Origin of the sequence: Chryseobacterium lathyri (assembly GCF_030812195.1) — a bacterium.
In the GTDB taxonomy this organism is placed as follows: domain Bacteria; phylum Bacteroidota; class Bacteroidia; order Flavobacteriales; family Weeksellaceae; genus Chryseobacterium; species Chryseobacterium lathyri_A.
This window is the reverse complement of sequence record NZ_JAUSSF010000002.1, coordinates 288,357-346,027: the sequence shown is the minus strand read 5'-3', so window position 1 is coordinate 346,027 and position 57,671 is coordinate 288,357. Positions and strand designations below refer to the sequence as shown.

The following is a 57,671-nucleotide window of genomic DNA, read 5'->3' as shown; positions in this document are numbered from 1 at the left end:
AAAAATGACCGTTTACAGCTACCAGAACTATGACTCTAAGGTTAATCCGTTCTCTACGCTTTCTAAAACATTCTTTACTGCCTGGAGCTTGGTACGCCCGGAGAACTTTTATAGAATTTCGCCGAACAACCCAACATCGGTATATGTGATGCCGCCGTCTCCCGCACCGGCAATAAATACACCAATGACCTATTTGTATGATGCCTACAATTATCCTGTTTCGGATAAGGATCAGCTTCTTAAATATACTTACAGAACTCTGTAAAGCCCAATTGATTATCGGTTTTATTAGAATATAAATAAAAACATAACTTTTGTTCAAAAAAAAGTTATATTTGTCAAAAAATAAACAATTACCTGGAAATGAAACAGCTTTTCTACTTTATTTTATTAATAGCAGGACTTTCATCTATACATTCCTGTAAAGACATGTTAGACGAAGACGGGGATCCTTTATTGGACCTGAATGAAACGGGAGGACTGATTGGTCCAAGAGCACTATACAGAGAAATTACAGATAAGGATACATTAGCAGAATATCACTACAGTGGGCTTTTGGTAACGAAAGTAATCACAGACAGTGCTTCAATCATAAATATTGCATACAGCGGTGACAAAGTAAGCCAAATTAACTTTAACGGATTTTTGGATCTGGACGGAAACGGAAAGCTTGATAAAGACAGTGTTTCTTACAGCCAGCTATTTACTTACGGACCCAATAATAAACTGGTAACTATTTCTGAAAACCGTTCTGTTTTCAGAAGACCTCCACCTGTGCCGCCGGCAACTAATCCTGGACCACAAACGCTTTTAAGAAAAACAAAAGCCCTTTACGATTTAAAATATAATGCCTCTACAGCAAAGCTGGATTCTATTATCATGAGAAATGGTCCTGATGTTTCCGGAACACCATTTGCGTTTATCAGTTATTCTAAAACAGGATATACTTATTTAGGTGATAATGTATCCAGAGTGGTAAGAAATTATGGCCCTATGGCTGGAGGGGTATTTGGAAGACCTATTACCAGATTTGCCTATGACTTTGTAAATTACGATACTGAGATCAGTCCATTTACACTGCTTCCTTCAGCATACAAAATTTCAAGACTTTTATCAACTGAGATTAATGATAAGGAAAGTCATATCTTATCTCCGAACAATCCTAAAAAAGTGTCGGTAACAGATCTTATTCCTCCTATCCCGTCTCCGATTAACTGGACAACCAACTACAACTATGACCGACAGACTTATATGACGAAAGGATTTGGTGTAAACTACATTTATAAGCCTTTTTAAAAGAATCTTTAAAATATACAGGCCCAATCTTTTGTAAGATTGGGCTTTTTATTTTTTATCCCTTAATTTTGCAAAAAATTTCTGAATGAAATATTTAATAGTCGGGCTTGGAAATAAAGGCCCTGAATACGAAAATACACGCCACAATATAGGATTCAAAGTAGCTGAAAAAATAGCTGAAACACTGGAAGCTTCATTTAACACAACCAATTTTGGATGGATGGCAGAAGGAAAGTACAAAGGAAGAAAGGTGCTTATACTGAAGCCCGATACCTATATGAACCTTTCGGGAAATGCGGTGAAATTTTGGATGCAGAAAGAAAATATTCCATTGGAAAACGTGCTGATTATTACAGATGATCTTGCCCTTCCGTTTGGGACTTTAAGAATGAAAATGAAAGGCTCTGATGCAGGACACAATGGCCTGAAAAGCATTAATGAAACGCTCAATACCCAAAATTATGCAAGGCTGAGATTCGGGATTTCTGCAGACTTTTCTGAAGGCCGCCAGGTAGATTATGTATTGGGAACCTGGAATCAAGAAGAATCTGAAAGGCTGGGCGAAAGAATTGAAAAATTTTCTAAAGCCAGCCTGTCCTTTGTGTTTGCCGGTATCAATAATACAATGTCAGCATTCAACGGGAAATAAATAGAATGTCAACCCTTAATAGTTTGAAAGCATAGTAATTTTTAAGCTATTTCCAAAAAATAAAGACCATCGGAATTTCCGATGGTCTTTTATTGTACTTTAAAAATCAATTCCCAATCTAACTATAACATGATCTTTTATCTATGTATAATAAAAAGTACAGGTTTTTATCTCTTAAAGCCAGGTTACAACTCCGGTTTCTACATCATAATTGGCTCCAACTATTTTGATTTTACCTTCGTCTTCAAGCTTTTTAAGTGTTGAACTTTGGGTACGGATATCTTCGATGGCATTTTTTACGTTTTGCTGGTTTAGCCTTTCCAAAAGCGCACCGTTTTTTGATGAACGTTCCTCGCCTTCTTCAATGATTTCATTGATGATCGGATCGAAATGATTGATTAAGTGGTTTAGATTATCCATTCCCATTCCTTGGATTTGTGCTGCGTCCAAACCACCTTTTAATGCACCGCATTTAGTGTGTCCTAAAACCACGACAAGCTTGGAACCTGCAACGTTACAGCCAAATTCCATTGAACCTAAAATATCTTGATTAATAAAATTACCGGCAATTCTGATACTGAAAATATCTCCTAATCCCTGATCGAAGATAAGCTCTGCAGAAGTACGGCTGTCTATACAGCTTAAAACTACTGCAAAAGGCCACTGACCTTCACGCGTTGCATTGACTTGCTCTAAAAGATCTCTGTTTGCTTTTAGGTTATTCACAAATCTTTGGTTTCCGTCTTTTAAAAAATCTAATGCTTTTTCAGGATTAATGGTAGATTGGGTTTCGTATGTATGTGCTTTCATATGATTGATTTATTCTTTGTATAATTAAAAATTACTTTAATGAGCTTACATAGCTCTTCTGTGTGTGATCAGGATGTGGGAATCTTCATCTGTTTCATAATCTTTGTATGAAGTTTTGAAGCCTAAAAGTTCCACATTAATATCTTCTTCTTTGGCCCGGATATTGGCGAAATCCTGGATCATCTCCAGTACATCTGTGGCAATATATGAAGTTCCTCTTGCATCAATGGTCACGGTAGAATTGGACTTGATATTTTTTAATGTTTTTTTAATGGCTGCCTTATTCAGGAAAGAAACTTCTTCAGCAAGCTTGATGTTTATTTCATCAGCATCATTCAGCTTTTCTCTGCTCAGGTAATAAGCACGTTTCATATTCCCCTGAAGGATATAAAATACGGAAATAGCTAAACCGATTCCAACCCCTTTAAGAAGATCGGTTGCCACAACAGCTACAACGGTGGCTACAAACGGGATGAACTGGAATTTGCCCAAATGCCAGAAATGCTTGAATGTTGCAGGCTTTGCCAGTTTATATCCTACCAGGATCAATACTGCAGCAAGCGTGGCAAGCGGTATTAAGTTCAGTATGAACGGAATAGTAAGCACGCATACCAATAAAAGCACACCGTGGATCATAGCGGAAAGTTTTGAAGTGGCGCCGGCGTTAGCATTGGCAGAACTTCTTACCACGACAGATGTCATTGGCAGCCCTCCGATAAATGAGCTTATTAAATTTCCAATTCCCTGTGCTTTAAGCTCAAGATTGGTATCAGTAATTCTTCTCTGCCTGTCTAATCTGTCTGACGCTTCAATACAAAGCAGGGTTTCAATAGAAGCAACAATGGCAATGGTTGCCCCTACTATCCATACCTTAGGATTGGTGAATCCATTAAAATCAGGCATTGTAACAAGATTTTTGAAGTCATTCAAAGACTGAGGAACTGGTAGTGAAACCAGATGTTGAGTACTGATCGCTAAAGAGCTGCCGGACAGTTTGAATGCTTCATTCAGGAGTATTCCTGCCACTACTGCTACCAATGCTCCAGGAAGCATTTTCATTCTTTTTAAAGCTGGAATTTTGTCCCATGCAATAAGGATACCTACGGAAACCAGTGTTACCACGATAGCTCCTATATGTATGGCTCCGAATAATTCTGTAAAGTATCCGAAATTAAGACCATTATCAAAAATGGATTCGTGCCCTTCGTAATCATTATCGAAGCCCATCGCATGAGGGATTTGTTTCAAAATAATGATGATCCCGATAGCGGCAAGCATTCCTTCAATGACATTATTCGGGAAATAATTGGATATACTTCCGGCTTTGATGAAACCCAGGATTAGCTGGATAAGTCCGGCAATGATTCCTGCACAAAGGAAAAGTTCGAAAGCGCCCAAATCTGTAATAGCGGTTAATACAATAGCTGTAAGACCAGCTGCAGGACCGGACACTGATATATTTGAATTACTGAGGAAGCCTACGACTAATCCTCCTACAATACCGGCAATTACCCCTGACAAAGGTGGTGCCCCTGATGCTAAAGCGATTCCGAGACATAATGGAAGCGCGACTAAGAATACAACGAGTCCGGAAGGGAAATTCTCCTTGATTCCTCCTATAAATGATGTTTTTTTCATGATGTTTTTGAAAAATACTATAACCAATTGATCTATCTTCAGATAATCAATTATAAAAGATTGGAAATTTAATTTTAAAGCACACGTATCCGATATCAGCTTTGATATGAATACTATAAGGATCTAATAATACTTAAAAATTAAGCTTCGGGAGGCGGAGAAAATATGGTGAGCAAGGGCGACAGATGAAAGGAATCATCTATGAGCTCAAAAGACACGCCCTTAAGGTCAGGCTCAGAAAACTTCACGTAATCAAATACATCCAAAGTTTTCGGAAGCGTCTTTTCGTAAACAATAAAAGATGATGGGTTAGAATGTGGTTCTTCTTCATTGATTGTTACATTGGTCCTTGCTATATCCCAGCCTGCGACAGCAGCAATGCCAGGCAGTGCTGTGAAGTTTAGGAAGAAGGTCAATACAATAATACTCCAGAATTTCATCTTACATTCATTTTTAGAAAAACTAGTTTGTTTTTCTGCTCATTACCCAGTCAGAACTTGTAAGGTTGTAGATTTTTTGGATGTCTTTCAGAATTTTCTCAAAATCAATTTCCAAATCAATGATCTTACCTGTTCTAAGGTCAAATACCCAGCCATGTACAACAGGATACTCATCTATGATGTACCTTTCCTGTACACAGGCCATTTTAATCACGTTGATACACTGCTCCTGAACATTCAGTTCTACAAGCCTGTCATAACGTTTTCCTTCATCTTCGATAGCGTCTAATTCAGCCTGGTGCAATCTGTAAACGTCGCGGATGTTTCTTAACCAAGGATTTAATAATCCCAGATCCTGAGGAGTCATCGCTGCTTTTACGCCGCCGCAGTTGTAATGTCCGCAGACGATAATGTGCTTTACTTTAAGATGTTCTACAGCATATTGAATTACCGCTGTGGAACTCATATCTAAAGTATTTACAACATTAGCAATGTTTCTGTGGACAAAAATTTCTCCAGGTTTTGCACCCATGATCTCTTCCGCTGTGGCTCTGCTGTCTGAACATCCGATATACAGATAATCAGGATTCTGAGTTTTTGCAAGCTTATGAAAGAATTCCGGGTCTTGTGAAATTTTAGACTCTACCCACTTTCTGTTGTTTTCGAAAATAACTTCATACGATTGTGACATAATTTTAAAATTAAAAAGGTTTATAATTATTTATTTCGTTTAAATTATTTTCGAATCTAATAGATTAAATCAATAATCATGCAAAAATATAATTTTTGCCGAAAAGGCAGCTACTTTTAACAAAATTTAATATTAAAATATGCTTAAAATCATGTTTAAATGGGATGTTGCATAGCATTTAAAACTATGTTTTTGATGAGATTTGTTAGACAGACTTCAACAAAAGCTTGGGTAAAATTACAAACTATAAATGATAAAGCTAAAATTAAAGATTAAAATATTCTTAATTCTACTAAAAAACCGCCTCAATATCAATTGAGACGGTTCAAATTTTACCTTTTTGTATGTTATTCCTTAATAATTTTCACTATTGTTTCAGAATTATTGATTCTTACTAAATAAGCTCCGGATATTAAAGATGAAAGGTCAGTCTGCTCATTTTCAAATTTACCTGACTTTACCAGTTGGCCGGAAAGGTTATAAATCTGGTAATAGTAATCTTTGGATTTATCATTTCCTTTGATATACAACAGATTCTTTACCGGGTTAGGGAAGAACTCAAGTTTATTCTGAGCTACTTTTTCTTCGATCACAGTTTTTGCAAGAATGTTGGTTGCTTTCGCTAATGCGTTCTGAGGAACCGGAATGGCAAACGGCTCATATCTTCCAATTTCGTTTCCATTGGCATCATACTTAATTTCTGAACAGCGGCAGGATAAGGCAGCTTGTTGACGGAAGCCAAATGTTGGAGTTAAATAATATAGCCCTGTATTAGCATTGGCAGTTTGTTTAAATAACATTCCTAAAGAGCTTCCACTACTTCCTTGATGAGCGGAGGTCCATACACCTGAATATTGGAAAGTCTTTAAACCTGATCCTTCAGCATACGGAAGAATAGAAGCATCCATAGTATTACCCCCGTTAAAACCTCTGATCCCAATGTTAGGGAATAAACCTATATTGTATTCTGGCTTATTTAATGTATACCCATAAGCAACGGCTCCTCTTCCTGAAAAATATGCATATAGAGTACCACCAATATAATTATATTTAGCTGGGTCATAATTTTCATATTTTACTACTGCAGCTATTTGCCCCGGATCTATACCATAGACATTGTTATTGAATTTTGCATTATAGAACCAAGGCGTATTTCCTTTTGAAATAAAATTACCCAGAATAGTTCCTGTGGAAACACTATGAAGGTCAACCACTCTCCAGCCTGCAGGGCAAGGGTCATAAGGTGATTTTTCTGTCGCATGTCCCCATCTTTCAGGCATGTTGCCATTTTCATCGGATACCCAATCCAGTTTTGCAGTATCCGACTGATATAAATAATTAAGAGGATTATTAACAGAATATTTTAATACTTTCTTCATTTTATCTGCTTTTGAATCAGATGCAGATACATTAGCTGCAGCTGAATATGCAGGGTAAGCTTGAGAATAAGAACTTAAATATTCTGGTTCAGGAACATTAGCTGTATATGGTATTGCTCCAGTAACAGGATTAGCAGGATTATTTTGTCTGAATACATTGTATGTAGCGTAAGGTTTGGTTCCATAATAGTAATAAGACCACCCCGGATTGTAAAACACAGGCAATGGATCTTTTCTACCCCATTGATAGTGTAAACCACCGCTTTCACTAATTTGAGCTAATCTAGCCAGTACAGTAGGATTTCCTGTTGGGAAACTACCTGTAGCCGGAGCTGCCAGACCTGATGCAAATACGGAACCAGAGGGCTCAAAAATGTGTTCATTCACTAACTTTTCTTTAGCTCCGAGATCTCTATCCATAAATGTGGTTTTCATAGGAACTCCCGCACTGGTCATTGGGTCTACAAATTGCTCATTGGCAGGTATAACTCCACCATTACCTGCATTCTCAGGATCAAATTCATATGTTGTGATGACTGACTTTGGAGCCCAGATATGCCAACTCCACAATACAGGATCATTATGTTTATTATTTGACCAAGTTCCGGTACCTGCATGAAGGGCAACAACAGCATTACCAATTTGATTTTGATTGAGTGTGATCTTAAGTATTGCATTATCCAACGAACCGTCTACAATCTCCATTTTTTGGATTAGGTTTGTATTGCTGGTCCAAACTACAGATGAAGATTTTGCATTCTCTGTCGGGAAAGAGAAATCTGTGCTTAAATGTAGTTTGTGCATAGCATATGCTTTCTTTAGCGGGATTTCAATAATCCTGTCATTGTCTTTATTAGGATTTATTGTATTCCCGTTCGGATTAGGAGTCACCAAAGCAGAATTGGTATATTCTACATAACTGTTTGGCAGTTTAGTCCAGGACTTTAATGTTTCAAGAGAATAAAGCTCATTGGAAGCAGATACAAAATCTGTTTCAAATTCTTTTGACATAAAAGAATTATTAGGATCGTATATACAACGAACACCTCCGGCGCTATTATATATACCGTTGGAGAATCTATGCCAACCCGGTCTAGGAAAGGAAGCGCTTAATGGATCTGAAATTAAAATCAAGCCAGCGGCACCATATGAAGGGTAACGTACTCCATTGATCATTTCTGATGCGGTCATAAAGGTAGAGGTTAATAAACCTCCGTCTGCACTTTGATCCTGGAATTCCATGATCGGAGTTACCCAGCCTGTTCCATATTTTAAAGCACTTGTTGTATTAGGATATAGTTCATAATTTCCATTGATAGGGAACTTGCCTAAATTCATTCCTGCAACACCTGAAAAATCAAATCCAAACTGAGGATATACTTTTATCCCCGGAAAATCAGCATTTAAAGCATCAGGCTTAAACTGAACATCAGTTGCATTTCCTGTGTGTTTCCCCCATGGGCTGTACCTGTTTTCATCCGGCATCGGAGTTCCGGAATTTCTTCCTCCGGAAAAATAATTGGATGGTACTCTCCAGTTACAAGGACATGGATCGTATGGAGATTTTAATGCATATCGGCTACTTGCTTCTCCAACAGCAGAGTCATCTATATCTGAGTAGTTACCCTGACGTGTATCTCCCCATAAATCCCATGCTACTATATTTTCACGATACGGAGGGGTATACTGCTTGTATTTTTGTTTCGAAAACCAGGTTGTTATGCCAACTGGCTGCCATACGCCACTACTGTTTTGTTTTAAAAAGTCTTCACCATCATTTAATAATGGTTCATCATTTTTAGCAACATAAAGTGGAGTGGCAATAAAGCTGATCGGATTTTTTATAGAAAATCTGATATTACCATTTGGTGTATCTGTACCTGTATTACGTTGAGCAGCATATTTATTTCCTCTTATTTTTACAAATTTAGATTGAAAAGCAGGGTCATTATACGCTAAATTAACCTCACCACTGATAGAATATAAGCTTAAGTCTTTAAGACCAAATGCAGGAAAAGGATCTTTTCTACCCCATTGGTACTGCAGACCTGCAGATTTATGCCAGTCATTTCCGACAAAATTTGCATTGGTGGCTCCAAGGTTTCTATCCATCCATTTCCAATCTGTCACTACATTTCCATTTTTATCTTTTTCAAAACCATGGTGGTAGGTACTGCCGTTCGTTCTTGGGTCATCGGTTGCCCATAAATGCCATGTCCAGTAAATTTCTCCGTTTACTTTATATGATATAGAAGCATTTCCTTCTTTTGATTTATTCACCATCACTTTGATTCTCGCATTTTCACCCGAGCCTTCAAGTGTTACAGATTTTACCAATCCCGGTTCATCTTCCCAGTACAAGCCTGCAGTGGCCACTCCATTCTGTGGTATACCAGTATAATTTCCAGTATCATCTTTCATGAAATCGCCCCCGTTTCTCCACATTGTATATGCCTTTTTAACAGGGATATACAATCCGTCTACATTGTTTCCATCTTTATCTTTTCCTGTAAAAATATAGCTGTTGGGAGCTTTAGTCCAGTCTGCCACAGTAGTTGGCAGTGCTCCCGGATTGATGGAAAAGCAGTTTACAGAACATTCTGAGGCATCATTTTTATAAGCGGGTGTATTTCCAAAAACACCTGTATATTTAATAAACTTAGAAATTTCTCTTTCAATATCCAGTAATGTTCTTTTCGTCTGATATGATGTTGTAACATCATTTCTCAGTGCTCCTACACCGTAAAGGGTCATTTCTGGGGTATCGGAAATAATTAAGTTTTCAGAACCAGGACCTCTTCTTGCTACATAATTGGTATATCCAAAATACGGATCTCCATAATTACTCGTACTATCCGGAGTTAGGTCAATATAAGTTCCATCACTTTTATATATTCTTAAACCTGTTGCAATGCTGGATACAATAACTACCGGTTCCTGATCGGGAATAAACTCAGATAAGTTCTTCCATGTTCTGTTATAGAGATTGAAATACCGGCTTTCTACCTCAGTCGGATTTTTGAAATTAAAATATCCTGGACCATCAGGCTCTCCCGGCCACTGACTGAATTTTATGAAAAATCCATTGGCTGAAAATTTACCTGCAAACATGTATACAGGGTCGTCATAACTGTATAAATACGGTATTGGGTGTCCTGTAGCTTCATTGTAAATGAATTCCGGAGTAGAGCCAAGTGTATCGGTTATAGTTCCTGTATTTACAAGTTTCAGAGCTTTAGCGCCGTTAGATTCCGTAATGATATCTGATGGATTGTTTGGCGAGAAAAATACATTATTCTTCTTGTTATCCATTAAAACATTACTCAGCTTGTTCCAGGAATGAGCTGAGGTTACCCTGTCTTTAATTCCTGTAGCTTTTCCATTGGCATCTGTAGTAATTGTACCTTCCTTTTTAGGGGTTAAAAGCATGGTATACTCATTTTCGTCCAGTTCACAATTACCAATGGTATAATCTCCCTGTTTGTAATGATCTACAGTCTTATTCCACACTACACTGGTGAAATTACTTGTATCAGAGCTTAATTCAACTTTTAAATTGTAATTGACATTGGCCGAAGCAGGTAATTCAAATGTTGCTTTTAGATTTTCGTTATACTGGTTGTAAGAGTACAGGGTCTTACACCATGCTACAACCCATTCTCCCTGAGCATTCTGATACTTGATGGAGAGGAGAATATTACTGTCCGTAAAAGGCTTGGAAAACTGGCCGCTCATTACGACAAGCCCTTTTTCGTTCACATTTTGTGAAACGACGATAAGAGGGTCCAGATCATAAACAGCCGGAGGTATTGGCGTTTTAAATCTGAACCCCTTGTGGGCCTCATTTAGTTTCGGGATGGGTATTGTTCCCGATAATGCATGAGGTGATGCAATACAAAGTACTGCAGCAAAAATCTTTAAAGTCGATTTTTTTTTCATACGTATAAAAATTAAAAGTGTTTTTGTACAAAATAGGATGTTGGATTCTGTAAGATGCCTATCAACAGATATTAATTGAATGTTCCCAATCCCAACCTGTTTCATAAGGGCTGGAATTCCGCCATAAAAAATATTTATTGTTTCCTATGAAGACCGTGTTTGGGATTTAAATCAGATTCGTGAAGGTTTCAGGAATAATGGTAAAGCAATATAGAACATTGCGTCATGTTTAGAAAGTGAATTTTTTTCCATGTTATTGTGCTTTAAAGTTATGTTGTGTTTTTTAGAAAAGAGTTTAAAAATTTAAAATTGCTTTAAATTTTTTAAAAACTTTTAACAAAAGTCGCTAAAAAAATATTTCCCCACAATAGAGGAATTATTTTTTTTAGAAAAATGTTACATCAATTTATAAATTTATAGCAATTATTTTTATATTTTATTGTTGATGTAAGCTTCTGTAGCATTTTCTGTTGGATAAATTTTTCCGGGATTTCCAACCACAACGGAATTGGCAGGAACATCAAAGTTCACATACGAATTGGGTGCAATTAAAACATTGTTTCCAATGGTAATTCCACCTACAATTACAGCATTGGCACCTATCCATACTTCATCACAAATTGTAGGGAAACCCTGAAGTTTTCCCCGGTTTTGTTGGCCGATCGTTACGCCTTGTGCCATATTACAGTTTTTCCCGATTTTAGCTTTAGGGTTGATCACTAAACTTCCCCAGTGACCTAAATAAAAACCTTCCCCTATCTCGGTTTCCGGGTAGATTTGATAGCCATATTTTATCTGATAATGTCTGAGGATAAATTTCCAGAATATCCCTAAAAAAGGGCTTTTATTGTACTCCTGAGCTTTTCTCAAAACATAAATAAAATGCAGATTCGGATTGATACATTTTTTCCATATTTCAAATGAAGAGAGCCATTTTCCGCTTTCCCTGTAAAAATCCTTTTGTATGACAGTATAACCCATTTTAAGTTTTTTATAATTCATCAATGATTTCCTGAAGATGCGCTACAGATTTATGCAGTACAAAGGGCAGATCAGTCATTGCAATTTCTTTCTCATAATGAGCTGGAAGCTCCTGGCTGGTCAAAAGTTTCTTCATCCCTTCATAAATTCCATCCTCTGAATTTGGAATAATGATACCTAATTTTCCTTCCTGAAGAAGATCTTTTATCCCGGAAACATCTGTAGATACAATTGGTTTATTCAAGATTAGAGCTTCCGCGATAATAGTAGGGAAACCTTCATGTCTTGAAGACATTATATAGAAATCTGCTTTTTTTAGATAAGGATAAGGATTACTTCTGAAGCCCAGCATTTTTACGGTTTCCTGAAGGCCCAGTTGGTTAAGTTTTGTCTGAATGTTCTCAAAATCAAAACCATCACCAATAATAATAATCTGATGTTTCAATCCCTCATCAATCAGTTTTTTATGTACATCAAGAAGTCTGTCGTAGCCCTTCTGAGGATACACGGTTCCAATGGTAATAAAAGTGGGAATGGTGTTGGAAAAAGGATAGTCATCGATTGCTGTATTCGCTTTATTTAAAGTATCATCTTTATCTATCGGGTTGTAAATTTTAATAACTGCCTGTTTTTCCTTTTCATTTTGTGAAGCCTTCTGCATTTCCTCTTTCAGCTTGTTAGAAATCACCAGTATCCTGTCAAACCGGAAAAGTTGTCTGATCACATCCGGGGTATATTCTTTCAGGTTAAAAATATCATTCTGTATCCAGATAATTTTTTTTGAATCTTTTTGAGGACTGGAAAGAAGTTCTCTGTACATTCCGTGAATAGCTGCTATTTCTATGTCATACTTTTTATTTTTTAGAATAAACCCGTAAAGAAGAGCAGGAAACCAAAGAAATAGTTTCTGATAAAGTACCCTGAATGCTTTTACAGGGATTTCATGAGGTCTGTTGGTGGTAATCATTTCACCTTTAAGGAGATATTGCAGGTTGACCCACGACGGAACCTCCTTGATATACATTCCTGTGTAAAGATTGATCAGCAGGTCTATTTCATATTTATCTTCAGGAAGATTTTTGAGAAAGTTGATGAGAACTTTTTCTGCACCGCCATGCCGGAGAGAACCAATACGAATAAGAATTTTCTTTTTTTGTGACATAAACTACTAGTCGATTACAATATTATTTTTGTAAAATTTTCTGGATACAAAATAACTGAATAAAGATGGAAAAAATATTATTAATAGGAGTTTAATAATATGTTTTTTGTGAGCAGTGAAATTATTGATGACATATTTGTTAACTTCTTCAGGCGTAATTTCTACATGGGCGTTGAATTGGGATTTTATCAACGATTCAACTTCATGCTTCATGCCGATATTCTTTTGTGAAAGGGATTGATTGTTGAAAACCCTTCTGTATAGGCAAAAAGGTTTTTTAAAATGCTTGAACTGGAAGCCCAGGCTCGCTGCCCTTGAAAAGAAATCTCTGTCCTCCGAATAAGAAAGAGTCTCATTAAATAATACTTTAGAAACTAATTTTTTACGGAATAATGTAGAAGAGAGCGTGAGCATATTGGTAACATACATGAGCTGAAATTTAGAAAATTCACATTTTTTATATAAAAAATCAGTATCTCCGAAAAATTGAAGATCACAATATATAATATCGTATTTTTTATTATTAGTCAGATAGGTAATGGCATCATTGATTGCCGGTAATAGCTTGTCATCTGAATCCAGGCACAATAAAAAATCACCTTTTGCCTGTTTCAAACCTATATTTCTGCTGGCTGAAACGCCGGAATTCTCTTCATGAATAATAATTGTGTATGGATTTTTATATTCTTTCAGAAAATTCATTAATTCATAATCTGTAGATCCGTCGTTCACAATTATAATTTCGTAAGAATATTCTATTTGAGCCCGATCAATACTTTCCAGACATTCTTTTACATAAGTTAGAGGTGTATTGTAAACAGGGATTACAATGGATAATTCTAAAGAATCTGTTTCCACTGTTGTACTATCTTTTCTTTCTTCCATTTGTGTGTTTCTTTGTATGAAGATTTCATCAAGGCGTTTAATTTATTGTCATTGTGTACGAGATTTTCAAGTTCCGTTATGAATTTTTTTTCAGCATGAAGGGGAATTAAAAATCCGTTTTCTTTATTGATAATATCAGAAGGACCATAATTACAGTCATACGCAACCAAGGTATTTGAAAAGAACATGGCCTGTATCAATATAGTAGGCAAAGCTTCTGCAGTAGAAGTCAGGCAATTGATTTTGGAATAAATAAGAAGCTGATAAACATCTTCCATACTTTTGTTTCCTAAAAGCTCAATTTTTGAGGTCAGATTTTTATTAATCACTTCCTGACGGATACATTTTTCATCTCTGCCACTTCCTATAATAACTACTTTCCAGTCTTCCGGCAGATTCGTTTTAGAAATGATATCAATGAATGCACTTATGTTTTTTTCCGGGTCAAGTCTGGCAACTACAGAAATGATGTTTTTCTTTTGATCGGGCTGAATATAACTTTGATTTTCAACTTCATTATCCATAAGATTATAAATAGTTAGTGAATTTTCATTAATTTTTTTATAATGTCTTTCACCGGGGATATTGGTACTTACAACTGTTCTTAAATTTTTATAATAGCGTCTTAAACCCTTATTCCAGAATAAGCCTCCGGATTTATAACTCATATGTTCCCAGGCAATTGTTTTTTTACTGATTTCCCTGTCTAAAGAAAACATTGAGGAAATTTTATACCAGCAGGAGACAATAGTGTCGTAATTATGATGATTTTTCTGAATCCACTCATTTAAAACCTTATAAGAACCCATATCATATAAATACGCATGGATATTGTATATTTTGGGTAATTTATTGTACTTCTTATAAATGGAAGTTGCAAATCTTGAATATTTATTTGCAAAAGAATCAATGTAATGTTTTTTTATCTTAGGATGTACAGGGTAAAAATCCTTGTGGGGAGCCATCAGAAAAAGGATTTCGATATCGTAGTTCTGCTCTATGAGCTCTGAGGTGAGATTACAGAGCACCTTAGCTACACCACCAGGTTTAATATTCTGGTAGTATACAAATAAAATTTTTCCAGTCATTTGTGTATTTGTGTTTATTTCCCGGGTTTTTTGAATTTATAAGGGAGATAGATTGACCTTATCCATTCATAAAACAAGTAATCATTAGAAAATGATCTATTTAATAATTTTGCAGAGTGAATTACTCTCTTCTTGAATTTTGAAGCAAACTTATTTTATTTATTTTTTTTACGGGAAAAATCAGGTATGACATAGATATGACACATGTTTAACCTTATTCGAATCAAATCATACAATATGTATACTTAGAGACTTTTTGGTTGAGATTACAAATCCGGAATACTTATTTTTCGAAGAATCAATAGAGTATTTTTTTTAGGATGTATAGAAAAAGGACTTCTGTGTCGTAGCCCTATCTTGTAGGCCTTGAGGTGAGGGTAGAACACCTTGACTACACCACCAGGTTTGATCTGGTAGTATAATGCATGAAATTTTCGGAGTTATCTGTGTGTTTGTGTCTTATTTTATTCTTCTGGCCTTTTTGAATTTATACGGGAGGTTGGCCTTAATATATTCATCCAGTTTTTTTCTGTCTTTTTCCAGTTCCCTAGGATATTCGGGGCTGCTTTTTAAAACAATATCACCATAATCTTCAATTGTACACAGAAACTGTGCGGGATTGCCAATAAAAACGGTATTGTCAGGCATCGACTGTGACAAAACAGAATTGGCTCCCAGAATACAATTGTTTCCGATCTGTACATCATGAGTGATGACACAATTAATTCCAATTGTGCTGTTATTGCCGATTTTTATTCTTCCGAAGATCCTTGCATCTTCATAACCGGGAAGTTTTCTAAGGAGGGTAGTGGTACCTCCGTGATTGACAAATCTTACTCCGGCAGCAATATTGACATCATTTCCGATTTCAATCAGGTAAGGTTCTGTTCCAAAATAAATTTTGTCAGGCATATTGAAATTTTTCCCGACCTTCATGCCGCGGTACTTTGCCACCTCAAGGCTGGCTTTGTTGAGAAAAGCATGATAGATGGAATGTATTTTTAATACGATTCTGAATATGAACATCATTATTGTGAATTTGTTTTTTACTTTTGCAAAGAAAAAGAATTTATATGATAAAAGTTTCCAAAATAGAATATTATTTACCAGAGCAGGTTCTTACAAATGAGGATCTTGAGAAAGAGTTTCCTGAATGGAGCTCTGATAGAATTCATGAGAAAGTAGGCATCAGACAACGACATATTTCCTCAGACAGCGAGACCGTATTGGAGCTTGCTGTAAAATCTTCCGAAAAAATCTTCGAAAATTATGACAGAAATAAAGTAGATTTTATTCTTTTCTGTACCCAAAGCCCCGATTATTTTCTTCCCACTACCGCCTGTATCCTTCAGGACAGACTTGGCCTCAGAAGAAATATAGGAGCAATGGATTTTAATCTTGGCTGTTCCGGATTCGTTTATGGACTGGCTTTTGCTAAAGGATTAGTAGCAGCCGGTATTGCGAAAAGTATTTTATTGATCACATCAGAAACCTATACGAAGCATATCAACCCAAAAGATAAGGCCAACCGAAGCATATTCGGGGATGCATCTGCATCAGTGATTGTAGAGAAGGATGAGAAGGCTAAAAGCTACCAGTTCTGCCTTGGTACAGACGGGAGTGGTGCCGAAAATCTTATTGTAAAGAAAGGAGCTTTCAAAACAGATTTTGAACTCAATCCTGAAAATGATTTTGATCCTGAAAATCTTTACATGAACGGGCCCGAAATTTTTAATTTTACCATTGAAAATATTCCGGGGCTGGTAAAAGAAACTTTGGAAACAAACGGACTGACGATGGAAGATATCGATCATTTTGTTTTTCACCAGGCCAATTCTTTTATGCTGAATTATTTAAGAAAAAAAACCAAAATACCGGCAGAAAAGTTTTATATTGACATGGAAAACACAGGAAATACAGTTTCTGCAACCATTCCTATCGCCCTGAAAAATATGATGGATAAAGGAATACTGAAGGAAGGAGACCGGATATTGATGGCCGGTTTCGGAGTAGGATATTCCTGGGGAGCGACCGTGATGGAAATTTAAATAGTAACATAATGTTGTAAAATAAAAATATATGAAGACATCCGTTTTTTTAGAGAAATTACAAGAAGAATTAGAAGAAGACGAAACACTAACAATTGAAACCAACCTGAAACAGTTGGAAAGCTATGATTCTATCAGTCTGCTTTCCGTCATTGCATTTGTTGATGAGAATTTCGATAAGAAAATTGACACAAAGCATTTTAAAGATATAGAAACCGTTTCTGACCTGATGAATGTTATTGGTAAAGAAAACTTTGAAGATTAATGAATCCGTTTTCTTTAAAAGACAAAGTAATTCTTATTACAGGCGCTTCTTCCGGTATCGGGAGAAGCTGTTCTGTAGAATGTAGCAGGGGTGGGGCACATCTTATCCTTATTGCCAGAAATGAAGAAGAGCTGCAAAAGACAGTATCTATGCTTGCTCCGGATACCAAATCTGAAACCATTATTGCAGATATCACCAGTGCTGAAAATCTTGAAGACCTGATCGCTGAAAAAGTATCAGTCTTAGGTAAAGTCTCAGGGTTCATCCACTGCGCGGGAATAGAAAAAACGCTGCCGCTGAAAAAACATACTCCCCAGCTCTATGCAGATATTTTTGCTGTCAATGTGATCTCGGGGTTTGAAATTGCCAAAATTTTATCCCTTAAAAAATACAAAAACGAAACTTCCAGTTTTGTCTTTATTTCCTCAGTCGCAGGAATGGTTGGCGAAATCGGGAAAGCTGCTTATTCAGCAAGTAAAGGCGCTGTAGTTTCCGGCGCACGCTCTCTGGCTATGGAACTTTCAAGAAGTGGAGTAAGGGTAAACAGCGTAAGCCCGGCTATGGTCAATACCCCCATACTGGAAAAAATGTTTGAGAACATTGGGGAAAACGCTGCTGAAGAGATCCTTAAAAAACATCCGCTGGGAATAGGGCAGCCCGAAGATGTGGCCAATGCCTGCATTTTCCTGCTTTCAGATGCCTCAAAATGGATTACGGGGTCGAATCTTGTAGTAGACGGAGGATATTCCGCCCACTAACTTTTCTGGTAAAGATCTTCAAAAATCCCTTCTACCGCATCAAAAATTTTCTGATTGTCAAACTGGCCCTCAATGGTTTCCAGATTTTTACTGATCCTGGCAATAAGCTCCGGATCCGTTAGAAAGGTCTTCATGGCGGCATACATCTCATCCGTTTCGTAATTGATGAGGTACCCAGTTTCCTTGTCTTTGATCATAACACCTACATCTCCCGTATCGGTAGCAATGATAGGCTTCTGAAGGATCAGGGCTTCGGCGATTACTAATGGCCATGCTTCGGATTCGGAAGGCAGAATAAAATAATCCGCATTTTTTACATAGGGATAAGGGTTCATCCTGTTGCCGCTCAGAATAAAAGTATCCTGAACATTATTTACACGGATCTGTTCGGTAAGATTTTTCATTTCTTCACCGCTGCCTACAACGATTATGCTGTGGTGAAAACCTTCATCAATTAACCTTTTGTGGGCATCGATCAGTTTATGGTATCCTTTTCTGTTGTGAAGGCGTCCTACCGAGACAAAAACGGGTCCTTCAGGGAGAGTTTCTATCTTTTCCTGCGCTTTTCTTTTAATTTCATCGATAGGAATGGCGTTGATCACTACACTTTCTTCAGGATATTTCAGTTCCGGATAATGTTTGTGCATCAGATCCTTGATTTTCTGCGAACAGTAAATCATGTGGTCAAACTGTGGAAAATTTTCAAGAATATCAGGAACCAGCGGCTGCAAAGTAGGCACATTGATTTCGGAATGAAACCATCCAACTTTCTTTGAAGCTTTATTACTTGATTTGATGACGGATGAAAACGCTGAGTAGGTAGGGGCGATTTCGATATCGAATTTTTTATTTCCTAAAAGATGGTCGGAGATTTTATGATTTTTTAAAGCGCGTGAAAGCTTCAGCCTTCTGCGAATCAGCTGCAATTTATGGATCAATGGATTTTTAGAGAAATCTTCCTTTCCATCGGTAAAATATATTTTTTTAACGTGTTTCGGGAATTCATCCCTTAATTCACCCTGATTCAGATTCAGACATACTGTTATATCAAATTTTTCAGGATTAAGATTATTGAGGATGCTGAGAATTACTTTTTCTACACCACCCATTTCCATGGAACGGTGTCTGAAAAGAACATGTATTTTTTTGTTATCTGACATTAACCGAAAAATTTTTGTAAAAGAATTGTTATTTTTTTCTTGATACGGAAAGGTATTTCATTCTGATATTGCAGAAGATCGAAGATTTCCTGTGGATCATCATAGCTTTGCGGAACAGGCTTTCCGTTAATATACTTTAAATTTCTTCTTTGCATGGCCTCCCAGATGGACCGGGCATAATAACTGTAAGATTTTGCCTTATTGTCGTTCTGAGAAATTCCTCCTGCATGAGCTCTGTACAAATAATCAGTCTGATTGATAAAATGTACTTTTCCTGCTTCATACATTTTAAAGTAAAGGTCTTGGTCTTCTGCTATTTTAAGTTCGGGATTGATTTTTTTCCCTTTTAAATAAACATCTCTCCGGAAAGCAACAAAAGGCGCAATCTGGATTGGGAAATTAAAGAACGTTTTCTGTCCGTTCGGAACCTGTCTGGCAGATTTGAATTCACTTAAAACATTCAGATCCTGATCACATTTTGCCAGTCTGGAATAAGTAAGAACCACATCTTTTTTATTTTTTAAAATCTCAACCGCGCTTTTCAGTGCTTTCGGTCTGATGATGTCATCCGGATCAAGATATCCGCAAATATCTCCGGTAGCATCTTCAATAAGTTTGGCCTTTGTGACCCCGACGCCGCAGTTCGAATCATTCTCATAGATTACAAATCGATCATCATTGCCAATAATTTTTTTGATAACCTCTACCGAATCATCGGTTGAGCGGTCATCGATAATGACTACTTCCCAATTCGTATACTCCTGAGCCAGAATAGAATCGTAGCAGTCTTTAAAGAATTTGCCGTTATTATAATTGGCGATTAGAACAGAAAATTTCATTCAATTTGTGTTAATAAATTTTTACAAAGATAACTATATCCTAAAAATAACAGAAAAATCTCTATTTTTGTGTCTTAAATTTAACACAGTGAGTGAAATAACAAGAGTTCTCAAAACATTTATAGGTTACCTTAAAAGACCTGATCTTTACCCTGAGCTGGGTAGGAAAATTATTAAAAATACCGTCAACAGAGGGAATGCCTTTAAAGGTAAGGAAAAAACAAATTCCTGGGCTGCAGGAAAAGCAATCTCCCAGGAGGAAGCTGTTTTAAAACTATTCGGTCTTGAAACAGGCACTTTCCGTACGGATTATGCAGAATTTTTAAAAACTGCAGAACAACGGGAAAAAGAATGTCCTGTAAAAATGGGAGGTGCCGGAGCTTTAGAGCTGATCTATTATGCGTGCGAATTTGCCAATGCAAAGCATGTGGTGGAAACAGGTGTAGCATATGGGTGGTCATCACTGGCCTCACTCTTGTCTCTTACAAAAAGGGACGGAACGTTGTACAGTTCAGATATGCCTTATCTTGCGCAGGATGGAGATCAGTATGTAGGTTGTATAGTTCCTCAAAATCTTAAAAGCAATTGGAAATTATTCCGTTTTGCAGATAAAGAATCACTGCCAAAGATTTTTGCTGAAAATCCAGTTTTTGATGTTCTGCATTATGATTCTGACAAAAGTTACAATGGGAGAATGTGGGCCTATGATGAACTGTATAAACATCTGAAAAAAGGAGGCGTTTTTATCAGCGATGATATTGGAGATAATTCTGCTTATCAGGATTTCTGTGAAAAAAACAGCATAGAAACGACGGTAGTGGAATATGAGGGGAAATATATCGGCGTTTTTGTTAAATAGCTTTTTAAAGAAGAATGCATTGTAATGCTCCGTATATTTTTATGACGGCGGAGAAAAGGTTTTAAAGATTTTCTAAATGTTTTTTTGTTCTTAAACTATTATACTGTTGAACAGTTCTTGTGAATGAAGATAAGCCAGATTACCTTTACCAGATTCCTTGCAGCTATAGCTATAGTTATTTCTCATTTCAATAAAGATATGTTTGTTTATAAGACAGATTATATTTCACATATCTTTTTAAAGGCCAACGTTGGGGTGAGCTACTTTTTTATTCTTTCAGGCTTTATCATGATCGTAGCGTATCATAAAAAAGAGAAAATAGAATATATTGAGTATTATAAAAACAGGTTTGCAAGAATCTATCCGCTATATGTAGTAGGGCTGCTGCTCTATTTGGTCACCAGATATTCAAATTTCAGTATTATCAATGTTTTTTTATATCTGTGCGGGCTGCAGAGCTGGATTCCGGGTAAGGCCATGATTTTAAATTTTCCGGGATGGTCTATTTCCGTGGAATTTCTGTTTTATCTGATTTTCCCGGTGCTTTATAATTATTTTTATTCGAAAAAAAATAAAAGTATTTGGGTGATAGGTATTGTGCTATGGATTATTACACAGGTATTTTCCCATCTTTATGAAGCTTCACCATCTTATAAAGGGCCGCATACGGAAAGTCATGAGCTGCTTTATTATTTCCCGCTGATGCATGTAAGCGAATTTTTAGTAGGAAATCTTGCCGGGCTGTTTTTTGTAAGCAATTTTAAGCAGAGAAATTACGATATTCCTGTTATACTGGTCTTTGCTGCTGTTATGCTGTCGCTGATCTTTGTTCCGCTTTTTTATCATAACGGGCTTATGGCATTGCTTTTCATTCCGCTTATTCTTTTGATCTCATGGAATAACGGGCTGGTGACAAAAATTCTTGCCCTGAAACCGCTGGAATACTTGGGAGAAGTAAGCTATGCAGTCTATATTACCCATATTCCTGTTTTGTATATCCTGAGGGAACTCCTGAAATGGCAAAATTATAAACTTAATATTAACAGTGTTTTCTGGATTTATCTGGCTGTTCTTATTATAATCTCGATGTTCTTTTATCAATTTATTGAAAAACCGCTCCGAAATTATCTTAAAAAGTTAAATATCAGATAAAATCTTTATTTTTGCAGCAAACAAACACAATGAAAAAAAATGCGAATGTTCTAAAGACATGTACTGCATGTATCTACACTAAGGATCCGGGACTCCGGAAAGCCTTTAAAAAGAACAAAACGGAACAGACAGATTTAATTAAAAGTTATATATCCCTCCTCTATGCTTTTTAATTCGCTAGGTTTTTTGATATTTTTACCGATAGTGTATGTTCTGTATTGGTTCGTATTCGGTAAACGTTATTTCTATCAGAATGTATTGCTGTTGCTGGCGAGTTTTTATTTTTATGCATGTTGGGACTGGCGCTTTTTGCTGCTGTTGTTTTTTTCGATAGGGCTGGATTATTTTTCGGGTATCCAGATTGAGAATAGCAAGACCAAACGGGCATCTACAATTTGGCTGACCATCAGTATCGGGATTAATCTTGGTTTTTTAGGATTTTTCAAATACTATAATTTTTTCATTGAAAATTTTGCTGATCTATTAAACACATTAGGATTAGGGGTCAATATGTGGGTGCTGAATATTGTGCTTCCGGTTGGGATATCCTTTTATACGTTCCATGGGCTTTCATATGTAATAGATGTATATAAGAAAAGAATCAAGGCAGAGCGGAATTATGTTGAATATGCACTATTCGTAAGCTATTTTCCATTACTGGTCGCAGGACCCATTGAAAGAGCAACTCATTTGTTGCCTCAGCTGCAACGTAAGCGGAAGTTTAATTACGAGCAGTCGGTGGATGGGCTTCGGCAGATACTTTGGGGGTTTTTCAAAAAGATAGTGATAGCGGATAATTGTGCACCTCTGGTGAATGAGATATTCAGTAATTATCATGCGGAAAGTGCAAGCGATCTGGTTATAGGCTCTGTTCTCTTTGCTTTTCAGATATACTGTGATTTTTCCGGATATTCTGATATAGCGTTGGGGGTATCGAGGATGTTAGGCATAGAATTGTTAAAGAATTTTTCATTTCCCTATTTTTCGAGAGATATTGCCGAGTTTTGGCGAAGATGGCACATATCACTGTCGTCGTGGTTCAGGGATTATTTATATATACCTTTAGGAGGAAGTAAAGGGGGACTGTGGATGAAGGTCAGGAACACGTTTATTATTTTTCTGGTAAGTGGTTTCTGGCATGGGGCAAACTGGACATTTATCGTATGGGGAGGCCTGAATGCGCTGTTTTTTCTTCCATTGATGCTGAGCGATAAAAACAGATCGTATATGGAGATTGTGGCGAAAGGGAAAGTGTTTCCTACGTTCAGGGAATTTGCCAGTATATTGATGACGTTTGCACTGACGTGCTTCGCATGGATCTTTTTCCGATCGGAGAGCATTTCGATGGCAGTAGATTACATAGGGAAAATTTTCAGTAAAAGTTTATTTTCCTTTCCTACCCATATCAGACCCATATTACCTGTATTAATTATTTTCATGCTGGGCATAGAATGGATCAACAGAACAACGGATCATGGGCTGCAAATCAAAAGATTTAATCCGTGGTTACGAAGAATAGTATATTTAGTTATTCTATATTTTATCCTCCGTTATGCTAATTTTGAGAATAATGAATTTATTTATTTCCAGTTTTAAGCTCATATGAAAAAATTTTTATTTAAAATATCATTATATATTATCGGGTTAATCACTGTTTTTCTATTTTTGGGAAGTTATGGTGATGGTAATACGGATGATAATTATCTCCAGTTTGTCCGTCAGGGGGATAATATAATCATGGGAGACTCCAGAGGTGCTCAGGCTATAATTCCCGATACCCTTGAAAAGAACTTTCCCGGCCATGTGTTTGATAATTTTTCCCTGAATATTACTTATTCTCCATATGGAGAGATTTATTTAAAAGGTTTAAAAAGAAAAATTAAACCGAATACCAAGAACGGTATTTTTATTCTTACGGTAGACCCGTGGAACGTTTCAAATGCAAAGAATTCCAAAAGCTTTCCGGAAGAACATTCTGCTCTCAATAATATGTGGTTTTATAATTTAAACCCGAATTATGAATACCTGATAAAAAATTATCATAAAAGTTGGTTCCTTATATACCGGGATCGTGCGGCACAGGGCAAATCAAATACGTTCTTGCACGATAATGGCTGGCTTGAAGTGACAGTAGATGTATCACCGGAAAAAGTGGCCGAAAGAGAAATGGAAAAGGTAACTTTTTATAGGGATGTAATGGCGACAAGCCAAGAGATTTCTCCTGTAAGGCTTAAATATTTTGAAGAAACCATACAATTCCTTAACCAACACGGTAAAGTATATTTGGTGCGAATTCCCGGAGGTGTTAAAGTCAATGAGATTGAACAGAAGTATGCCCCGCATTTCAACCAGCTGATGAAGGAAATTGCCCAAAGAAACCATGCTTCTTATTTCGACTTCTGCCCCTTGGTAAAGAGCTATACCTTTACAGACGGAAACCATTTGTATAAAGAATCCGGTAAGATTCTGACAAAACAAATTGCAGATTCCATCAAAAAAGTACAGAAGCTATAAATTGCAAATCCTGATATTCCGAAATTAAAATAAATTCTTCCTGAAATTAATATTGAATAACCCGGAACGGATGCTTGGATAATCTGTAATCAGGTATTTAGCGATCATTCCCCATTTTTTAACTGGAGGAGCTACGGCAATCTCGAAACTGCGAAGCATTCTTTTGATGTGCAGTTTTACGTTTTCGGGAACGGTCTTCTCGTTTTCTGCCCATTTGTTTAATTCTCTCCAAAGCAAGACACGCGTTTTGGCTGGGTTTATTTTCCCTGAGTCTACTTGTGTGATCCTGTTGTTCTCGTGTACCCCCCTTAAGGCAATCGCTTCATCATTAATGCCTGTATAGAGCTGAAGATAATGTGCGAATCTTATTACGATCTCTGAATCCTGATGTAAACGCAGAGAAGTTTCAAAAAAACGGTCCATTTTAGAAAGGGATGATTTTCTCAGGGTTAAAGTATCCAGGTGAATAAGCCCGAAAGCACCGCGTAAATTGATCAGTCCCAGATAAACATCTTCAGGATTGGTTTTTTTATATACAGTGTCCAATTTGTCTTTATAGATAGGATAGTATTGCTCTCTGGCTCTTTCCGAATAATATTTTACGCCTATTGCCCCATAAACGCCTTCTACTTCAGGATTTTTGAAAAGTTGCTTTTCGGCATCGAATCTGTTGGGTAAATAATAATCATCCGCATCCAAAAATGCGATAAAATCTCCGGTTGCCTTCTCTATTCCCAGATTCCTGGAAGCTCCGGCACCGTGATTTCCTTTGTCGGGATGTTGATAAAGCTTCACCCTGTCATGCTTTCCGGTTAATTTCTGACAAACCTCCAGTGCATTATCCGGAGACTTATCTTCGATTAAGACAACTTCATATACTTCTTCGAACTGAAGAGCTGATTCTACGGCCTGTGAGACGTACTCTTCAGCATTATAAACGGGAATAATTACGGATATTTTCATTCTTATCGGTTGAGATACGTAAAACGGTATTGTGTTTTTAATATGTGAGGATTTTTAATGACCTCTAAAAAGGTACAAAAATATTTATTTAATCCTGTCTTTAAAGATAAATCAAAAGATTTGTAGGTCAGATAGATTTTTTTCTTACAGTCTGACGGCAACGGATTGGCATCTGCCCATTCATATAAAGATTTCCATAAAAGGTATTGCCTTTGATTATACTGGGGAGAATATCTTATGATCTTGGTAATTCTGTTGTCGTCATGAACCCCTCTTACTGCAACAGCTTTATCTATAATGCCTGATTTTAGATAGAAATGATAAGCCAGCTTGGTAATAAAATCGGAATCCTGATGTACACGAAGATTTTCGTTGAAGCGAAGATTATTCTTTACCAGAGAAGATTTTCTCAGGGTAAGTGCATTCAGGTGAAAGAATGTTCCAAAAACCCTGGATGTTAAGCCCAGTACGCCTTTCAGGACTTCTTCGCCTTCAGCAGGGAAATTAACCGTGGTTAAAGAGATGTTCTTAAACTTATCCTGAAATTCCTTTCTGCCCTTTTCAGTTAAGTATTCTACGCCAATAGCTCCAAAAACACCTTCAATTTTTACATCTTTAAAAATCTCTTTCTCTGCATCAAAACGATTGGGAAGATAATGATCATCAGCATCTAAAAATGCTATAAAATCCCCGGTTGCTTTTTCTAACCCTAAATTTCTGGAAGCTCCGGCTCCGTGATTTCCTTTGTCGGGATGCTGATATAATTTTACCTTATCATATTTATCTGCTAATTCCTGGCAAATCTGTAAAGCGTTATCTGGTGACCTATCTTCAATTAAAATAATTTCATATACTTCTTCAAACTGCAGAGCTGACATTACAGCCTGTGTAATGTATTTTTCAGCATTATAAACGGGAACTATGACAGAGATTTTCATTGGATCAGACTATGCGTTTAATTTTAACTTTAAATATTTAGTTATCTTTTTCTCTACCAAATAATAGAAAAATGCAGCAACAACAATAGCAATGATGATTTTGAATATAAAATAAGGTATATTAAAATAACCATCTACTTTAAATTTTCTAAAATAAAGTTCTACGAAAGGATGAACAAGATATAAAGAATAAGATATATCTCCCAGAAATACTAAAAACCGGTTTCCTTTTAAACGTAAAGTATAATCAAACAGTAGGAAAGAAAGTACAAATAATGCTACAACCAGTAATTTCAGGAAGTGATTATTAATGGCAGGAGTAAAAAGATATACTACAAAAGATACAATACCAATAACGGAGATCAAAATTGCTTTGTTTTTAGGAATTGATACCCTATCCAGTAAAAGGGCGAATATGATCCCTAAAACAAAAAACAAATTTGAAAAATTGGTAACCATAAGTAAATAGGCGTTTTTGAAGGTAAATAAAAGCCCTAATACATAAGTAAAGATAAAAAATGCAATAATGAAGTAATATCTTTTCTTTTTAAATAACAGGGAAACACCAAATACAAGATAAAAAAACATTTCAAAATTAAGAGACCAGCCAACATACAGCACCGGAAAAGTATTGTTTTGAGGAAGAAACAAAACAGAATAAATAAGCCTTGAAACTGTGCCGGGATCGAAATATAAAAGAAAGCTTCCGCCAATGGCCATCCATATAAAGGTCAGCAAATAATAAAGTGGAACTATTCTTATTATTCTTCTCTTATAAAATAGGGTTATCTCCTTTGAAATATTAGTGCTTAAATCTAATTTCCGGGTTGTAAAAGTCATGATAAACCCGCTGATTACAAAGAAAACAGGAACACCAATATTTCCTTTGCCGAATAAAATGTCACCTAGCTGTATATTTTCGAAATTGATGCATCCACGAAAATGGAAACAGCAGACGAGTAATGCCGAAATACCTCTTATGATTTGTAGATTATTGAGTTTCATCAGTGTGTATATGTAAATTTATATCTTATTTTAAGTAAGTTTTGTGTTTTAATGTATTGAAAACCAGAATGTAATATTTTATATTTTGAAATAAGTTCAAAAGATTCTTTCTTCACCAAACTGCAAAGCAGAATCTACAGCTTTTCCCAGAAATCCGGATGCATTGTAAACCGGTATAATTACAGAGATATTCATGCTTTACTGTATATTGCTTTTAATTTTTCACTAACCATAACCGGATCGTGGTCTTTTCTGATCCTTTCCAAAGATTTTTTGGACTTTTCCGGTAGCTGCTCAGGATTTGTAAAAATATCTTCCAGAATATTTTCCAGCTGTACTTTGAGTGTCTTTTTAAGATCTTCCCGTTGCTCAGCCGTAAAATAGAGAGCCTGCTTTAAGCGGTTCTGGGGAAGATGGATAAGCCAGCCACAGCTTTCATTATTAATCTCTGGCAAGGCACGGATATCTGTAGTAATTACAGGAACACCTGCTGCCTGCATTTCCAACACTGAAAATCCATAAGTATCCGACCAGGTAGGCAGCAGGCCGATGTGGGATTGTTTGATCAGCTCTATGACTTTTTCATTGGGAATATTTTCAAAAATCTCAATCCATTCTTCCTTTTTCAGCATTTCTCTGGTTTCCTGCACTTCTTTTTCAGTAACCCTGGTTACGTAATTATCTGTTTTAAAAGAAGAAACAATGTTAAGTTTGAAATTGTACTTCTGCCTTAATTTTTTTAGAACCTCTATCATTTCAGCACCTCCTTTCAGGTGAAATTGTGTTCCGACAAAAATAAGGTTGAAAATTCCCGTGTTTTTGTAAATCTCTTGGGCATCTCTTGGAATAATTTCCTGGGATGGGTGGATAACTGAAAGTTTGGGCTGTATGCTTTCCTGAAATTCAGGATAATTTTTTAAAAGTTCAAGCTGGATATTGGCAGAGGCCTGCGAAATTGAAATAATTCCCAGACAATTTTTTTTGCCAATTTCCCTGAATGCATTTTCTGTTTTTTTATTACGGATATGTTGAGGTTCCGTTTTCTGATGGTCATTTTTGGTTTCAGGAAACCTGGGAACAAGGGTCTCAAAAGAGGCAACCCATTTCTGGGAAGAATAATTGATATCATTATAAAGATGAAGGATATCAATCTTAGGTCTCTGATAAAAGAAATACTTTCCCTCAATGTCTGTTTTCTTTCTGAACAGGATTTTTTTTACAGTAGCCAGTGAATGAAAAAGATTATTGTTCTTTCTTAAAAAAACATATTCACACTCCGGAACTTTATTCAGAATATTTCTTTTAATGGGATAGCCATTTTCCGCCAGTCCTATTCTCATGGTTACTGTAAATGATTTTTATTGTTCTGAAACCAAAGTGCAAGGATCAGCAGGCTCCAATGCTGGTGATGCCTGTTAAGCTTTTTCTGTACTTCATTAAAATCCAAAAACTTAAATATATAGCTGTCTTTATTTTCAAGCAGTTCTTTACTTAAATTCTGAAGGTCCGGTTCTTTGAACCATTCAGTTACAGAAGCTCCGAAGCCGTTCTTTTTACGGACTGCAATTTCTTCTGTCCATGCCTGTGAGTAGGCTTTTCTCAGTATAATTTTATCTTCTGTTGAATTTACCTTATACTGCCAGGGCATCTGAATACAGAATTCAGCAAAATCAATATCCAGGAAAGGGATTCTTACTTCTACCGAATTATACATGGAAGTTCTGTCCCCTTTAAGAAGCATATTGCCGGGAACATATTTTTCCAGGTCGATACGCATGAGATCGTTATAATCCTCATTTGTCGGCTTAAAGCTGAAATCCTGTCCCGGAATTTCATCGGTAATCCCCAGCTTTCTGATTTCAGCAACGGAGAAATAATTCCGGACCTTATTCTGATGATAGTCTATGGTATCCTTATACTCTGCTCTGACACGTCTTTCGGAACCAACATCCCTGAATTTACCGGCCAAAAGGATCATCTTTGAAAGATATTCCGGATAAAAGCCTTTTTGGGAAAGGTCTATGTTGTATTTGTAAAAAGTGTAGCCTCCAAACAGCTCATCGCCTACATCCCCTGAAAGGATTACTTTCAGATCTTTGGAAGCTTCTTTAAAAATAAGATGAGTAGGAAGCAGGGAGGAATCCATCAGCGGTTCATCCATGTATGAATATACTTCCTGCAGTGTTTCTGAAATCTTCTGTTTCTTATCTAAAAGAATATGATGATCTGTTTTGTATTTGTCCGCAATGGCCTGTGCATAAGGCATTTCGTTCAGGTCACCGCTTTCATAGCCGTAAACCAGTGTTTTTATATTCTCTTTATACTTTGAAGCAACGGCAACAATGGTACTGGAATCCAGACCGCCTGAAAGAAAAGAGCCTACGGGAACATCGGCTACTAATTGTTTCTTTATAGCGGTATCCAAAAGGTGCTTAAATTTTTCAATGCTTTCATCCATACTCAGCGTTGATGTTTCAGCAGGAATGGTCCAGTAAGGCTTGGTCTCTGCTTTTCCATTTTTAAATACTAAAGTATGGGCAGGCTTAAGATTGAAAATGTTTTTATAAATCGTTTTGTGAGGGTGAATGTATCCGTTTTTCAAATAGTAGGCGATCTGTGCCTGGTCAATTTCAGGCTTTATTAATCCTGATGCCAGAATAGCTTTAATTTCAGAAGCAAAGATAAATTCACCGTTTTTCCCAATGGTATAATAAAAAGGTTTTTCCCCGAAACGGTCACGAGCGCAGAACAGCTCCTGCTTTTCTTCATCCCAGATTGCGAATGCGAACATACCGGGAAGGTCATGAATCAGGCTTTTCCCTTTTTTCTGATACATGGCAAGGATTACTTCTGTATCCGAGCTGCCACGGTAAGGGTAATCGGAATACTGATCTTTTATTTCAGAGTAACCGTAAATTTCCCCGTTCAGGACAATGCATTCCTTGTTTGTACTGGAAAACATAGGCTGTTTTCCGTTTTCGGACAAGTCTATAATAGAGAGTCTGCGATGGCCTAAAGCCGCATTGTCATAAAATTCATGGTGCGAAGAATCCGGACCGCGGTATGCGATGGCATCCGTCATACCTTGAATTTCATTCTGGTAATTTCGGGCGTTATTGGTTATAATTCCGGCTATTCCGCACATAATATATTATTTTTCATCATTAATTTTATTTTCGGATAGGCAAATTTACAACAGATTTAGAAAATTACTTCTTATTTTGGAAATTTGCTTCAAAACAATTCCATTAATTCTATCCATATTCATCGGGTTAAAGAAAAACTTGATTTATTGCTTATGTTTTTAATTATTAAATTTTTAAAGCTATAAAAAGTATTTTCTGAATTTTATAAAAGATAAAATAAAATGCTCGTTTTATAAAGGAGTCAAGAGCAGGGAAAGTTACGAACCCTTGATGCAGGACCATCATACTCCATAGAGCATTAAATGCAATTAATATAAGAGCTGTTATATCTTTTTTGGTATTGCCTGCCATTGTTTTTTCACCGGCAATATATATTGTTAATAAAGTGAAAAGAATATTGATCCATCTTCCCCAATCGTATGCTATATAAAATAAAGGTATTAAAAAAAGAATCTGTACTATAATGAATGCAAAATTAATTTTAAGCTCATTAAATTTATAATATATTCCAAAAGTGAGTATGCTGATGAACATACTAATGGTGTAGGTCTGGTAGCCATAAATATGTTCATTGTAAAAATTCAGAACATCAAAATTGGGATCATACTCGTAGATTCCCAACTGTCCGAGCTGAAGACCATGTTCTTTTAAAAATAAAACGGAGTTATCCGTTCTTATATCCATTCCGAACTTGTAAAGAACAGCCATAGTGATGACAGCAGGAAGTATCTGAAAAATGAAAATTTTCTTAATTTTACTAATCGCAGAACCCTCATTTTTGATAAAATAAGTGAATGCTACAAATGGCAAATAAAAGAAAGAAGCTTCATGATTTAAGATAGAAATTATAATGAAAAAAGCGATTACAAGATCATTAACAATGATTTTTGATTTCAGTGCCATGAAGTATATAAGATACAACAGCATGAAAAAGATATCTTTCTTCGCCGCAATGGTAGGATCTTTTAAAAGCATACCCAATGCCGAAGGAAGGAGCAGGACTGCTATTGTGATCAAACTATTTTTAGTTTTCCAAAACAGTTTGATCAGTAAAGAGAAAAATATGGTGTAGATTAAAAATACAAATGAGAAGACCAGATATTCTATGTTAATATGAGTGATCTCATTTAAAAATATAAATAAAGCACCGAACAGGCCTCTTCTTTTAAAGCCGCCGTCCTGGTAATTAATGATCCATTCGCCCAGATACCAGCCGTTTTTATACGTTACAATCTGAAGATAGGTATTCTGTATACTAATGAAATAATATATAAGAAATATAATACTAGTAATGTAATTAATGATTTTTGATTTCATATTGTGATCTTTTCCAACTTAGTATACCTTATCAGTAAACATATAATTATTGAAACTTAACCTTATCTCTAAGTTTCATTGTTGGTATCTCAAAATATTTATAAATAAGCAAAGCCCCAATAATTGATACCGACCAATAAAATATATTTTTTAATACAATTGCGGGTATATCTTCACCTTCGAACGTTGAATAAAATATATTATCGATTAGCAGTTTTTTTACTAAAGAATAATGAATTAAGTATAATGAATAAGAAATGAGACTTATATAAGTAATAGCGGTTGCTACAACATTATATTTTTTCAGCTTGTATTGGCTTAATACAGGTAATAAACATAAAATAGCAATGCAAAAAAGAGGATAAAAAATATTCACATAATAAAAAGTTTGAATTGAAGTATATATAGACGAATAATATTTCCAGATCAGCAGTAAAATGATACCTATAGCGAGGGAAACATATTTTACTTTACTCCACAGTGTTTTATAATAATAGCTTATATAAGCTCCAATTACTCCATACATAAGATTATCTATTCTCATAACTACCACGCGGCGATAATCCCCCATTAAAGATAAATCATCGTTGGTATACATATAATATCTTAGTACAGTGGAGAACAATAATAAAAAAATAGAAACAATAAGTAAGGCTTTCTTAAATTTAATTTTAAAAGAGTTTACAAATAAAAAAAGAATTAATGGGATGGTGAGATAAAACCATTCTTCTACACTTAGGCTCCACGATTCTCCAAAGAAAGTATCGTTTGCTTTTACAAGATTTTGAGAAAAGAACAAAAAAGGAACTATAGCCCGTAAAGGAAATCCATTAACAAAGATTTTATATAAAATACCCAGAATTATTAAAAAAAGATAATAGTTGGGTAGAGTACGAAACCATCTTCTAATCCAGAATGTAAAAAGTTCAGCTCTGCTAAACCCATTTTTTTCAACAGACCTGATAATAATATTACCAATTAAAAAACCACTTAAAACAAAAAAAATGCATACCCCATCAAAATAAAAAAGATCAAGAAAGTAATATATTTTGGAGGGCAGAATAGAAGCACTGTGGCTAAATACAACAAACATAATGGCAAACATCCTCAGAAGATCAAGGCCAAATATTCGATTATCATTAAAGTCCAGTTTTAAAATTTTTTTCATTTTTATTTATGTTTCTTTTTAATCAATAAAAACCTGCTTAAACTTGTCCATTACAGGATTGGGTAAGAATTTCTCATATAATTCTTTAGCAGATAAACTTAAATCTGAATCTAAAAGAATATCTTTAAGTTCCTTTGTGTTTTTATAATAATATGCCTGATCTCTCAAATGATTGATATGTGCTCTTTCAGGAGAATCTGCAAAAGTAATGACAGGTTTTCCTTTGAGGGCAAATTCTGCAACTGTAATTCCGAATGTTTCACCTCTTTCACGGCCGTGAAGTAATGCGTTACATGTGTTGATGAATTTTAGCTTCATCAGAACATCTGAGCTTGGAGGTAAAAATTTAATATTCGACGGGACAGATTTCCACCATTTTTTTTTCACGAAAGTATCAACTCCCATGAAGATAAAATAAATGTCCCTGTACTTAGATGCGATCTTTTCCACAATTTTCTGAACAAAATCAATATTAAAGCTTTGCCCGCCTCCATAGTACCCGAATACTCTGGCATTTTTAGGAATACTCAGTTCAGTTCTCAGATCTTCATGAGTTTCGTTTTCAAAATTAACCATATGAGGAACAAATGGGGATTTACCCTGGGTCATTTCTTCGCTAAGCCACTCTGATACATAGGCATAGATGTCCCCGTGAGGCTCAAAATACTTAAAAACGCTGTGGACTACTGTTTTACATTCCTTTGTCTCTATATTGTCATAGAAACCATTTTTAATGGCGTAAAACAAATCAATATTGTTGTTTTTTATAATGGTATCTACCTCTTTGAAATCTGAATAGTCAAATACCTGAAACCTCTTTTCAAATTTTCCAATTCCAAGCGGATGGTTGGTAGGCAGTGTTTTATTGTATACGATGATAGATTCGTTTCCCAGATATCTTTCATTGAAATCGGCATAATCATATAATGCGATGGAAGTCCCTCTGTAATTAAGTTCATTCTCATGGAAAAGGATTTTCATTCGTCTTTATTTTAATTTATTTTTCAATTTACTAAGTATTTTTCGGAGCAGGCTTTTCTTTGGATATTTAACAAGATCCTTATGGGTGAAAAGACCTTCACCCTGTGCTATCTTAAAATCCTGTTTTACCCACCAGGAAGCAATATTTCTTTCAAGGGAAACGGATTCTCCTGAGAAAGGAAGAATTTTTTCAAGCAGGAAACTCTTTTTAACCAGATAAGGATTGTTCGTCCAGTTAGCCCACCGCGATGTGGTTACAAAAAAGTTTCCCTGTTTCTGTATTTTATCGGGAAATTCTGCTGCAGGATCCAGCCAGTGAAGAGATTCCAGCAGGTGAGGGGACGTACATTCGTGCCAGTCATCATAATAATCCAGTTCTTTGCCTTTATTTCTGATGGATATCAGAGGGTAACCGGGATTTTTTCTGCTTCGGTAGCGTACCACATCAAATCCGCTATTCAGCAGGTCCAGGCCTCCTTTAAGCTGAGAAAACAAGGTGTTTTTATCTTCAATCAGTTCCCAGTCATGTTCCAGGAAAAGGATGTTTTGGGTAGATGCATTTTCAGCAAGCATTTTCATGCCTTTTCCGATTCCTACATTTTCTTTTAAACCTATATATTTAATGTTATATTTTTCTGCTATTTTTTTGTCATCATTACTTACTTCCTGGAATAAAATCGTGATATCATCAACCATATCCAAAAGGCCATATTTTTTGTATGATCTTAATGTGTTTTTGAGATTTGCGGCGCTTTTCCAGGAGAGAATGCAGATGCTTACAGGTAATTTTTCCATTTTAAATGTCTTAAATATTTAAATAGGGGTGATTACCACTCATAGATAATTTCCGGTAGGCTTCAATTTCATCGAACCTTTTTGAAAAGAATTTATACTGTCCCAAATAAAATTTGTATTCGCTGGTATTTCTCTGGATACCATGTTTCATAAGAGATGTGATAAAAGCTTTTTTCTCCCGGCTGATATTGTAATCGAAATTGGGATTCATATATCTTGTTTCTCTCTGCATCTGCATAGAAAGCCTTTTTCTGGCCAATACTTCTGCAGGGTCTTTCTTTTCCTCTTCCTGGAAAGACTGTACTTTGGCATCGTGCACGACTTTACTTTTCGGACAAACGATGACTTTTAACCCAAAATAGGTAACTCTGTTGATATAATCATAATCTTCAGCACCATGAAAGAAATAAGGATTAAAACCGCCTACTTTTTCAAGAACATTTCTGGGAATGAACCAATGGGCAGCGTTCACGAACTTTATTTCATAAAAAGGTTTTACTTCTCCAAGAAAAACATCAGAAAGAAGTCTGTTATTCTTACAATCCTGAGCAATATAGTTCTCAAAGTGAAGATCAAATCTTTTCCCGCTTCCATCCATGTGCATAGGACTTAAAATACCAATTTGCTCCTGGTTCGGATAATTTTTATAAACTTCTAATAATTGCTCTACACTGTCAGGGAAAATCCAGGCATCCTGGTTCATAAGGTATACAAAATCAGCACCTTCTTTATAAGCTTTCTCTATTCCCTGGTTATTGGCTTTTCCAAAACCGGAATTTTCGGCAGACTGTATAAAGTCTACCTCAGGAAATTGGGTTTTAACATACTCCTGGGTTCCGTCGGTAGAGCCATTATCAATAACTATTGACTTTACAGGAATGTGGGAATTCCGTAAGCTTGTAAAACATCTTTCTGCCCATTTCATGGCATTGTATGTGACAATAATAAAATAGATCTTCATCTTTTGTAGCTTTATATATACTTTTCGACCAAAGATTTTATATAATCATCAGGGTTGATGTCGGAGAAAAAACGATTAACGCTGTCCTCAAATGAAACCTGATAAAAGTCTCCTTCGTTTACTTTATCGTAAATGGCTTTTTTGTTTACTTTTTTTTCAATTGCTTCTATGATTTCCTGTAAATTATAATAATAAGGGAAAGCATAATTGATGGTTTTGTTTTTTAAAGAAGGGCAGATTTCCGCTAAAAATCTATGAATATCATCCATATCAATCAATAGTCTTCTGGCGTGGCTATGAACGTTGAATTTATGATCATTGATAATCTGGGTTCTTAAATAGTTAAACAATGTATTTGGATTTCCTCCTTTTCCCACAATGTTTCCCACCCGGAGAATAAGATGATTTTTGGAATTATCTTTAATATAGTTTTCCATTTTAAGCTTATGCAAAATATAAAGACTGTCTTGTTTCGACTGGTCATTTACGCTTACTGTTGAAAAATATATAAATTTACTGTCATATTTTTCTAAGGTATTTTTCAGAAGGCTGAATTCTCTTTCAAATTCAGAATTTTTGGTTTCGAGGGAATTTGAAACACCGGAAGCAAAGAACAGGTTATCCTCTGAATCGATATTTCTTAATGAGTTAGCAATAAGTCCGTTGCCTATAATCATACGTTATCTTTTTTTTCAAATTGTGTTAAGTGGAAAGATTTTCATGTATAAGAATTACCAACAACTTATTTAAGGTAATCAAATATATGAAAATAGTATTTCATTTTTAATCTGGTGATCCAGCTTTTCAAAAGGGGAATGCTTTTGATATAATTTTTATATTGCTGAATACAGTATGTTTTATAATCTTTTTCAAGTTCTACATTAAGGTTGAGCTTTTGGATTGCATCCTTTACAAACGGGAATCTTTTGAATATGGCAAAGAGTGAATCACGGGATAAAATTTCCTTTTCAGGAGTATTAAAATGAGCAAATGTTTTGTATCCTATACTTTGTTTGGGATGTATACGGTATTCTCCCAAAATTCTTTTCTCCATCCACACCGAATCTTTACTGGACGCAATCAGGAGCAGTTCATAATCATGGATAATGGTAGAATTAATTTTTTTTAAAGGAAGGTTCTCTTTCAGAAAAGTACTCCGGATGGCCGTGCTCATTCCGGGGAATATATTTCCTTTAAATAAAATTCTTTTTACAATGTCCTGTGGCTGTGTAAAATGGTCCGGATTTATAGAATCCAGATCCCAGTAAGTAATTTCTTCAGCACTGTTTATCTCTTCTCCAAAAAGTTTAATATTATGAGATATGATATCAATATGAGGGTGCTTTTCGAAGATTTGGGTGACAATAGCTGTTTTATCCTTATTCCACCGGTCATCCTGATCGCATAAAAATACAAGATCTCCGGTGCATAGGCTCATTGCCTTTTCAAAGTTCTGAACATATCCCGTATTTTCTGTATTCCGGTGAATCCTTATGATATCCGGATAACGTGCTGCATAGTCAGAAAGTATCTTAAAGGTTTCATCAGTAGAATTATCATCACAAACAATAATTTCAGACACAGGCCTTATCTGGCTGAGAATACTTTCCAGCTGTTCTGCTATATATTTTTCACCATTATAGGTGCAAAGGGCTACGGATGCTGTCATTGATTGATCGATCAGTTATTTTTTCTGAAAAAGATTGTAGTAATATTTTTTAAAGGCCAGATATCCGGCTATCACTCTGCCTCCCTTCATTTTATTGAATTCAGTTTTCAATTGTGACAGCTGAATGGTGTAGTTTTCAATCATGTGGTAGGCAAGCCTGTCATGCAGGTCATCGCCATATAATTTCTTCAGAATAGGAAGAACCGTTGTTCTCTGACGAAGTACTTTATAGGGATCGGAAGATAAACTTGTTTTATTGTCTTCCTTGCGGTAATGGGCCAGCGGTTCATTGATCAGAAGTACTTCAGGATTGTTTTTGGTGATGTAGATCCACATCAGCCAGTCTTCATTAATGCTTAAATTGGGATCAAACATAAACCCCTCAAGCAGCTTTCCGGAAATTAAAGCACAATGTATAGGTATGGTGAATTTAAGATTCCATCCAAATACAATTCCTTCAAATGTTGCAAAATCCTTTTCAATATGATTATAGCCAGGGTAGTGTGTTTTGTTTTTGTAAATTGTAAACTGACTTATGATCAGTGGATATTTTTTTCCGTCGGAAAGGCTTTTTGCAAACTTTTCGCAATGTAATGTATCATCAGAATCCAGAAACTGTATATATTCTCCTGAAGCCAGTTTTAGTCCTGCATTCCGGGCAGAGGAAATCCCTCCGTTTTCTTTGCTTATATATTGAAAACGGCTGTCTTTTTCTATCCATCTTTTGGCAATTTCTTCTGTGTTGTCAGTGGAGCCGTCATTCACAATAATACACTCCCAGTCTGTGAAGGTCTGATCCATTAAGGACTGCAGACACTCATCGAGATAGGAGGCCTGATTGTAGCAGGGAACGATTACGGAGATTGCTGTATTATTCATCACAGATATTTATAAAATTTGCACAAACCGAGCGCATTTCCCAATTTTACCCATCGGGAATTTTTGATTTGTTTTTTCAGATTCGTGTTATGGGTAACTTCGTTACTATGCTTTCTCATTAGTACATAATTTTCCAAAAACAAATCTTCAATATTAATATTTCTTCGCTCTGCCATTTTTATAAGTGCCACCCAGTGCCAGTATGCTGCCTGATCTTCACTTTTGTTGGATATTCCACCACCATGTACCCTGTACAGGTACAGATCTTCATCTATGTATTTTACCGGAGCTACCTCACACATTTTCATATACCAGTCCTTGTCTTCAGCCATTTTTAAGTAAATATCAATGCCTGACGTTTTATTGTAGATGGATTTTTTAAATGTTGCAAAATGAGAGATCTCTGCATGAAAATTAAAATATTTTTCATCCAGACCGGTAACTTGAGTCCCTTTATGAACTCTGATTTTATTCAGCTGCTCATCGCAAAATGTGAAGTTGGAATACACGAGTCCCACCTCAGGATTTTCTGAATGTGTTTTGAATACTATCTCCAGTGCATTGCTGCTTAAAGCATCGTCAGGATCCAGAAAACCACAGATCTCAGAATTGCCCAGCTCAATAAGTTTTCTTTTTGTGTAACCTACACCCCTATTAGCCTCATTGATATGGATTTTAAAACGCGGGTCATTTTTTACGATATCCCGGATAAGCTCAAGGGAATTATCTTTTGAAGCATCATCTAAAATAACAGCTTCCCAATCCGTAAATGTTTGAGCAACCAAACTATCAAAACATTCTTTAAAAAAATGTCCGTTATTATAGTTGGCGATTAAAATACTTATTTTACTCATCCTTATTCTCCTTTTGATAATCCTTTTTTAAGGGCTTCCAGATAACCAAATCCGTGTTTGCGGTCCGGTTCAAGAATATTTCCTTCTGCCCACTCATTCCAGGATTTTACCACTAAAAATTTCTCAGGATAGTTTTTATCCTTCAGGAAAGCTGATGCTTTTTCAATTTGCTTTTCAAAAAGCTCAGGGCTGTTGTTTCCTAAAATAATCCCGCGGGTACCACTTCTGGGGGTATTGTCCCAATTGGGAAGGACACATGGGAAAGTATCAACATCTGTTTCATCAAAATGAAGATCGTTGACCACATCCGGCGCATTTTGAATATCGACAGGTTTTTTAAAATCAGTTGTTTTAAATCCAAGAATGCCTTTAATTCTATTGGTATAATATTCTTTTGCTGAGATATAAGGCTTTTTATTCATATGTGGCCGCCATGCTCTCATAAAGGCATTCGATATTTTAGCCTGATATCCTAATTTCTGATAACCATGGCTGTCCTCTGTTTTATTACTGGCAATTAAATAGAGACCATCAAAACCGTTTTCTTTTGCCAGACTCGTAAATTTCTCAAGATATTCCGGAGCTTTTTCCTGAATGTGGATTGGGTCATAAACTATCAGTACCGGTTTATTATCTACTTTAATATATCGGGGATCCTTAAAAAACGGCAGCAGATATTTAAAATGAGCCTCTAAGTCTTCATCAGAATATATTTGTTCAGCCAGCACTTTATCTTTTAAGCCATGCCAGATTCCCGACCAGGTTTCGTTGGCCCAGCAGAAACAGAACGGGAAGTCTGGTTTTCCGGATTCCAGCACTTCTTTAGCAATACGCTCAAGCAGCTGTACTCCGTTTCCGAACCAGTAATGGTAATAAATAAAGCCATGCACTCCATAATCGCGTGCCATCTGGGCCTGCTGTTCTCTCACTTCGGGAACACGCAGATCATAATATCCCAGGTCTGCGGGGCAGATAGGCTGTTCATGCCCTTCAAATAAAGGTTTCGCCTTTCCTACATTAGTCCACTCCGTAAATCCTTTTCCCCACCATTCATCATTTTCAGGAATAGGATGGTACTGAGGAAGGTAGAATGCAAGCGTTTTTATTTGTTTCATAAATTATTTTTCTAGTGTTTTTATCAGTTTAGCAGGTATTCCTGCAATAACAGAGTTCTTTGGAAAGCTTTTATTTACAACAGAGTTAGCTCCTATAATTGAGTTTTCACCAATAGTGACTCCGGGTAGTATACAAACTCCTTCTCCGATCCATACATTATCTTCAATAATTACCGGACCTTTGGAAGAAAGTGGTCTTTCGGCGGGAACTATGCCCAGATCCTCAGCACTTATGTTTCCATGGTTATGATCCGATATATATATTCTGCTGGCCATAAGGACATTATTACCAATGCTGATCTTATCAATAGCTCCGATATGAACATCAGAATTAAAATTCACATTGTTTCCAATATGAATTTCCGGCTGAAAAGATTTTCCGTAGAAATTATCCCAGGCCTCAAGCCTCAAATTGAATAATGAGCTGAAGTTATCGCCTATGCTTATGTATTGGGGGTTTTTGATCCAAAATGTTTCGGGGAGGGCTGACTGCTTTCCGAAAACTTTGAAATTGGTTTTTGCCCAACTGTTATTCTGTTGCTGTTTATATTTTTTATAAGCTTCAGAATGTAAAATTCCGAATAAAAATTTAATAATATGTTTTTTTATAAAGCTCATATTTTTCAGGTTTACTTTTCCAGTAATGAATAATATTCATGAATCAGGCTGTTGATATTCTTTTGTTCTGCTTCTTCAAGCTCATAATAGAACGGAAGTCTCAGCAGACAGTCTGTAAAATGATCTGAGTTGGGAATGTCAATAGGGGAGTTATCTTTTAAAAAGAAATCGCTTTTGTTCAGGCTCAAATAATGGAATACAGGGTGAATTTCTTTTGTCTTTAAGAACTGGATGAGGTTTGATCTTTCTTCATAGTTTCTGCAGATGATATAGAACATATGTGCATTATTGGTTGCAAAAGCCGGTATGTCCGGCAGGGTAATACATCCTTTTTCCTGTAACGTTAACAGGCTGTTGTAATATTCTTTCCAGATTCTGATCCTTTTTTCCTGGATGGTTCCCAGATTTTCAAGCTGCGCATATAAAAATGCAGAAAGTATTTCTGACGGGAGAAAGGATGATCCAAGATCTACCCAGCCATATTTATTGACTTCACCTCTGAAAAAAGCGCTTCTGTTAGTTCCTTTTTCACGGATGATTTCAGCACGTACATTATACTCAGGATTGTTGATCACCAGCATTCCTCCTTCTCCGCAGATGATATTCTTGGTTTCATGAAACGAGAAGGCAGCGAAATCTCCAATGGAACCTAATGCCTTTTTGGTGCCGTCAGAAAAAGTGTAATAGCTGTCGATGGCCTGTGCAGCGTCTTCTACTACAAACAGGTTATGCTTTTTTGCCAGAGCCATAATCTTTTCCATGTCACAGGCAACACCTGCATAATGTACAGGGACGATTACTTTTGTTTTTTCCGTAATATGCTTTTCTATTTCTGCCGGGTCTATATTGGGGTTGTCAGGATATGAATCCACAAAAACTATTTTGGCACCCCGCAAAACGAAAGCATTGGCAGATGAAACGAAGGTATAACTTGGAACAATCACTTCATCTCCGGGCTGGATATCACATAAAATAGCGGCCATTTCCAGTGCATCAGTACATGAGGTGGTAAGCAGCGCTTTTTGAAAGCCAAATTTTTCTTCAAAAAAGGTGTGGCATTTTTTTGTGAAAATTCCATCTCCGGAAATTTTACCGCTTTTTACTGCTTCTTCAATATATTTAAGTTCGTTTCCTACTATAAATGGTTTATTAAATGGGATCATAGTGCTTTAAATTTTGAATCTTTAATTTTTATAAATCTTTTTTCAACATATCTGAAAGACAAGTGGCTAATAGCAACTGTTAAAACTGGAACACAAATATATATCCCTAAATTGAATACAAATATATTATTATAAAATGCTAATATTTTATAAAAGACAGGGAATAATAAAAACATGACAAAAGGATGGTACATATAAATGCCATATGAGATATTCCCTAAGAAGGAAAAATATTTATTCCTGAGGGGAGCCGGGTTGGATTGATTGATGCTGACCAGAATCAACAATAGAAATACAAATCCTAAAAAAAGATTCTGAATATACGGTTTGAAAACAGGAACCGTAATTAAGAATCCTACCAGCAACAGGACTGCTATATAGATAAATCTACTTTTTGTATATTTTGTTATAATCTCAGAATATTCTGAATAAAAATAGCCTCCCATCGATCCAATCGCCATATATTCAAATGGAATGATCGTGATTATTGTGTTAAATACAGTATTATAAAACTTAAAATTGATCATCATAAAGGTGATCAAGATAGCCCCAAAAACAATAATTAGAAGTTTTCGAGTAAAAAAAGAAATGATAAGGGGCCAAACTATATAAAACTGCTCTTCTACTCCTACAGACCAGGACTGGGATGCTCCTACAATTACTTTTCCTTCGTGTAAAGCCACATTAGGGAGGAATAAAGCATATAGCAATATAGTATTTAAGTCATACTCTGATAAGCTAATAACTAAATTATAATAAGAGAAAGTATTCGAAAATAGCGCAAAAGAATTGGCTAAAAAGGGGATTAAAATAAAAGATATAAGAAAAATAATATAGTATAAAGGCCATATTCTGAATATTCTTCTCAGATAAAACTTTTGAAAGTTTATGTGATTGTTTTTATTTTTTTCAGATAATAATAGATAGGTGATTAGAAAACCGCTAAGTACAAAGAACAGATAGACACCGTTTTTACCTAAATGTTCGATGAAATAGACTATATATTTTGAATCAAATAAGGAACTTAACTTATCCCGGCATTTGAATAATTCCATGTGATGTAGAATGACAGCGAAAGCTGCAATTGCCCTTAATTCATTTAATCCACCAAAGAAAATGTGTTTTTTTGTATTCATTTATTCATGTGTTTATCGTATAAATTTTACAGGATTCCCTACATAGAGTCCTGATGTATCAATATCTTTGATAACAACACCTCCGCCACCGATCTGTGTTTTGGCAGCTATTGTAATATTATCTATTATTGTGGAATTAATACCTATAATACACTGTTCTTGTATGTTTACAAAACCTGCAATGGCAACAGATGGAGATAAAAAAGAGTGTTTTCCTATAATGGAATCATGTGCAACGGTGCAGGAAATATTCATCAATACATTATCTTCAATTCTTACATTCTGGTCAATAACGCAGCCGGGATATAATACTGCTCCCTGACCTATAAATGCAGAGGGATCCCTGTAACAGGAAGAATGGACAAAAGTATAAAACGGAACTTTCCCATCAAGGTTCTGAAACATTTCTTTTTTTGTCTCAAGATGTTTATAGCCAATAGCTATTAGAACTGCATCAAATTCATTTTGCTGATATTTTGTAATCACATCATTGTTTCCTCCGATAACAGGAGTTTGGCCAATAATGGTATTTACCGGTTGAAATTCATCAAAGAAAGCCACCACCTTATCGCTGGAGTCATGGTGAATATGATGGGCAATTTGCTGCCCTAAATGTCCGGATCCTATGATGGCAATTCGTTTCATGATGTTTTTATAGGTTTTATATTGATACTCCGTATAGTAAATTATATCAATTTTCTCATTCTAAAACTATTCTATGATCAGACCTGTAAATTAAATAGCCAGATCTGTCGTTACTTGAATGAGCCGGTTTAAGACTGCCGGATAAAATTTCTTTTTTGACAATATAACTTTCTTCTTTATCACCCCTGATAACAGGAAGAAGAAATTCCGTTTCCTCCGATAAAAAGTAAACACCGGAATAAGCTATGGATTGCACATTTTCGGGTAAAATATACTGGTTTAGCGCTATATCTAGAACGGCCTGCAAATAATCAAATCCAGTAGAGAGCTGGACAAGATCGGAACCAATAAAATCACCTCCCATTCTGCTTCCTATTTCTATAGGATAGACTTTCCCCTCGTCAGTAATCATAAGTTCTATATGGGATGCTCCATTTTCAACCTTTGTAGCGGCCAGAATATGATAGCTGATCTCATGGATTTTATTTTTAATTTCTTCAGAAAAAGCACTTGGCTGATGATGTGCCAACTCTACAAAATAAGGTTCTTCTGTAATTTCTTTATCTGTTATGGTAATAATAAGATGCTTACCTTGGTAGCTAATTGTTTCTACACTTACTTCTTTCCCTTTGATGAACTCTTCTACTACGCAGGTTTTTGAAAAAGAAACTTGTACTGCATGTTCTACCGCTTTTTTGCATTCTTCTGCAGAGCTAGCTTTTATCACACCTAAACTTCCCGATCTGTCGGATGGTTTTATGATTAACGGATAAGTAAATGATGCGAAGTCTTTTATATTAAATTCAGAAACTGTAATAGATTGAGGAGATTCTATACGATTTTCCCCGAAGCATTTTCTCATTAAGGATTTATTGGTGGTCAGCAATGAACATTCAATGCTGTTTCCTGCCAATCCCAAATTGCTGGCTACGTAGGCTATAGTAGGAATGCAGATGTCTGTAGCTATAGTAAGAATGCCATGTATTCCTATTTTTTCACATTCTTTAAGAATAATTTCTTTCTCTAAAACAGAAATATCATAGAAGTGATCAGCAATATCTTTACAAACTGCTCTGCCATCGTCCCAGGCAAAACAATGGACCTCCAACCCGTTCTCCTTTGCCTTTTGAACAAGCGGAAGCTGTAAGTAGCTGGCTCCTAATATTGCAATTTTTTTCATCTTTTGTAATTTTTAAAATTGAAGGGGATATCTTCCTTCTACCAAGTCTTATAAAGTTTCAATTTCCTTAATATCTATAGAATATTTTTTATCAAGCCAGGTTACAATGCCTGCATCCACCCATGGTTTTTCCATCTGCTTTTTTAAGAAGCCTTTTTCCCAATGATAGGACGGAGTGTCAATTTTCTTTACTTTGATTATAAATTTGGCGTCTTTAAGATTTACTCCATTCATCTTGGCCCAAAATGCTGTAAAATCTCTGATGCCTCTTTTTAGATTCTCCTGGTTGATAACATTATCTGTAGTACGGAAGGACCACTTGATCCATGTTGGACCATGGAGATAGTTTCCGGCGGTACCATCCTTATCTATAATGGGGAGCCATACTTCACGGCCTGTTTTATCAGCATACACAACAGCAACAATATGGTTGTATTCACTAAAGTGATAATCCATGAAAACAGCATGGTGGGTAATTCCCAGGTAAGTTTTCGATGGCTTTTCTACTGCATCCGAGATCTGGCTCATTTTTTTTCCCAGCGAAGTGTCTTCAAATCCTCCTTTTTTCTGTATTGAATTGTAAGATACAACGGCCTGCAGCAGTATGACGATACACAGGCCTGCTTTGATGAGAGAGATTTTGAGATCCTGAAGAGTATAATTCTGAAGGATTTTTAGTTTATCTTCATCTGGCGGGACCTCAGGCGGTGTATAACCGCAGTTGTCTTCCGTACAGCGTTCTGTATCCCTGTTTTGGGCTATATATTGATAGACTGCTTTTCCAGAGTGGTAAATGCCGGGGACTCGTAAGATCCAGCTTAACGGTTTTAAGTAAGTAATGGCATTGAAAACCTGGATATATGTATCCAGCCCTTTATAAATTTTTCCGTTTCGAACAGAATGGATGTCGTCCAGAAGCTCGTCTGTGGGAATCTTCTTTAATAATTCATCTTGTTCTGCATAATACTGTACCGTTTTGAAATCAATCCTTTTTGCGAGATCAAAATGTTGTATCGTAATCTTAGTGCGATTACACAAAGGACATTCTCCGTCATAATAAAAGGTAAGTTTTGCTGGTTTTTTAGAGCTCTTAAATAGTTTTTCCCACCAGGAAACGGGAACCATCAAAAGGTAAATGGCACACATTCCTAAGCCGAACCAGGGAATGGGGTAGCAAATCAATATGCCTAAATGCAACCCTAAACCGATGATGAGAAGAGGTATTCTCCATTTCTTTCTGAAAAAAGTAAAAATGAAAACCAATTCAAAGCCCATGGTTAAATATCCCAGGAAAAGCATCAGGTATTTCTGATCCAGTATAGTAGGTATAGAAATATAGTTGGTAAAAGGGATGCTGCTGGGATACCACATGCCCAATCCTACTGTCCAGTATGCTGATGTAAATTTATAAAATATGGAATCAAAATATACAAAAGCCATCCCAACAAAAACAGGAATGAAGTAAGATAAAACACTGACTTCTTCAGGGGGATTGTACTGGAATCTGGTATTGGAATATTTATATTTCAGCAGAAGGCGGTCCAGAGAGAGATTTCTGGATATAGGCAGGAACATTAGGAGAAAATTCATTCCAAGATAGGCATAAAACATATGGTACTCATAAGTATTTATGGTTCCCAGCAGAATAATGGTCATTAAATAATTAATGATAGTTGCCAGTCTTGTAAAAAGACCGAACATTACAAAAATAATGGCAATCATCCATATTTTTATAGGAATTCCAAAGTCAATCTCAGCAGGTCTTATAAACGGAATCTTATCAAAGATGAGGTGCTTGAAATAATTGAGCTGAACGACTTCACATAATAATACCAATGTGTAGGCAATTCTGAAAACGGAAAGCCCTAGCCCGGAAATTTTTTTATTATAAAGTTTTTTGATCATCCTGTTCTAAAATTTTGGTAAAAATTTCTTCTGCATATTCATATGATGAAAATTCCTGAACCTGCTGTACAGCATTTTTTGAGAACACTGCATATTGGTTTTTATCCAGCTCAAATATTTTTTTAATTCCTTCTGCCAGCAGGTGGCTGTCTTTCATAGGAATTTTGTATCCGTTGTAGTCGTCTATGACCATATTGGTTAGTACTCCTGTGTCAAAGCCTACAACAGGAGTTCCGCAGGCTAAAGCCTCTGAAACCATCATCGGGCCGGAATCCTCAATAGAAGAATTCACAAAAACGTCAGTGGCCTGATATAATAAGGACAGCAGTCTGTAATCTTTGATATAATCTATCTTTTGCTTTTTAAAAGTAACCCTGTCAAACTCTTTATTTATACTGTTGGAAACAACCAGAAGGTTTATTTTATTTTTTACATCCTCAGGAAGTTGCTGATCCAGCAGTTCTAAAGCTTCAATGAGATATTTAAACCCTTTCCGCGGATCCTCCATATTCTGTGCTCCGGTGAGGATATAGAAATGATCTTCTTCTAAAGAAAAAATCTTTTTTGCAATACTTTTATTCTGATCATTAAGCAGGGTCGTATCTATTAAGCTGTTGATGTTATAGATTGTTTTCTGATTCCTGTATATTTTTGATTTTTTTGCCTGTTCCAGAGTTAATCCTGATCCTGCAATGATTTGAAATCCAGCTTTTTGAGCGTTCTGATACTTTCTTTCCAAATTATCCTTTGCAACCGGTTTCTGAGATTCATCGGGAATTGCCGGACAGTCATCACAAGTGTTCATATAGCCCTTGCATCCCCAGGAAAAATGACATCCTCCTGTGAAATGATTCATATCCACTGTGATATTGTATATTTTGGCTTGTGTGGCTTGTTGAATATTGAAAAGATCGGTACTATTTAGAAAATCAATGGTCATACCGGTAAAAATATAATCCGGGATAAAGCCTACTGACTTTAGCAGGCTGTCTACATTGATATTCTCTGTAATTTCATCTTTGCTTAAAAAAGAATACTTACTGTCTGTTGTTAATGTTTTTTTAACTGTAACCTGAGGCTGTATCAATTTTGCTTTTATTTTCCGTATTGCCCTTTCTGCTAAAGATAGGTTTTTGTTAACAGGAGAAAGCTGTACATGCGTATAAGGCTTTATAAAATCATCGGTTTTCGTTTTATTCTTTACACACATCACTACTTCATGTCCCATATTTTTAAAAATATGAGCCACTTTGTACATGGCTTCATAGGCGCCGTTTATATCCCCTGTAGATAAAACTAATATCTTTTTCATAATTACTTACATCCATATTACAGGAGGGTGAATAATCCCATTATCTGTATCTCCTGTAAGAAAGTTTTCATGACCTGTTTCAATGATACTGATCTGGATGCCCCCCTTTATATAATCATAAAGTTCAACTCCGGGAGTATCTAGTGCCACGGAAAGTATATAGGTGTTGGGAATAAGCTTATTACCTTCAATTTGGATCGACAGGCTGTTTTCATGCATATCATCAATGGTTTTCCTTGTAATGAAGATCACATTTTCAAACTTGTCTAAAATGGCAATATTAACGCGGACTCCCTTATCAACACTTCTGTTGACATAGTCTATATTGATGTTGATATCATCGGTATGGCTGAATTCCATTGTTTCAATATTCTTGTTATTGAAAATTTTAACATTATGAATCTGAGCCTTTTTACTTAAATCTTCAATGTATTTGAATTCAGAATTAGGGGATAGTTCATGGATGATATAATTTTCCAGAACTCTATTCATGCCTCCCTGGTCTGCAACCTGGCCATTTTTTAGAAGAATGCCTGAAGTACATAATTGTTTTACGGCAGCCATATTATGGCTTACAAATAAAATGGTTCGTCCTTCCCCTTTGGTAACATCACCCATTTTTCCGATACATTTTTTCTGAAAATCAGCATCTCCTACAGCCAGTACTTCATCCACGATCAGGATCTCAGATTCAAGGTGAGCAGCAACTGCGAATGCAAGACGAACATACATCCCCGAAGAATATCTTTTTACCGGGGTATCTATGTATCTTTCCACTCCTGAGAAAGCAACAATCTCATCAAATTTCCTTGTAATCTCTTTTCTGGTCATTCCCAGAATAGCGCCGTTGAGGAATATGTTTTCGCGCCCTGTCATTTCAGGGTGAAAACCCGTACCTACTTCCAGTAAGGAAGCAATTCTGCCATTGGTGTGGATTTTCCCTGTGGTGGGTTTGGTTACTTTACTTAAAATTTTGAGTAGGGTAGATTTTCCTGCTCCGTTTCGGCCGATGATGCCTACAGCACTTCCTTGCTCGATTTCAAAATCGATGTCACGGAGTGACCATACGTATTCAGAATCTCCCTTAATTGATCTGTCATTGGCTTCCCCGATTTTTAAATATGGATCTTCCTTGCCTCTTACTTTGTGCCAAAACCTGTTCAGATCGTGAGAAAGCGTACCTGTTCCCACTTGTCCGAGACGGTATTGTTTTGATATATTTTCTGCTTTTAAAGCCAGCATAGTTTAATTGGAATTTAAAATTAATAAAAGATTGTGGTTCCTAAACGGTATCCATGAAAGTCTTTTCAACCTTATTGAAAACGACAACACCTATCATCAGAAGAATCAGAATGATCACTGAGCTGATTCCCAGCATTGCAGGTGAAAAATCTCCGGTACCGATCCATGCATATTTAAAACATTCAAAAACGCCTGTCAACGGATTATAGTAAGCCAGTTTTCTGAAAACACCCTGTAGTGCGGATACCGGGTAAATAACCGGAGTTGCGTACATATACAGGCTTATTCCGAATCCCAATAACATACTGAGGTCTTTGTATTTGGTAGTAAGTGAGGAAAAAATCATTCCAACCCCTAATGCAAAAAGAGCCATAAGAAGTATTAGAAACGGAGTAGCAAGAACCCAGATGTTAGGATGAACTTCCCCTTTGGAGAGGTAATATGCCCAGGCCAGGATAAATAAAAGGAATTGTACTCCAAACCGCATCAAATTGGATATTACTACTGATAAGGGAGTTACAAGCCTTGGAAAATAAACTTTTCCGAAAATACCGGCATTCCCTGCAAATGTATTAGACGTTGCGATAAGGGAGGTGGAAAAATAATTCCAAAGGGTAACCCCTGCAAGGTAAAATAAGAGGGGAGGCCCGTCTGTTGGAAGCTTAGCTATTCTTCCGAAAACGACAAGATATACAATCGTAGTGAGAATAGGGTTGATAAAAAACCAGACCGGGCCTAATACAGTTTGTTTAAAGCTGGAAACAAAATCTCTTTTTACAAACATATAGACCAGATCTTTATATCTCCAGACCTCTTTTAATTTCAGGTCAAATAGAGAATGATCGGAGTCAATCATTTCTGTCCACTTCTGCTGTGGTTCATTCATTTGTGTAAGTTTTTGCAAATTTAAAGTATTTAATTCTTATTTAACTTTTTTAATTAGTGAATAATTGTTCATATAAAATATAAAACAACAACTAATATATTAATATTTGTGATTATGAACAAATAACTATTAGCCATAAAGCCAATAGTTATTGAAATTTATAATAAGAATCTTATTTGTTGACAAATTGTTTGGAATATTCACGGTGAAACTTTGTTGTCTAAAATAGATTTTGAAGCTGTTTACAGTATTATTTCTTTAATTTAAAACTCATTAACAGCTTTGATAATATCCTGGATCTCTTCCTCTTCCAAAACAGAAGAAATGGGAAGACTCAATACCTCATGATGCATTTTCTCTGTAATCGGGAACGAAAGGTGGTTGTACTCTTTGTATGCTTCCTGTTTGTGAGGTGGGATAGGATAGTGGATAATAGTATTGATGCCTTTTCCTGTTAAATAGGTTTGAAGCTCATCTCTTTTTTCTGTTCTGATCACAAAAACATGCCAGACATGCTCATTTTCGTCGGCCGGGTTTTCAGGAAGGATGATCTTGGGGTTGTTGATCTCAGAGATGAATCTTTTAGCGATTTCTCTTCGGGTATCATTTTCGTGGTCTATGTATTTCAGCTTCACGTCCAAAACAGCAGCCTGAATTTCGTCCAGCCTGGAATTTAATCCCTTATAAATGTTAACATATTTCTGGTTTGAACCGTAGTTGGCTATGGCGCGTATGGCATCAAATACTTCTTTATTATTCGTGGTTACAGCTCCTGCATCACCTAAAGCTCCAAGATTTTTTCCGGGATAAAAACTGAAGCCGGCAGCATCACCCAGGTTTCCTGATTTAATACCTTTCCATTCTGCACCGATCGCCTGTGCATTATCTTCCACAATCTTTAGATTATGCTTTGATGCTATGTTTTTGAGCTCTTCGGAAAAAACAATTCTTCCCTGAAGGTGAACAATCAGGATGGCTTTTGTTTTTGGTGTTATTTTTTCTTCGATTTTTGAAATATCAATATTATACGTATTGGCATCTGGTTCTATAAATACGGGAATAAGTCCGTTATCTGATAAAGCCAGAACTGAAGCGATATAAGTGTTGGCCGGAACAAGAACTTCATCACCTGCCTCCATAATGCCCAATTCAATATAGGCGCGGAAGATAAGACGCAGTGCATCCAATCCGTTGGCTACTCCTAAAGCATATTCTGAGCCTATATATGAAGCAAGATTGGCCTCGAAATTTTTAAGTTCGCTTCCCAGCAAATACCAGCCGCTGCGAAAAACACTTAAAAGTTTACTCTCAATTTCCTCCTGATATTTAAGGTTTATTTTTTTTAAATCTAAAAAGTTAATCATTTTCGTAACCGTTTTTTAATTTCAATTTCAACCCTCATTTTCCCAAGACACATTTCTTGAGAAATTATAAGGCCTAGGGTAATGAAACTGACCTGAATTTCTTGGTTTAAGTTTTGGTATGTATCCTTTGGTTTGTATAAAATGCTTCCCAAAATAGAACCTGCATACATAATGCTGTGGCTTCTAGTATAGCGGTACTGTCTCCTATTCTGACATTCCTACTTATTAGAATTTTCACTATTATTGGATTTCATGATATTATCTGTTATATTTTTTTACTTTTGTCTGTTGTCCTTTTAAATTCTTCATAATCTCTGAAATAATCTTCCTCATTGTATTCTTCTGAAGCCAGACACAACAATACTGCATTATGGGAAAACTGAATGTCTCGCCATACCAGATTGGGAATGTATAGACCTTTTGTAGGATGATCTAAAGTAAAAGTTTCCTTATGGCCATCTTTGTCCTCTGTATTAAAGATAATGGTTCCTGAAACAGCAAATATAAACTGCTGCAGTGCTTTATGAGCATGTCCTCCTCTCGTTACATCATGAGGCGTATAATACGTCCAGTAGACACGTTTTATCTCAAAAGGAACATTTTTCTGCGTCTCCGCTATGGTAATATAGCCTAGATCTGATGATCCTATTTTATTGAATATAATGATTTGCGGTTTATTGTATTCCATTAATGTTTATAAATAATTCTTTAAGCCCTCAAAGTTAATTATAAAATTACTATCGGAGTACAGCCTGTTATTATTATATACCTCCGTATAAAAATTGCATGAAATAGGGGTTTCGAATTAGAGAGAATATGATACATACTATATTAAACAACTATCGGCTATAAGGCCAATAGTTGTTAAAATCCAAAATATGATAATTTTATTTTCGGACGAGCTGCTTCAGGTATTCACCATAGCCGCTTTTACCGTATTTTTCAGCAGTCTCCAGCAGCTTTTCTTCGTTGATGAATTTATTACGGAACGCAATTTCTTCAATACAGCCTATTTTGAAGCCCTGTCTTTTTTCAATAACACTTACAAATTCAGAAGCGTCATTCAGGGAGTCAAAAGTTCCGGTGTCAAGCCATGCAGTACCCCTGTCCAAAACGCCTACTTCAAGTTTTCCTTTACTTAAATAAACATTGTTGACATCAGTAATTTCAAGTTCTCCTCTTGAAGAAGGCTGAATGTTTTTTGCGATCTCCACCACCTCGTTATCATAAAAATATAACCCGGGAACTGCATAATTTGATTTTGGGTTTGAAGGCTTTTCCTCAATGGAAACGGCTTTAAAATTATCATCAAATTCCACAACACCATATCTTTCGGGATCTGAAACGTGGTAGGCAAAAACCACTCCACCATCCGGATTGGTTTTGTTCTTCAGCAAAGTACCCATTTCAGAGCCATAGAAAATATTGTCTCCTAAAACCAATGCAACAGGATCACTGCCTATGAATGTATCACCTAAAATAAAGGCTTGTGCCAGTCCGTCCGGGCTTGGCTGTACAACATACTCTATATTACAACCGATCTGAGACCCATCGCCTAAAAGTTTGATAAATCCTGCCTGGTCATGAGGAGTTGTAATAATCAAAATATCCTTAATCCCAGCCAATAGCAAAGTTGAGAGAGGGTAATAGATCATGGGTTTATCATAAACAGGCATCAGTTGCTTGCTTACGGCTATGGTAAGAGGGTAAAGTCTTGTTCCGGATCCTCCGGCTAGTATAATGCCTTTCATCTTTTGTTAATTATACTGATTTTCGTAGTATTTCTGATAGTCACCACTTGTTACATTTTCCAGCCACTCTTTATTTTCCAGATACCAGTCGATAGTTTTTGAAAGGCCTTCCTCAAAAGTCACGGATGGTTTCCATCCTAAATCTTTATTAAGTTTAGTAGCATCAATAGCATAACGCTTATCATGCCCCGGTCTGTCTTTTACAAAAGTGATTAATTTTTCAGAATGGCCCTCTGGTTTTCCTAATTTGAAATCCATTTGCTTGATCAGTTCTTTCACCAGGTCTATATTCTGCCATTCATTGAACCCTCCAATATTGTAAGTCTCGCCGGTTTTGGCTTCATTAAAGATTTGATGAATACCTTTTGCGTGATCAATCACAAATAACCAGTCTCTTGTATATTTCCCGTCACCGTAAATTGGTAATGGTCTTTCATTAATAATATTTGAAATACACAGAGGAATTAGTTTTTCAGGGAAATGATTCGGTCCGTAATTGTTTGAACAGTTTGATATGATGAACGGCATTCCGTAAGTGTTTCCATACGCTCTTACCAAGTGATCAGAAGCTGCTTTTGAAGCTGAATATGGAGATTGCGGGTCATAAGCGGTAGTTTCCAAAAAGAAACCTGTTTCGCCAAGACTTCCGTATACTTCATCCGTAGAAACATGATAAAATAAATTGTTTCTTTTTCCATCAGGAAATCTTCCATGCGTGTGGTCCGGATTTAAGGTCCAGAATTCCTTACATAGATTAAGAAGGTTGGCTGTGCCGTTCACATTGGTATTAATAAATGCCATCGGATCTGTAATACTTCTGTCTACATGACTTTCTGCCGCCAAATGCACTACTGCATCCGGGTTATATTTTTCGAATACTTTTCTTAATTCTTCAGGTTTTGTAATGTCTGCCTTTTCGAAAACGTAATTAGGCTCATTTTCAATATCCTTCAGGTTTTCTAAATTTCCAGCGTAAGTAAGGGCGTCCAGATTAATAATTGTTGTGTCCGGATTATTTTTTACAAACTCCCTTACAACGTGAGAACCTATAAATCCGGCTCCTCCGGTAATGATTATATTTTTCATTTATTTATTTTCTATGGTCTTTCTTCCGATACTCTTGTAATGAAACCCATTCTGTTCGGGAATTTCCAGCGGATACATATTTCTTCCGTCAAAAATGACTTTATTTTTCATTTTCTTAGCCATCAGCTCAAAGTTAGGATTTTTAAACTCAGGCCATTCTGTAGCAATAAATAAAGCATCTGCACCTTCAAGGGCATCATACATTCCTTTTGCATAGTATATTTTGTCACCAAGAAGTTTCTGTACATTATTTTCTGCTACTGCATCATACGCGGCAATTTCTGCGCCTTTTTCCAATAAAAGAGCAATATTGTCCAAAGAAGACGCCTCACGGATGTCGTCTGTGTTGGCTTTAAATGCTAAACCCCACATTGCAATTTTCTTTCCCCTGATATTTCCTCCGAAGTATTTTTCAATTTCTGAAACCAGGATAACCTTTTGTGCAGTATTTACTTTTTCAGTGGCCTCAAGGATTTGGAAGTTGAAATCTTCCTGTATTCCGGACTTTATAAGAGCTTTCACATCTTTAGGGAAACAGCTTCCGCCGTATCCGATACCTGGAAATAAAAACCGGTGCCCGATTCTGTCATCACTTCCCATCCCAAGTCTTACTTTATCCACATCTGCACCTACTTTCTCACAGTAATTGGCAATTTCATTCATGAAAGTGATTTTTACGGCAAGGAATGAATTGGCTGCATATTTTGTAAGCTCCGATGATTTCTCATCCATAAAGATGATCGGAATTCCTGTATTCGTGAATGGCTGGTAAATCTTAGCCATAATAGATTTTGCCTTTTCAGAACTTGCTCCTACCACTACTCTCGAAGGGTTCATGGAATCTTCTACGGCAAAGCCTTCCCTTAAGAATTCCGGGTTGGAAACCACATCAAAAGGGATGTCTGTTCTGGAAGCAATTACTTCTCTTACTTTGTCTGCCGTTCCTACGGGAACAGTACTTTTGTTCACGATGACTTTATATGCCGTCATCATTTCTCCGATATTATTGGCAACCTGGATAACATATGAAAGATCTGCAGAGCCGTCTTCTCCTGGCGGTGTCGGTAGCGCCAGGTATATGACTTCACTTTTGTCTAAAGCTTCTTTAAGATTGGTGGTGAAAAATAATCTTTCAGATTGAATGTTTCTCAGAAACATCTCTTCAAGGTTCGGCTCATAGATGGGAACAATGCCGTTTTTCATACCTTCTACTTTCTTTTCATCAATATCAACACAGTATACTGAATTGCCAAGTTCTGCCAGGGTAGTACCTGTAACCAGCCCTACATAACCTGTTCCTACAATTGTTATATTCAAAATGTATGTTTTTAATTTCAGACAAAAATAATAAAAATACTTTCACCTGCCTGTTTAATTTACCTTAATCAAAAATTTTAAGGTATTTACTTGATAATTAAGTAGATTTTGCTTTTTTAGAAAAAATGCGTATATTTGCAGTGGATTTACGGGAAAAAATGGGAAGGCTTCGGAAGAAAGCCTTTTTTCGTACTGGTAAATCAAGATAATTAATGTATGGAGTTTAGAAAAAGAATTGAAGAATTATTGAATGAATTCCTTGAGACCAGAAAGGATTTATTTCTTGTTGATCTGAAATTTTCTGCAGGAGATGATATTACTGTGATCTTGGATGGTGATAATGGGGTGACGCTTCAGGACTGTCTTGATGCAAGCCGTGCTATAGAGTTTAATATGGACCGTGAAGAGCATGATTTTAGCCTTCAGGTGATGTCTGCAGGACTAAGTGAGCCGCTTTCCGCTCCGAGACAGTTCCGGAAAAATTTCGGAAGAGAAATAGAAGTATTGCTGAATGATTCTTCCAAAATTGAAGGTGAGCTGGCAAAAGTGGATGATGAAAAGATTACACTTATTTTACGCTACCGGAAACCGAAAGATGTCGGAAAAGGGAAAGTGGATGTGGAGGAGGAAAAAGAAATTCCTTACTCTGAGATAAAAAAAGCGTTAGTAATAATTAAATTTTAAAAGAAAAAAAAATAGATGGATAATATAGCGTTGATTGAATCCTTTGGTGATTTTAAAGACGAAAAAGGGATCAGTAAGATTGATCTTATGGCAATTATTGAAGATTCACTGAAGACCCTTTTGAGAAAGAGATTTGATTCAGATGATCATTTTGATGTAATTGTGAACCCTGATAAAGGAGATTTTCAGATATTTTTAAATAAAACGATTGTAGAGGACGAAATGTCTGAAGATGACGATCTGGAAATCGAACTTTCTGAAGCTAAGAAGATTGATCCTACTTTTGAAGTTGGCGAAGATTTTACAATGGAAATTCCTGTTGCCCAGCTGGGTAGAAGAAATATTCTTACCTTAAAGCAGATCCTGGCTACAAAACTTCAGGAACATAATAATGCAATGCTTTATGAGCAGTTCAGAGATAAAATTGGGGAGATTGTTATTGGAGAGATCCACCACATCCGTCACAAACATGTGATCTTATTGGATGATGAGGAGAATGAATTTATTCTGCCAAAAGAAAACCAGATCCCGTCCGACTTTTTTAAAAAAGGCGAAAATATCAGAGCTATTGTTGAAACAGTAGATTTTAAAGGGTCAAAACCCCAGATTATTATTTCCAGAACTGCACCTAAATTTCTAGAGAAATTACTAGAGCTGGAAATTCCTGAAATCCAGGATGGAACGATCATGCTTAAGAAAGTAGTAAGGATTCCTGGTGAGAAGGCGAAGATTGCAGTAGATGCTTATGATGACAGAATAGATCCTGTAGGAGCTTGTGTGGGAGTGAAAGGATCCAGAATTCATGGGGTTGTAAGAGAGTTGAGAAATGAAAACATCGATGTGATTCAGTGGTCTAAAAACCCTGAAATTATGGTGAAAAGAGCTTTAGGGAATGTTACTATCAACAAGATTGACATCAACGAGGATGCAAACTATGCGTTAGTTTATACTCCGGTTGAAGAGATTTCCAAAGTAATCGGAAAACAAGGACAGAATATCAGACTGGCTTCTTGGTTATCCGGATATGAAATAGATGTT

53 protein-coding genes (2 of these 53 cut by a window edge) are annotated in these 57,671 nt (G+C 36.2%); 12 read left to right on the top strand and 41 right to left on the bottom strand.

Translation table 11 applies throughout. The features are described from left to right. The 3 genes from J2T03_RS11760 to pth all read left to right on the top strand — a co-directional run. On the top strand, window positions 1–265 hold the 3' portion of the coding sequence (locus J2T03_RS11760; protein ID WP_306840539.1) for a hypothetical protein. The gene continues 608 nt to the left of window position 1, outside the view; 265 of the gene's 873 nt are visible here — the last part of the coding sequence; its start codon lies off the left edge, out of view; its stop codon occupies window positions 263–265. A gap of 98 nt (window positions 266–363) precedes the next feature. Then, window positions 364–1,296, top strand: coding sequence for a hypothetical protein (locus J2T03_RS11755; protein ID WP_306840538.1), 933 nt, complete (start codon window positions 364–366; stop codon window positions 1,294–1,296). A gap of 85 nt (window positions 1,297–1,381) precedes the next feature. Further along, window positions 1,382–1,945 carry an aminoacyl-tRNA hydrolase gene (gene pth / locus J2T03_RS11750; protein ID WP_306840537.1) on the top strand — a complete coding sequence of 188 codons (564 nt, stop codon included), beginning with the start codon at window positions 1,382–1,384 and terminating at the stop codon, window positions 1,943–1,945. Between the two features lie 174 nt (window positions 1,946–2,119). Here pth and J2T03_RS11745 read toward each other — a convergent pair whose 3' ends face one another. The 10 genes from J2T03_RS11745 to J2T03_RS11700 form a co-directional block, all read right to left on the bottom strand. Continuing rightward, entirely contained in the window at window positions 2,120–2,755 is a 636-nt protein-coding gene (locus J2T03_RS11745; protein ID WP_306840536.1) for a carbonic anhydrase, read from the bottom strand. A gap of 45 nt (window positions 2,756–2,800) precedes the next feature. After that, entirely contained in the window at window positions 2,801–4,393 is a 1,593-nt protein-coding gene (locus J2T03_RS11740) for a SulP family inorganic anion transporter (RefSeq protein ID WP_306840535.1), read from the bottom strand. 140 nt (window positions 4,394–4,533) lie between these two features. Next, the gene (locus J2T03_RS11735) at window positions 4,534–4,833 is read right to left on the bottom strand and encodes a hypothetical protein (protein WP_306840534.1); all 300 of its coding nucleotides are present in this window, start codon (window positions 4,831–4,833) and stop codon (window positions 4,534–4,536) included. Between the two features lie 22 nt (window positions 4,834–4,855). Beyond that, window positions 4,856–5,524 (bottom strand): carbonic anhydrase, encoded by a 669-nt coding sequence (locus J2T03_RS11730; protein ID WP_306840533.1) that lies wholly within the window; start codon window positions 5,522–5,524, stop codon window positions 4,856–4,858. A gap of 347 nt (window positions 5,525–5,871) precedes the next feature. Next, a complete protein-coding gene (locus tag J2T03_RS11725; RefSeq protein ID WP_307211374.1) occupies window positions 5,872–10,842 on the bottom strand; it encodes a T9SS type A sorting domain-containing protein in 4,971 nt (1,656 codons plus the stop codon). A 429-nt stretch (window positions 10,843–11,271) separates the two neighbouring features. After that, window positions 11,272–11,823, bottom strand: coding sequence for a serine O-acetyltransferase (locus J2T03_RS11720; protein WP_306840531.1), 552 nt, complete (start codon window positions 11,821–11,823; stop codon window positions 11,272–11,274). A gap of 10 nt (window positions 11,824–11,833) precedes the next feature. Continuing rightward, entirely contained in the window at window positions 11,834–12,985 is a 1,152-nt protein-coding gene (locus J2T03_RS11715; protein ID WP_307211373.1) for a glycosyltransferase, read from the bottom strand. 6 nt (window positions 12,986–12,991) lie between these two features. Then, window positions 12,992–13,870, bottom strand: a complete 879-nt coding sequence (locus J2T03_RS11710; RefSeq protein WP_306840529.1) for a glycosyltransferase family 2 protein — start codon at window positions 13,868–13,870, stop codon at window positions 12,992–12,994. Next, complete coding sequence (locus J2T03_RS11705; protein ID WP_307211371.1) at window positions 13,825–14,958, bottom strand: glycosyltransferase; 1,134 nt, start codon at window positions 14,956–14,958, stop codon at window positions 13,825–13,827. Before J2T03_RS11705 ends, J2T03_RS11710 begins: the two co-directional genes overlap by 46 nt. A gap of 459 nt (window positions 14,959–15,417) precedes the next feature. Next, window positions 15,418–15,987, bottom strand: a complete 570-nt coding sequence (locus J2T03_RS11700; RefSeq protein WP_306840527.1) for an acyltransferase — start codon at window positions 15,985–15,987, stop codon at window positions 15,418–15,420. Window positions 15,988–16,031: 44 nt separating this feature from the next. Between J2T03_RS11700 and J2T03_RS11695 the strand changes: the two genes are divergently transcribed. The 3 genes from J2T03_RS11695 to J2T03_RS11685 are packed head-to-tail and all read left to right on the top strand — an operon-like array spanning window position 16,032 to window position 18,029. After that, window positions 16,032–17,006 (top strand): 3-oxoacyl-ACP synthase III family protein, encoded by a 975-nt coding sequence (locus J2T03_RS11695; RefSeq protein ID WP_307211369.1) that lies wholly within the window; start codon window positions 16,032–16,034, stop codon window positions 17,004–17,006. A 31-nt stretch (window positions 17,007–17,037) separates the two neighbouring features. Further along, on the top strand, window positions 17,038–17,271 hold the full coding sequence (locus tag J2T03_RS11690; protein WP_306840525.1) for a phosphopantetheine-binding protein: 234 nt from the start codon (window positions 17,038–17,040) through the stop codon (window positions 17,269–17,271). After that, window positions 17,271–18,029, top strand: coding sequence for an SDR family NAD(P)-dependent oxidoreductase (locus tag J2T03_RS11685; protein ID WP_307211367.1), 759 nt, complete (start codon window positions 17,271–17,273; stop codon window positions 18,027–18,029). The genes J2T03_RS11690 and J2T03_RS11685 overlap by 1 nt, the downstream gene beginning before the upstream one ends. Here J2T03_RS11685 and J2T03_RS11680 read toward each other — a convergent pair. Beyond that, window positions 18,026–19,189, bottom strand: a complete 1,164-nt coding sequence (locus tag J2T03_RS11680) for a glycosyltransferase (RefSeq protein ID WP_307211365.1) — start codon at window positions 19,187–19,189, stop codon at window positions 18,026–18,028. The genes J2T03_RS11685 and J2T03_RS11680 overlap by 4 nt on opposite strands. Next, window positions 19,189–20,028, bottom strand: a complete 840-nt coding sequence (locus J2T03_RS11675; protein WP_306840522.1) for a glycosyltransferase family 2 protein — start codon at window positions 20,026–20,028, stop codon at window positions 19,189–19,191. Before J2T03_RS11675 ends, J2T03_RS11680 begins: the two co-directional genes overlap by 1 nt. A gap of 88 nt (window positions 20,029–20,116) precedes the next feature. On the opposite strand from J2T03_RS11675, the gene J2T03_RS11670 reads away from it, so the two are divergent. The 4 genes from J2T03_RS11670 (at window position 20,117) to J2T03_RS11655 (ending at window position 24,553) form a co-directional block, all read left to right on the top strand. Further along, window positions 20,117–20,887 (top strand): class I SAM-dependent methyltransferase, encoded by a 771-nt coding sequence (locus J2T03_RS11670; protein WP_307211364.1) that lies wholly within the window; start codon window positions 20,117–20,119, stop codon window positions 20,885–20,887. A gap of 123 nt (window positions 20,888–21,010) precedes the next feature. Next, a complete protein-coding gene (locus tag J2T03_RS11665) occupies window positions 21,011–22,039 on the top strand; it encodes an acyltransferase family protein (protein WP_307211362.1) in 1,029 nt (342 codons plus the stop codon). 162 nt (window positions 22,040–22,201) lie between these two features. Continuing rightward, window positions 22,202–23,635 (top strand): MBOAT family O-acyltransferase, encoded by a 1,434-nt coding sequence (locus J2T03_RS11660; protein ID WP_307211360.1) that lies wholly within the window; start codon window positions 22,202–22,204, stop codon window positions 23,633–23,635. Between the two features lie 6 nt (window positions 23,636–23,641). Beyond that, window positions 23,642–24,553 carry a hypothetical protein gene (locus tag J2T03_RS11655; protein ID WP_307211358.1) on the top strand — a complete coding sequence of 304 codons (912 nt, stop codon included), beginning with the start codon at window positions 23,642–23,644 and terminating at the stop codon, window positions 24,551–24,553. A 24-nt stretch (window positions 24,554–24,577) separates the two neighbouring features. Here J2T03_RS11655 and J2T03_RS11650 read toward each other — a convergent pair whose 3' ends face one another. The 29 genes from J2T03_RS11650 to J2T03_RS11510 all read right to left on the bottom strand — a co-directional run bounded on the left by J2T03_RS11650 (window position 24,578) and on the right by J2T03_RS11510 (window position 55,949). Further along, window positions 24,578–25,516, bottom strand: coding sequence for a glycosyltransferase family 2 protein (locus tag J2T03_RS11650; protein WP_306840517.1), 939 nt, complete (start codon window positions 25,514–25,516; stop codon window positions 24,578–24,580). A 2-nt stretch (window positions 25,517–25,518) separates the two neighbouring features. Continuing rightward, complete coding sequence (locus J2T03_RS11645; RefSeq protein WP_307211356.1) at window positions 25,519–26,454, bottom strand: glycosyltransferase family 2 protein; 936 nt, start codon at window positions 26,452–26,454, stop codon at window positions 25,519–25,521. A gap of 9 nt (window positions 26,455–26,463) precedes the next feature. Next, entirely contained in the window at window positions 26,464–27,459 is a 996-nt protein-coding gene (locus J2T03_RS11640; protein ID WP_307211354.1) for an acyltransferase family protein, read from the bottom strand. 191 nt (window positions 27,460–27,650) lie between these two features. Further along, entirely contained in the window at window positions 27,651–28,799 is a 1,149-nt protein-coding gene (locus J2T03_RS11635; RefSeq protein ID WP_307211352.1) for a glycosyltransferase family 4 protein, read from the bottom strand. A 2-nt stretch (window positions 28,800–28,801) separates the two neighbouring features. Beyond that, window positions 28,802–30,604: an asparagine synthase (glutamine-hydrolyzing) gene (asnB, locus tag J2T03_RS11630; RefSeq protein WP_306840513.1), complete on the bottom strand. Its 1,803-nt coding sequence runs from the start codon at window positions 30,602–30,604 to the stop codon at window positions 28,802–28,804. A gap of 166 nt (window positions 30,605–30,770) precedes the next feature. Continuing rightward, a complete protein-coding gene (locus J2T03_RS11625) occupies window positions 30,771–31,922 on the bottom strand; it encodes a hypothetical protein (RefSeq protein WP_307211350.1) in 1,152 nt (383 codons plus the stop codon). A gap of 46 nt (window positions 31,923–31,968) precedes the next feature. Next, window positions 31,969–33,090 (bottom strand): acyltransferase family protein, encoded by a 1,122-nt coding sequence (locus J2T03_RS11620; protein WP_307211348.1) that lies wholly within the window; start codon window positions 33,088–33,090, stop codon window positions 31,969–31,971. Between the two features lie 18 nt (window positions 33,091–33,108). Further along, window positions 33,109–34,071: a hypothetical protein gene (locus J2T03_RS11615; RefSeq protein ID WP_307211346.1), complete on the bottom strand. Its 963-nt coding sequence runs from the start codon at window positions 34,069–34,071 to the stop codon at window positions 33,109–33,111. Between the two features lie 6 nt (window positions 34,072–34,077). Next, the gene (locus tag J2T03_RS11610) at window positions 34,078–34,866 is read right to left on the bottom strand and encodes a hypothetical protein (protein WP_307211345.1); all 789 of its coding nucleotides are present in this window, start codon (window positions 34,864–34,866) and stop codon (window positions 34,078–34,080) included. Window positions 34,867–34,876: 10 nt separating this feature from the next. Then, on the bottom strand, window positions 34,877–35,827 hold the full coding sequence (locus J2T03_RS11605) for a glycosyltransferase family 2 protein (RefSeq protein ID WP_307211343.1): 951 nt from the start codon (window positions 35,825–35,827) through the stop codon (window positions 34,877–34,879). 11 nt (window positions 35,828–35,838) lie between these two features. Continuing rightward, window positions 35,839–36,504, bottom strand: a complete 666-nt coding sequence (locus J2T03_RS11600; protein WP_306840508.1) for a hypothetical protein — start codon at window positions 36,502–36,504, stop codon at window positions 35,839–35,841. Between the two features lie 65 nt (window positions 36,505–36,569). Beyond that, complete coding sequence (locus J2T03_RS11595; protein WP_306840507.1) at window positions 36,570–37,496, bottom strand: glycosyltransferase; 927 nt, start codon at window positions 37,494–37,496, stop codon at window positions 36,570–36,572. 15 nt (window positions 37,497–37,511) lie between these two features. After that, on the bottom strand, window positions 37,512–38,375 hold the full coding sequence (locus J2T03_RS11590) for a glycosyltransferase family 2 protein (RefSeq protein ID WP_306840506.1): 864 nt from the start codon (window positions 38,373–38,375) through the stop codon (window positions 37,512–37,514). Beyond that, window positions 38,375–39,229 carry a glycosyltransferase family 2 protein gene (locus tag J2T03_RS11585; RefSeq protein WP_307211342.1) on the bottom strand — a complete coding sequence of 285 codons (855 nt, stop codon included), beginning with the start codon at window positions 39,227–39,229 and terminating at the stop codon, window positions 38,375–38,377. The genes J2T03_RS11590 and J2T03_RS11585 overlap by 1 nt, the downstream gene beginning before the upstream one ends. Window positions 39,230–39,231: 2 nt before the next feature. Beyond that, window positions 39,232–40,344, bottom strand: coding sequence for a glycosyltransferase WbsX family protein (locus J2T03_RS11580; RefSeq protein ID WP_307211340.1), 1,113 nt, complete (start codon window positions 40,342–40,344; stop codon window positions 39,232–39,234). 3 nt (window positions 40,345–40,347) lie between these two features. Continuing rightward, window positions 40,348–40,962 carry a DapH/DapD/GlmU-related protein gene (locus tag J2T03_RS11575; protein WP_307211338.1) on the bottom strand — a complete coding sequence of 205 codons (615 nt, stop codon included), beginning with the start codon at window positions 40,960–40,962 and terminating at the stop codon, window positions 40,348–40,350. 11 nt (window positions 40,963–40,973) lie between these two features. Next, complete coding sequence (gene rffA / locus J2T03_RS11570) at window positions 40,974–42,125, bottom strand: dTDP-4-amino-4,6-dideoxygalactose transaminase (protein WP_307211336.1); 1,152 nt, start codon at window positions 42,123–42,125, stop codon at window positions 40,974–40,976. After that, entirely contained in the window at window positions 42,122–43,261 is a 1,140-nt protein-coding gene (locus J2T03_RS11565) for an acyltransferase family protein (RefSeq protein WP_307211334.1), read from the bottom strand. Before J2T03_RS11565 ends, rffA begins: the two co-directional genes overlap by 4 nt. 12 nt (window positions 43,262–43,273) lie before the next feature. Beyond that, complete coding sequence (locus J2T03_RS11560; protein ID WP_306840500.1) at window positions 43,274–43,906, bottom strand: acetyltransferase; 633 nt, start codon at window positions 43,904–43,906, stop codon at window positions 43,274–43,276. A gap of 55 nt (window positions 43,907–43,961) precedes the next feature. Beyond that, complete coding sequence (locus tag J2T03_RS11555) at window positions 43,962–45,086, bottom strand: ATP-grasp domain-containing protein (protein ID WP_307211332.1); 1,125 nt, start codon at window positions 45,084–45,086, stop codon at window positions 43,962–43,964. A 48-nt stretch (window positions 45,087–45,134) separates the two neighbouring features. After that, on the bottom strand, window positions 45,135–46,991 hold the full coding sequence (locus J2T03_RS11550; protein WP_306840498.1) for a DCC1-like thiol-disulfide oxidoreductase family protein: 1,857 nt from the start codon (window positions 46,989–46,991) through the stop codon (window positions 45,135–45,137). Beyond that, window positions 46,972–48,303 carry a glycosyltransferase gene (locus J2T03_RS11545; RefSeq protein ID WP_307211331.1) on the bottom strand — a complete coding sequence of 444 codons (1,332 nt, stop codon included), beginning with the start codon at window positions 48,301–48,303 and terminating at the stop codon, window positions 46,972–46,974. The genes J2T03_RS11550 and J2T03_RS11545 overlap by 20 nt, the downstream gene beginning before the upstream one ends. A gap of 6 nt (window positions 48,304–48,309) precedes the next feature. Next, a complete protein-coding gene (locus tag J2T03_RS11540; protein WP_306840496.1) occupies window positions 48,310–49,545 on the bottom strand; it encodes an ABC transporter ATP-binding protein in 1,236 nt (411 codons plus the stop codon). A gap of 40 nt (window positions 49,546–49,585) precedes the next feature. Then, window positions 49,586–50,431, bottom strand: a complete 846-nt coding sequence (locus J2T03_RS11535) for an ABC transporter permease (protein ID WP_306840495.1) — start codon at window positions 50,429–50,431, stop codon at window positions 49,586–49,588. A 263-nt stretch (window positions 50,432–50,694) separates the two neighbouring features. Continuing rightward, window positions 50,695–51,795 (bottom strand): DegT/DnrJ/EryC1/StrS family aminotransferase, encoded by a 1,101-nt coding sequence (locus J2T03_RS11530; RefSeq protein WP_307211329.1) that lies wholly within the window; start codon window positions 51,793–51,795, stop codon window positions 50,695–50,697. A gap of 265 nt (window positions 51,796–52,060) precedes the next feature. Further along, entirely contained in the window at window positions 52,061–52,483 is a 423-nt protein-coding gene (locus tag J2T03_RS11525) for a sugar 3,4-ketoisomerase (protein ID WP_306840493.1), read from the bottom strand. 199 nt (window positions 52,484–52,682) lie between these two features. Next, window positions 52,683–53,546, bottom strand: a complete 864-nt coding sequence (rfbA, locus tag J2T03_RS11520; RefSeq protein WP_306840492.1) for a glucose-1-phosphate thymidylyltransferase RfbA — start codon at window positions 53,544–53,546, stop codon at window positions 52,683–52,685. Between the two features lie 6 nt (window positions 53,547–53,552). Further along, window positions 53,553–54,632, bottom strand: a complete 1,080-nt coding sequence (gene rfbB, locus J2T03_RS11515) for a dTDP-glucose 4,6-dehydratase (RefSeq protein ID WP_307211327.1) — start codon at window positions 54,630–54,632, stop codon at window positions 53,553–53,555. Beyond that, window positions 54,633–55,949 carry a UDP-glucose dehydrogenase family protein gene (locus tag J2T03_RS11510; RefSeq protein WP_306840490.1) on the bottom strand — a complete coding sequence of 439 codons (1,317 nt, stop codon included), beginning with the start codon at window positions 55,947–55,949 and terminating at the stop codon, window positions 54,633–54,635. 216 nt (window positions 55,950–56,165) lie between these two features. Between J2T03_RS11510 and rimP the strand changes: the two genes are divergently transcribed. Next, window positions 56,166–56,633: a ribosome assembly cofactor RimP gene (gene rimP / locus J2T03_RS11505; protein WP_306840489.1), complete on the top strand. Its 468-nt coding sequence runs from the start codon at window positions 56,166–56,168 to the stop codon at window positions 56,631–56,633. 15 nt (window positions 56,634–56,648) lie between these two features. Continuing rightward, on the top strand, window positions 56,649–57,671 hold the 5' portion of the coding sequence (gene nusA, locus J2T03_RS11500; RefSeq protein WP_111959002.1) for a transcription termination factor NusA. The gene runs 213 nt beyond the window's last position; 1,023 of the gene's 1,236 nt are visible here — the first part of the coding sequence; its start codon is at window positions 56,649–56,651; its stop codon lies off the right edge, out of view.

Excerpts from the sequence above, each read along its gene's own strand:
- J2T03_RS11755 (WP_306840538.1), top strand. The coding sequence starts at position 364 with ATGAAACAGCTTTTCTACTTTATTTTATTAATAGCAGGACTTTCATCT.
- pth (WP_306840537.1), top strand. The coding sequence starts at position 1,382 with ATGAAATATTTAATAGTCGGGCTTGGAAATAAAGGCCCTGAATACGAA.
- J2T03_RS11745 (WP_306840536.1), bottom strand. The coding sequence starts at position 2,755 with ATGAAAGCACATACATACGAAACCCAATCTACCATTAATCCTGAAAAA.
- J2T03_RS11740 (WP_306840535.1), bottom strand. The coding sequence starts at position 4,393 with ATGAAAAAAACATCATTTATAGGAGGAATCAAGGAGAATTTCCCTTCC.
- J2T03_RS11735 (WP_306840534.1), bottom strand. The coding sequence starts at position 4,833 with ATGAAATTCTGGAGTATTATTGTATTGACCTTCTTCCTAAACTTCACA.
- J2T03_RS11730 (WP_306840533.1), bottom strand. The coding sequence starts at position 5,524 with ATGTCACAATCGTATGAAGTTATTTTCGAAAACAACAGAAAGTGGGTA.
- J2T03_RS11725 (WP_307211374.1), bottom strand. The coding sequence starts at position 10,842 with ATGAAAAAAAAATCGACTTTAAAGATTTTTGCTGCAGTACTTTGTATT.
- J2T03_RS11720 (WP_306840531.1), bottom strand. The coding sequence starts at position 11,823 with ATGGGTTATACTGTCATACAAAAGGATTTTTACAGGGAAAGCGGAAAA.
- J2T03_RS11715 (WP_307211373.1), bottom strand. The coding sequence starts at position 12,985 with ATGTCACAAAAAAAGAAAATTCTTATTCGTATTGGTTCTCTCCGGCAT.
- J2T03_RS11710 (WP_306840529.1), bottom strand. The coding sequence starts at position 13,870 with ATGGAAGAAAGAAAAGATAGTACAACAGTGGAAACAGATTCTTTAGAA.
- J2T03_RS11705 (WP_307211371.1), bottom strand. The coding sequence starts at position 14,958 with ATGACTGGAAAAATTTTATTTGTATACTACCAGAATATTAAACCTGGT.
- J2T03_RS11700 (WP_306840527.1), bottom strand. The coding sequence starts at position 15,987 with ATGATGTTCATATTCAGAATCGTATTAAAAATACATTCCATCTATCAT.
- J2T03_RS11695 (WP_307211369.1), top strand. The coding sequence starts at position 16,032 with ATGATAAAAGTTTCCAAAATAGAATATTATTTACCAGAGCAGGTTCTT.
- J2T03_RS11690 (WP_306840525.1), top strand. The coding sequence starts at position 17,038 with ATGAAGACATCCGTTTTTTTAGAGAAATTACAAGAAGAATTAGAAGAA.
- J2T03_RS11685 (WP_307211367.1), top strand. The coding sequence starts at position 17,271 with ATGAATCCGTTTTCTTTAAAAGACAAAGTAATTCTTATTACAGGCGCT.
- J2T03_RS11680 (WP_307211365.1), bottom strand. The coding sequence starts at position 19,189 with ATGTCAGATAACAAAAAAATACATGTTCTTTTCAGACACCGTTCCATG.
- J2T03_RS11675 (WP_306840522.1), bottom strand. The coding sequence starts at position 20,028 with ATGAAATTTTCTGTTCTAATCGCCAATTATAATAACGGCAAATTCTTT.
- J2T03_RS11665 (WP_307211362.1), top strand. The coding sequence starts at position 21,011 with ATGAAGATAAGCCAGATTACCTTTACCAGATTCCTTGCAGCTATAGCT.
- J2T03_RS11660 (WP_307211360.1), top strand. The coding sequence starts at position 22,202 with ATGCTTTTTAATTCGCTAGGTTTTTTGATATTTTTACCGATAGTGTAT.
- J2T03_RS11655 (WP_307211358.1), top strand. The coding sequence starts at position 23,642 with ATGAAAAAATTTTTATTTAAAATATCATTATATATTATCGGGTTAATC.
- J2T03_RS11650 (WP_306840517.1), bottom strand. The coding sequence starts at position 25,516 with ATGAAAATATCCGTAATTATTCCCGTTTATAATGCTGAAGAGTACGTC.
- J2T03_RS11645 (WP_307211356.1), bottom strand. The coding sequence starts at position 26,454 with ATGAAAATCTCTGTCATAGTTCCCGTTTATAATGCTGAAAAATACATT.
- J2T03_RS11640 (WP_307211354.1), bottom strand. The coding sequence starts at position 27,459 with ATGAAACTCAATAATCTACAAATCATAAGAGGTATTTCGGCATTACTC.
- J2T03_RS11635 (WP_307211352.1), bottom strand. The coding sequence starts at position 28,799 with ATGAGAATAGGACTGGCGGAAAATGGCTATCCCATTAAAAGAAATATT.
- asnB (WP_306840513.1), bottom strand. The coding sequence starts at position 30,604 with ATGTGCGGAATAGCCGGAATTATAACCAATAACGCCCGAAATTACCAG.
- J2T03_RS11625 (WP_307211350.1), bottom strand. The coding sequence starts at position 31,922 with ATGAAATCAAAAATCATTAATTACATTACTAGTATTATATTTCTTATA.
- J2T03_RS11620 (WP_307211348.1), bottom strand. The coding sequence starts at position 33,090 with ATGAAAAAAATTTTAAAACTGGACTTTAATGATAATCGAATATTTGGC.
- J2T03_RS11615 (WP_307211346.1), bottom strand. The coding sequence starts at position 34,071 with ATGAAAATCCTTTTCCATGAGAATGAACTTAATTACAGAGGGACTTCC.
- J2T03_RS11610 (WP_307211345.1), bottom strand. The coding sequence starts at position 34,866 with ATGGAAAAATTACCTGTAAGCATCTGCATTCTCTCCTGGAAAAGCGCC.
- J2T03_RS11605 (WP_307211343.1), bottom strand. The coding sequence starts at position 35,827 with ATGAAGATCTATTTTATTATTGTCACATACAATGCCATGAAATGGGCA.
- J2T03_RS11600 (WP_306840508.1), bottom strand. The coding sequence starts at position 36,504 with ATGATTATAGGCAACGGACTTATTGCTAACTCATTAAGAAATATCGAT.
- J2T03_RS11595 (WP_306840507.1), bottom strand. The coding sequence starts at position 37,496 with ATGACAGCATCCGTAGCCCTTTGCACCTATAATGGTGAAAAATATATA.
- J2T03_RS11590 (WP_306840506.1), bottom strand. The coding sequence starts at position 38,375 with ATGAATAATACAGCAATCTCCGTAATCGTTCCCTGCTACAATCAGGCC.
- J2T03_RS11585 (WP_307211342.1), bottom strand. The coding sequence starts at position 39,229 with ATGAGTAAAATAAGTATTTTAATCGCCAACTATAATAACGGACATTTT.
- J2T03_RS11580 (WP_307211340.1), bottom strand. The coding sequence starts at position 40,344 with ATGAAACAAATAAAAACGCTTGCATTCTACCTTCCTCAGTACCATCCT.
- J2T03_RS11575 (WP_307211338.1), bottom strand. The coding sequence starts at position 40,962 with ATGAGCTTTATAAAAAAACATATTATTAAATTTTTATTCGGAATTTTA.
- rffA (WP_307211336.1), bottom strand. The coding sequence starts at position 42,125 with ATGATCCCATTTAATAAACCATTTATAGTAGGAAACGAACTTAAATAT.
- J2T03_RS11565 (WP_307211334.1), bottom strand. The coding sequence starts at position 43,261 with ATGAATACAAAAAAACACATTTTCTTTGGTGGATTAAATGAATTAAGG.
- J2T03_RS11560 (WP_306840500.1), bottom strand. The coding sequence starts at position 43,906 with ATGAAACGAATTGCCATCATAGGATCCGGACATTTAGGGCAGCAAATT.
- J2T03_RS11555 (WP_307211332.1), bottom strand. The coding sequence starts at position 45,086 with ATGAAAAAAATTGCAATATTAGGAGCCAGCTACTTACAGCTTCCGCTT.
- J2T03_RS11550 (WP_306840498.1), bottom strand. The coding sequence starts at position 46,991 with ATGATCAAAAAACTTTATAATAAAAAAATTTCCGGGCTAGGGCTTTCC.
- J2T03_RS11545 (WP_307211331.1), bottom strand. The coding sequence starts at position 48,303 with ATGAAAAAGATATTAGTTTTATCTACAGGGGATATAAACGGCGCCTAT.
- J2T03_RS11540 (WP_306840496.1), bottom strand. The coding sequence starts at position 49,545 with ATGCTGGCTTTAAAAGCAGAAAATATATCAAAACAATACCGTCTCGGA.
- J2T03_RS11535 (WP_306840495.1), bottom strand. The coding sequence starts at position 50,431 with ATGAATGAACCACAGCAGAAGTGGACAGAAATGATTGACTCCGATCAT.
- J2T03_RS11530 (WP_307211329.1), bottom strand. The coding sequence starts at position 51,795 with ATGATTAACTTTTTAGATTTAAAAAAAATAAACCTTAAATATCAGGAG.
- J2T03_RS11525 (WP_306840493.1), bottom strand. The coding sequence starts at position 52,483 with ATGGAATACAATAAACCGCAAATCATTATATTCAATAAAATAGGATCA.
- rfbA (WP_306840492.1), bottom strand. The coding sequence starts at position 53,546 with ATGAAAGGCATTATACTAGCCGGAGGATCCGGAACAAGACTTTACCCT.
- rfbB (WP_307211327.1), bottom strand. The coding sequence starts at position 54,632 with ATGAAAAATATAATCATTACCGGAGGAGCCGGATTTATAGGTTCTCAC.
- rimP (WP_306840489.1), top strand. The coding sequence starts at position 56,166 with ATGGAGTTTAGAAAAAGAATTGAAGAATTATTGAATGAATTCCTTGAG.